The sequence below is a fragment of the Natronosalvus rutilus genome (assembly GCF_024204665.1).
Lineage (GTDB): Archaea > Halobacteriota > Halobacteria > Halobacteriales > Natrialbaceae > Natronosalvus > Natronosalvus rutilus.
Map to the genome: position 1 here is coordinate 56,657 of NZ_CP100357.1, position 56,585 is coordinate 113,241.

55 protein-coding genes and 5 pseudogenes (2 of these 60 running past the window's edge) are annotated in these 56,585 nt (G+C 57.1%); 20 read left to right on the plus strand and 40 right to left on the minus strand.

Annotated features, from left to right (window positions below; all coding sequences use genetic code 11):
• The 11 genes and pseudogenes from NGM29_RS20255 to NGM29_RS20300 form a co-directional block, all read right to left on the minus strand.
• Positions 1–429, minus strand: partial view of a biosurfactant protein 1 gene (locus NGM29_RS20255; RefSeq protein ID WP_254161458.1) — the start only. Its footprint begins 453 nt before the window's first position; only the first 429 of its 882 coding nucleotides appear in the window; the start codon lies at positions 427–429; its stop codon lies beyond the left edge, outside the window.
• Positions 430–517: 88 nt separating this feature from the next.
• The gene (locus tag NGM29_RS20260; RefSeq protein WP_254161467.1) at positions 518–1,444 is read right to left on the minus strand and encodes a transcription initiation factor IIB; all 927 of its coding nucleotides are present in this window, start codon (positions 1,442–1,444) and stop codon (positions 518–520) included.
• 221 nt (positions 1,445–1,665) lie between these two features.
• A pseudogene (locus tag NGM29_RS21360) lies at positions 1,666–1,758 on the minus strand (DNA-binding protein); the annotation flags it as partial.
• A 49-nt stretch (positions 1,759–1,807) separates the two neighbouring features.
• Positions 1,808–2,203: a RidA family protein gene (locus tag NGM29_RS20265; protein ID WP_254161469.1), complete on the minus strand. Its 396-nt coding sequence runs from the start codon at positions 2,201–2,203 to the stop codon at positions 1,808–1,810.
• A gap of 505 nt (positions 2,204–2,708) precedes the next feature.
• A complete protein-coding gene (locus tag NGM29_RS20270) occupies positions 2,709–2,990 on the minus strand; it encodes a helix-turn-helix transcriptional regulator (protein ID WP_254161471.1) in 282 nt (93 codons plus the stop codon).
• Positions 2,991–3,168: 178 nt separating this feature from the next.
• A complete protein-coding gene (locus NGM29_RS20275; protein ID WP_254161473.1) occupies positions 3,169–4,065 on the minus strand; it encodes a DNA-binding protein in 897 nt (298 codons plus the stop codon).
• A gap of 722 nt (positions 4,066–4,787) precedes the next feature.
• Positions 4,788–5,132: a type II toxin-antitoxin system PemK/MazF family toxin gene (locus tag NGM29_RS20280; RefSeq protein ID WP_254161475.1), complete on the minus strand. Its 345-nt coding sequence runs from the start codon at positions 5,130–5,132 to the stop codon at positions 4,788–4,790.
• Positions 5,129–5,494 (minus strand): MarR family transcriptional regulator, encoded by a 366-nt coding sequence (locus tag NGM29_RS20285; RefSeq protein ID WP_254161477.1) that lies wholly within the window; start codon positions 5,492–5,494, stop codon positions 5,129–5,131. Before NGM29_RS20285 ends, NGM29_RS20280 begins: the two co-directional genes overlap by 4 nt.
• Before the next feature lie 95 nt (positions 5,495–5,589).
• Positions 5,590–5,916, minus strand: a complete 327-nt coding sequence (locus NGM29_RS20290) for a DUF7558 family protein (RefSeq protein ID WP_254161479.1) — start codon at positions 5,914–5,916, stop codon at positions 5,590–5,592.
• On the minus strand, positions 5,916–6,206 hold the full coding sequence (locus tag NGM29_RS20295; protein WP_254161481.1) for a DUF8069 family protein: 291 nt from the start codon (positions 6,204–6,206) through the stop codon (positions 5,916–5,918). Before NGM29_RS20295 ends, NGM29_RS20290 begins: the two co-directional genes overlap by 1 nt.
• Positions 6,207–6,663: 457 nt before the next feature.
• Positions 6,664–7,713, minus strand: coding sequence for an outer membrane protein assembly factor BamB family protein (locus NGM29_RS20300; protein ID WP_254161483.1), 1,050 nt, complete (start codon positions 7,711–7,713; stop codon positions 6,664–6,666).
• 680 nt (positions 7,714–8,393) lie between these two features.
• Between NGM29_RS20300 and NGM29_RS20305 the strand changes: the two genes are divergently transcribed.
• The 3 genes from NGM29_RS20305 to NGM29_RS20315 are packed head-to-tail and all read left to right on the plus strand — an operon-like array spanning position 8,394 to position 9,750.
• Positions 8,394–8,852 carry a hypothetical protein gene (locus NGM29_RS20305; protein ID WP_254161258.1) on the plus strand — a complete coding sequence of 153 codons (459 nt, stop codon included), beginning with the start codon at positions 8,394–8,396 and terminating at the stop codon, positions 8,850–8,852.
• Positions 8,849–9,190, plus strand: coding sequence for a hypothetical protein (locus NGM29_RS20310; protein WP_254161260.1), 342 nt, complete (start codon positions 8,849–8,851; stop codon positions 9,188–9,190). The genes NGM29_RS20305 and NGM29_RS20310 overlap by 4 nt, the downstream gene beginning before the upstream one ends.
• Positions 9,187–9,750 (plus strand): hypothetical protein, encoded by a 564-nt coding sequence (locus tag NGM29_RS20315; RefSeq protein WP_254161262.1) that lies wholly within the window; start codon positions 9,187–9,189, stop codon positions 9,748–9,750. The genes NGM29_RS20310 and NGM29_RS20315 overlap by 4 nt, the downstream gene beginning before the upstream one ends.
• Positions 9,751–9,771: 21 nt before the next feature.
• Here NGM29_RS20315 and NGM29_RS20320 read toward each other — a convergent pair whose 3' ends face one another.
• From NGM29_RS20320 to NGM29_RS20330, 3 genes are all read right to left on the minus strand, one after another.
• Positions 9,772–10,530, minus strand: a complete 759-nt coding sequence (locus NGM29_RS20320; RefSeq protein ID WP_254161263.1) for a hypothetical protein — start codon at positions 10,528–10,530, stop codon at positions 9,772–9,774.
• Complete coding sequence (locus tag NGM29_RS20325; protein WP_254161264.1) at positions 10,527–10,730, minus strand: hypothetical protein; 204 nt, start codon at positions 10,728–10,730, stop codon at positions 10,527–10,529. The genes NGM29_RS20320 and NGM29_RS20325 overlap by 4 nt, the downstream gene beginning before the upstream one ends.
• 529 nt (positions 10,731–11,259) lie before the next feature.
• On the minus strand, positions 11,260–11,553 hold the full coding sequence (locus tag NGM29_RS20330; protein WP_311136857.1) for a hypothetical protein: 294 nt from the start codon (positions 11,551–11,553) through the stop codon (positions 11,260–11,262).
• 194 nt (positions 11,554–11,747) lie between these two features.
• Between NGM29_RS20330 and NGM29_RS20335 the strand changes: the two genes are divergently transcribed.
• Positions 11,748–11,915, plus strand: coding sequence for a hypothetical protein (locus NGM29_RS20335; protein ID WP_254161265.1), 168 nt, complete (start codon positions 11,748–11,750; stop codon positions 11,913–11,915).
• Between the two features lie 570 nt (positions 11,916–12,485).
• On the opposite strand, the gene NGM29_RS20340 is transcribed toward NGM29_RS20335, so the two are convergent.
• Entirely contained in the window at positions 12,486–13,274 is a 789-nt protein-coding gene (locus NGM29_RS20340) for a hypothetical protein (protein WP_254161266.1), read from the minus strand.
• Positions 13,275–13,609: 335 nt separating this feature from the next.
• Complete coding sequence (locus tag NGM29_RS20345; RefSeq protein WP_254161268.1) at positions 13,610–13,813, minus strand: hypothetical protein; 204 nt, start codon at positions 13,811–13,813, stop codon at positions 13,610–13,612.
• Positions 13,814–14,228: 415 nt separating this feature from the next.
• On the opposite strand from NGM29_RS20345, the gene NGM29_RS20350 reads away from it, so the two are divergent.
• Together NGM29_RS20350 and NGM29_RS20355 are read left to right on the plus strand one after the other, a co-directional pair.
• On the plus strand, positions 14,229–15,113 hold the full coding sequence (locus NGM29_RS20350; protein ID WP_254161270.1) for a hypothetical protein: 885 nt from the start codon (positions 14,229–14,231) through the stop codon (positions 15,111–15,113).
• Positions 15,110–17,179 carry an MBL fold metallo-hydrolase gene (locus NGM29_RS20355; RefSeq protein WP_254161272.1) on the plus strand — a complete coding sequence of 690 codons (2,070 nt, stop codon included), beginning with the start codon at positions 15,110–15,112 and terminating at the stop codon, positions 17,177–17,179. Before NGM29_RS20350 ends, NGM29_RS20355 begins: the two co-directional genes overlap by 4 nt.
• A 469-nt stretch (positions 17,180–17,648) precedes the next feature.
• Here the strand turns inward: NGM29_RS20355 and NGM29_RS20360 are convergent, their stop codons facing one another.
• Both NGM29_RS20360 and NGM29_RS20365 read right to left on the minus strand, forming a co-directional pair.
• Positions 17,649–18,176 carry a DUF7342 family protein gene (locus NGM29_RS20360; protein WP_254161274.1) on the minus strand — a complete coding sequence of 176 codons (528 nt, stop codon included), beginning with the start codon at positions 18,174–18,176 and terminating at the stop codon, positions 17,649–17,651.
• Between the two features lie 72 nt (positions 18,177–18,248).
• Positions 18,249–18,809, minus strand: coding sequence for a hypothetical protein (locus NGM29_RS20365; RefSeq protein WP_254161276.1), 561 nt, complete (start codon positions 18,807–18,809; stop codon positions 18,249–18,251).
• A 263-nt stretch (positions 18,810–19,072) separates the two neighbouring features.
• Between NGM29_RS20365 and NGM29_RS20370 the strand changes: the two genes are divergently transcribed.
• The 4 genes from NGM29_RS20370 to NGM29_RS20385 all read left to right on the plus strand — a co-directional run bounded on the left by NGM29_RS20370 (position 19,073) and on the right by NGM29_RS20385 (position 20,393).
• Positions 19,073–19,381: a hypothetical protein gene (locus NGM29_RS20370; RefSeq protein WP_254161277.1), complete on the plus strand. Its 309-nt coding sequence runs from the start codon at positions 19,073–19,075 to the stop codon at positions 19,379–19,381.
• An 85-nt stretch (positions 19,382–19,466) separates the two neighbouring features.
• Positions 19,467–19,736, plus strand: coding sequence for a type II toxin-antitoxin system HicB family antitoxin (locus NGM29_RS20375; RefSeq protein ID WP_254161278.1), 270 nt, complete (start codon positions 19,467–19,469; stop codon positions 19,734–19,736).
• Positions 19,737–19,739: 3 nt separating this feature from the next.
• Complete coding sequence (locus NGM29_RS20380; protein WP_254161279.1) at positions 19,740–19,991, plus strand: type II toxin-antitoxin system HicA family toxin; 252 nt, start codon at positions 19,740–19,742, stop codon at positions 19,989–19,991.
• 138 nt (positions 19,992–20,129) lie between these two features.
• Positions 20,130–20,393 carry a hypothetical protein gene (locus tag NGM29_RS20385; protein WP_254161280.1) on the plus strand — a complete coding sequence of 88 codons (264 nt, stop codon included), beginning with the start codon at positions 20,130–20,132 and terminating at the stop codon, positions 20,391–20,393.
• 808 nt (positions 20,394–21,201) lie between these two features.
• On the opposite strand, the gene NGM29_RS20390 is transcribed toward NGM29_RS20385, so the two are convergent.
• From NGM29_RS20390 to NGM29_RS20435, 11 genes and pseudogenes are all read right to left on the minus strand, one after another.
• A complete protein-coding gene (locus NGM29_RS20390) occupies positions 21,202–22,707 on the minus strand; it encodes a primase-associated protein (protein WP_254161282.1) in 1,506 nt (501 codons plus the stop codon).
• Positions 22,704–23,594 (minus strand): bifunctional DNA primase/polymerase, encoded by an 891-nt coding sequence (locus NGM29_RS20395; protein WP_254161284.1) that lies wholly within the window; start codon positions 23,592–23,594, stop codon positions 22,704–22,706. Before NGM29_RS20395 ends, NGM29_RS20390 begins: the two co-directional genes overlap by 4 nt.
• Positions 23,591–27,811 carry a hypothetical protein gene (locus tag NGM29_RS20400; RefSeq protein WP_254161286.1) on the minus strand — a complete coding sequence of 1,407 codons (4,221 nt, stop codon included), beginning with the start codon at positions 27,809–27,811 and terminating at the stop codon, positions 23,591–23,593. Before NGM29_RS20400 ends, NGM29_RS20395 begins: the two co-directional genes overlap by 4 nt.
• Positions 27,804–30,038: a VirB4 family type IV secretion system protein gene (locus tag NGM29_RS20405; protein ID WP_254161288.1), complete on the minus strand. Its 2,235-nt coding sequence runs from the start codon at positions 30,036–30,038 to the stop codon at positions 27,804–27,806. The genes NGM29_RS20400 and NGM29_RS20405 overlap by 8 nt, the downstream gene beginning before the upstream one ends.
• Positions 30,038–31,099: a TraC-like domain-containing protein gene (locus NGM29_RS20410; RefSeq protein WP_254161290.1), complete on the minus strand. Its 1,062-nt coding sequence runs from the start codon at positions 31,097–31,099 to the stop codon at positions 30,038–30,040. The genes NGM29_RS20405 and NGM29_RS20410 overlap by 1 nt, the downstream gene beginning before the upstream one ends.
• A gap of 6 nt (positions 31,100–31,105) precedes the next feature.
• On the minus strand, positions 31,106–31,492 hold the full coding sequence (locus NGM29_RS20415) for a hypothetical protein (RefSeq protein WP_254161292.1): 387 nt from the start codon (positions 31,490–31,492) through the stop codon (positions 31,106–31,108).
• Positions 31,493–31,568: 76 nt separating this feature from the next.
• On the minus strand, positions 31,569–31,889 hold the full coding sequence (locus NGM29_RS21560; protein ID WP_425499281.1) for an ATP-binding protein: 321 nt from the start codon (positions 31,887–31,889) through the stop codon (positions 31,569–31,571).
• Positions 31,869–32,201: pseudogene (locus tag NGM29_RS21565) on the minus strand (ATP-binding protein); the annotation flags it as partial. The pseudogene NGM29_RS21565 and the gene NGM29_RS21560, both read right to left, overlap by 21 nt.
• Before the next feature lie 754 nt (positions 32,202–32,955).
• Positions 32,956–34,437 (minus strand): hypothetical protein, encoded by a 1,482-nt coding sequence (locus NGM29_RS20425; protein WP_254161296.1) that lies wholly within the window; start codon positions 34,435–34,437, stop codon positions 32,956–32,958.
• 70 nt (positions 34,438–34,507) lie between these two features.
• On the minus strand, positions 34,508–36,343 hold the full coding sequence (locus NGM29_RS20430) for a DUF8186 domain-containing protein (RefSeq protein WP_254161297.1): 1,836 nt from the start codon (positions 36,341–36,343) through the stop codon (positions 34,508–34,510).
• A 58-nt stretch (positions 36,344–36,401) separates the two neighbouring features.
• Complete coding sequence (locus NGM29_RS20435) at positions 36,402–36,737, minus strand: hypothetical protein (RefSeq protein ID WP_254161299.1); 336 nt, start codon at positions 36,735–36,737, stop codon at positions 36,402–36,404.
• Between the two features lie 554 nt (positions 36,738–37,291).
• On the opposite strand from NGM29_RS20435, the gene NGM29_RS20440 reads away from it, so the two are divergent.
• Positions 37,292–38,071, plus strand: a complete 780-nt coding sequence (locus NGM29_RS20440) for a sulfite exporter TauE/SafE family protein (RefSeq protein WP_254161301.1) — start codon at positions 37,292–37,294, stop codon at positions 38,069–38,071.
• A gap of 253 nt (positions 38,072–38,324) precedes the next feature.
• On the opposite strand, the gene NGM29_RS20445 is transcribed toward NGM29_RS20440, so the two are convergent.
• The 4 genes from NGM29_RS20445 to NGM29_RS20460 form a co-directional block, all read right to left on the minus strand.
• Positions 38,325–38,714: a hypothetical protein gene (locus tag NGM29_RS20445; protein WP_254161303.1), complete on the minus strand. Its 390-nt coding sequence runs from the start codon at positions 38,712–38,714 to the stop codon at positions 38,325–38,327.
• Positions 38,715–38,994: 280 nt separating this feature from the next.
• Positions 38,995–39,813 (minus strand): TrmB family transcriptional regulator, encoded by an 819-nt coding sequence (locus NGM29_RS20450; protein ID WP_254161305.1) that lies wholly within the window; start codon positions 39,811–39,813, stop codon positions 38,995–38,997.
• A gap of 253 nt (positions 39,814–40,066) precedes the next feature.
• Positions 40,067–40,417, minus strand: coding sequence for a DUF7344 domain-containing protein (locus NGM29_RS20455; protein WP_254161307.1), 351 nt, complete (start codon positions 40,415–40,417; stop codon positions 40,067–40,069).
• A gap of 163 nt (positions 40,418–40,580) precedes the next feature.
• Positions 40,581–41,102 (minus strand): Lrp/AsnC family transcriptional regulator, encoded by a 522-nt coding sequence (locus NGM29_RS20460; RefSeq protein ID WP_254161309.1) that lies wholly within the window; start codon positions 41,100–41,102, stop codon positions 40,581–40,583.
• Between the two features lie 744 nt (positions 41,103–41,846).
• Between NGM29_RS20460 and NGM29_RS20465 the strand changes: the two genes are divergently transcribed.
• Positions 41,847–42,503, plus strand: coding sequence for a helix-turn-helix domain-containing protein (locus NGM29_RS20465; RefSeq protein WP_254161311.1), 657 nt, complete (start codon positions 41,847–41,849; stop codon positions 42,501–42,503).
• Between the two features lie 471 nt (positions 42,504–42,974).
• Here the strand turns inward: NGM29_RS20465 and NGM29_RS20475 are convergent, their stop codons facing one another.
• Positions 42,975–44,150, minus strand: coding sequence for a M24 family metallopeptidase (locus NGM29_RS20475; RefSeq protein WP_254161315.1), 1,176 nt, complete (start codon positions 44,148–44,150; stop codon positions 42,975–42,977).
• Positions 44,151–44,537: 387 nt separating this feature from the next.
• On the opposite strand from NGM29_RS20475, the gene NGM29_RS20480 reads away from it, so the two are divergent.
• Positions 44,538–45,473 carry an alpha/beta hydrolase gene (locus tag NGM29_RS20480; protein ID WP_254161317.1) on the plus strand — a complete coding sequence of 312 codons (936 nt, stop codon included), beginning with the start codon at positions 44,538–44,540 and terminating at the stop codon, positions 45,471–45,473.
• A 290-nt stretch (positions 45,474–45,763) separates the two neighbouring features.
• On the opposite strand, the gene NGM29_RS20485 is transcribed toward NGM29_RS20480, so the two are convergent.
• Entirely contained in the window at positions 45,764–46,258 is a 495-nt protein-coding gene (locus NGM29_RS20485; protein WP_254161319.1) for a hypothetical protein, read from the minus strand.
• Positions 46,259–46,564: 306 nt separating this feature from the next.
• Between NGM29_RS20485 and NGM29_RS20490 the strand changes: the two genes are divergently transcribed.
• The 3 genes from NGM29_RS20490 (at position 46,565) to NGM29_RS20500 (ending at position 48,137) form a co-directional block, all read left to right on the plus strand.
• Positions 46,565–46,945, plus strand: coding sequence for a PadR family transcriptional regulator (locus tag NGM29_RS20490; RefSeq protein WP_254161321.1), 381 nt, complete (start codon positions 46,565–46,567; stop codon positions 46,943–46,945).
• A gap of 65 nt (positions 46,946–47,010) precedes the next feature.
• Entirely contained in the window at positions 47,011–47,340 is a 330-nt protein-coding gene (locus NGM29_RS20495; protein ID WP_256548202.1) for a DUF1643 domain-containing protein, read from the plus strand.
• 503 nt (positions 47,341–47,843) lie between these two features.
• Positions 47,844–48,137, plus strand: a complete 294-nt coding sequence (locus tag NGM29_RS20500; RefSeq protein WP_254161325.1) for a HalOD1 output domain-containing protein — start codon at positions 47,844–47,846, stop codon at positions 48,135–48,137.
• A gap of 160 nt (positions 48,138–48,297) precedes the next feature.
• On the opposite strand, the gene NGM29_RS20505 is transcribed toward NGM29_RS20500, so the two are convergent.
• Positions 48,298–48,561, minus strand: coding sequence for a HalOD1 output domain-containing protein (locus NGM29_RS20505; RefSeq protein ID WP_254161326.1), 264 nt, complete (start codon positions 48,559–48,561; stop codon positions 48,298–48,300).
• Positions 48,562–48,594: 33 nt separating this feature from the next.
• On the minus strand, positions 48,595–48,915 hold the full coding sequence (locus NGM29_RS21570; protein WP_425499278.1) for a DUF7344 domain-containing protein: 321 nt from the start codon (positions 48,913–48,915) through the stop codon (positions 48,595–48,597).
• A gap of 511 nt (positions 48,916–49,426) precedes the next feature.
• Between NGM29_RS21570 and NGM29_RS20515 the strand changes: the two are divergent.
• Positions 49,427–49,741, plus strand: a pseudogene (locus tag NGM29_RS20515) (bacterio-opsin activator domain-containing protein); the annotation flags it as partial.
• A gap of 136 nt (positions 49,742–49,877) precedes the next feature.
• Here NGM29_RS20515 and NGM29_RS20520 read toward each other — a convergent pair.
• Positions 49,878–50,768 carry a M14 family metallopeptidase gene (locus NGM29_RS20520; RefSeq protein ID WP_254161328.1) on the minus strand — a complete coding sequence of 297 codons (891 nt, stop codon included), beginning with the start codon at positions 50,766–50,768 and terminating at the stop codon, positions 49,878–49,880.
• Between the two features lie 538 nt (positions 50,769–51,306).
• Between NGM29_RS20520 and NGM29_RS20525 the strand changes: the two are divergent.
• The 3 genes and pseudogenes from NGM29_RS20525 to NGM29_RS20535 all read left to right on the plus strand — a co-directional run.
• Positions 51,307–52,551 (plus strand): annotated as a pseudogene (locus NGM29_RS20525) (sensor histidine kinase); the annotation flags it as partial.
• A 202-nt stretch (positions 52,552–52,753) separates the two neighbouring features.
• Positions 52,754–53,197, plus strand: coding sequence for an SPW repeat domain-containing protein (locus NGM29_RS20530; RefSeq protein WP_254161330.1), 444 nt, complete (start codon positions 52,754–52,756; stop codon positions 53,195–53,197).
• Between the two features lie 442 nt (positions 53,198–53,639).
• Complete coding sequence (locus NGM29_RS20535) at positions 53,640–53,960, plus strand: HalOD1 output domain-containing protein (protein WP_254161485.1); 321 nt, start codon at positions 53,640–53,642, stop codon at positions 53,958–53,960.
• 848 nt (positions 53,961–54,808) lie between these two features.
• On the opposite strand, the gene NGM29_RS20540 is transcribed toward NGM29_RS20535, so the two are convergent.
• Positions 54,809–55,156, minus strand: a complete 348-nt coding sequence (locus NGM29_RS20540) for a four-helix bundle copper-binding protein (protein ID WP_254161332.1) — start codon at positions 55,154–55,156, stop codon at positions 54,809–54,811.
• A gap of 274 nt (positions 55,157–55,430) precedes the next feature.
• Positions 55,431–56,585 (minus strand): annotated as a pseudogene (locus NGM29_RS20545) (permease); it runs 233 nt beyond the window's last position.

Consider the following 56,585-nt stretch of genomic DNA (forward strand, 5'->3'; position numbering starts at 1 on the left):
GGCAGGCGCGTCGTCGAGATCGTAGATCAGCTGACAGTCGTCGACGGCGGGATCCCTGTCGGGCTTCGCGAGGAGGGTCGCTGCCGCAGCACCCTTCGCGAGGGCGTGATAATCGGTCGAGGCCTCGATGAGCAGATGGACGACGTGAAGGAGTGTCCACTCGAGGTCTGCGGGCTGCTTGTCGGTGGACTCTCCAAGATGATTCGTGAGGCAGAACTGGCACTTGGTCTGGCTGGCAGGGATCGACGCGCCACAGGAAGCACACTCGTTCATTGTAGCGGTTGAGTCGTCTGGATATCCCACGAGCATCTCCCCAGTTTGATCTCTGGATGGGTCGAGACAACCGTCTCTGGTGAGTTCACGGTCGGGAATCTGTGTCACCTCGCCAAGCGGTCGGAGTTCCTCAAGATCAGCGTAACGATCGGTCATAGAGACGTCTACCAGCACGTTCCTTCGTCTTTACTTTTAAACATCAGCCCCACACTCAGTACAGACTGAACGTTTCGAGTCAGACGCTTCAGAGGGCCAGTTCAGCAAGTGAGTCTTGATGTGACCGGATGGTTGACGGAGTGACGTTCGCAGCCTCCGCGACCTCCGTCTGCGTTAGCCACTGACCTTCGTCGCGCCCGGCTTTGTAGAGACAGGCCGCTGCAAATCCTGAGGGCCGGACGCCCGTTGTGGCACTTGCCGATTCAGCTTTTGCGGCCAACCGTCGAGCTCGCTGTCGAATGGAGTCAGAGACGTCGAGTTCCGACGCAAGTCGGGGAATGAATTCGCTCGGACGAACGGGCTGGGCCGGGAGTCCGAGTTCTCTGTTCACCGTCTTGTAGGCGCTCTTGACTCTCGACTGCTTGACCCGTGCCACGTCGGCGATGTCCTCGAGCGTTCGTGAGAGACCGTTACAGCGACAGACACCGTAAACGCTCGCTGCCGCTATCGCCTCGATCGATCGGCCTCGAAGCAGGTCTTCAGTTTGAGCGCTCCGGAACAGGTGACAGGCCTGGTCGCAAACCGACTCTGTGAATTCGAGAACGCTCGCGATTCTTCGGACTTCACCCAGGCCGTGTGCGAGGTTTCGCTCGGCTTTCGACTGGAATCGCCCACGAGATTGCTCACGGCGCATTCGGGCTAGCCGCTGACGCTTTCGCCCGGAGAGTTCGTTCCCGTTTGCATCGGTCCTCCGACCGATCTCCGTCGACAGCCCTCGATCATGACGTGTCGCAGTCAGTGGAGCCCCTGTCCGCTTTCGCTGGTTCTGATCGTGGGTTCTCCATTCTGGACCGTGATCGATCCGTTGCTCGTCGATGACGATCCCACAGTCCTCACAGATAGTTTCGATAGCGTTGGTCGTGACCCGACCGTCGCACTCGGGACACTGGTTCGATTCAGTCTCGGTCTGGACATCTTCGTCGAACGTCGACTCGTAAATCTCTCTAGTTGCCATGATGCTCACGAGGGGACGACGCGTTACTCGAGACGCCCCTCAGCCACTCCGGGCGAACAAACACCACACGAAACGGCGACGTCACGGACCTATGGGGTGGCGAAAGCCCGGCAGCGAAACGGCGCCTCGAGCGCCGTGAGCCGCCCGGACCGTGGAGGTGGTGGGAGGTGGCGGTGACCGCTACACACCAGCAAAAAAGAGGCGTCGACCCGGCTATTCCCACCACCGACTGCACTCATCAGGTCGTTCCCACCGACTACGGCCTCACTCAGTCGCCGGCCAATCGCCGCTCACGACCAGCTATCCTGCTTTCGGCCAGCCGCATCGACAGTAGCTCTCGTTTTCTAAAGCGAGTAACTAGTTCTATTCCTCAACGGGAACCTCGATCTCGAGTTCGACGAGTAACCCGTCCTGAGCGAGCTGCTGTGGCCCGAGGAGCGTGAGACATGGATACGGTGGATCGGCGAATACCTCGTTCCACACCTCGAAGAACCCGTCTCGGTTCGTTTGGAGCTCGACGACGTGCGCCGTCACTTTCGTCACATCAGCCAGTGATCGATCGATGTCTTCGAGGAGTATCTCGACGTTCTCGAACGCTTTGAGCGTCTGGCTTGTAATATCCTCTCCCGCGAGTTCGAATTCCTCGTTCCAACCGACTTGACCGGACATAAAGAGGGTGCCATCTACGACGATGCCATGATTGTAGCCGATACTCGAGGCATCGATGAGTCCGTCTGGAGCGATCTGTTTCCGTGCCATGACAAGCAGTCGGTGTGGGACTCGATGTAGATGCCGGTCAATGTGCTGTCGATCGTTTTGGAAACGTGGGGCACGTCAGCATCAGCGCTTGCAGGCGTGATGTACTACTGTTCTGGTGTCGCGGTCGATCACCAGGACCTCGTCGTTCTCGAGGCGCGAATCCGGATGGATGAGAGAAGGGTCCGAGGTGGTGGTTGGTTCCTCTGGCTTGTCTGGGAAGGTTGGACCCGTTTCACTCATTTCCTGTTGGGATAATGAATGAACCGCTTCCCTCAATATTTCGCCTTCGCGAGCGTCCTCGTGACTCTCTTTGGGCGATTCGAGACGGCCACGAATCGGTTCCTCTAGTTTGTGAACGTTGGATCGACCATTGATGTTGTGCCGAAGTACGGGAGAAGACCGCTGGCCATAGTGGGTCTCACAAAGCGACTGCATGGTCAGCGTTGAGGTGGCGGATAGGTAATGAAGATAACTCGGTAGCTTTGTTGAACGGGCTTCATTGAGGTCACAGAAGGTCTCCAACGTACTGGTCTTCCCAGTGTCGTCGATCTTCGATCTCACGACGTCCCCGGCGCGTCACGGAATAAATGTTCGTTCGACGATCGGCCTCACCTTTCTCGATCAGTCCTTTGTCGACGAGGGTATCAAGATTCGGGTAGAGACGACCGTGGTGGATCTCTTTCTCGTAGTAGTTCTCGAGTTCGTCTTTGATTGCGAGTCCATGCGGTTCGTCTAGTCCAGCGGCCACATACAAGAGGTCACGCTGGAACCCGGTCAGGTCGTACATTGTCGATACTTTGTAGAATAGATAATTAAAGACTTGGAATGCTGAATACCCTTGCCACGGACAGATTCAGCGAAAGCCCGGCAGCGTAACGGCCATTGGCCGTGAGCAGCCCGGACCGTGGAGGTGGTGGGAGGTGGCGGTGACCGCTACTCATCAGCAAAAAAGGGTGTTGCTCTGGCTACTCCCACCAGCGGCCGCGCTCAGGGAAATGAAGGGTTGACCACCCAGTGAGTGCTACTGAGACGCGCCCGTTGTACCAGTTCTTCGCCGCGCCGTGAATGCGAACGCGCTCGCTTTCTTCGATCCAGGGTTGATTCGATTTCTCCCAGACCGTCAGCTTCGTTTTCCCACTTTCGTCCTCGATGAGTCCGACCTGTTGAATGGCCGGGCTCGATGGCTCCCAAAGCACCTCGACACGACCCTCGATGCTCACCTCTTTGCGATTGATCTCTTCGAGCTTTCCGATGGGAACCACCTGTCCCGGCGCCGTTTCCAGCTCCTCGTACACCCCGACGACCGCACTCATCAGGTCTTTCCCACCAACGACGGCTTCGGCCAAACGCCGCCCGATTGCCGCTCGCGACCATCCATCCAGCTTCTCGGCCAGCCGCATCGACTGTCTGTTCACCGCCGCCAGCTGCTCCTGGGTGAACTCTGCACGAGGATCGCCCCGTTCCGGGTTCGCCCATGGGTCCACGCTTGCTGCCCGCTTCTGGAACGCAGCACGCCGCTCAGCACTGCGCTTCGTCGCGACCTCTCGCGTCCGTTGCTCCCGACCGTTCTGCATCCCGAGTTCGGCCTGGGCACTGATCCGCTCCAGTTCGGCCTCCCGCGCCCGAATGCGCTCTTCCTGCTCGAGGCTCACACCGTAGATCCGCTCGTCACTGGTGTCGACCATCCCGTCCGGGTGGTTGGCATCCACCTTCGCCTGCACCTCCATCTGCACCGTCGCCTGGAACTCGGGTGTCTCGTCGACGACCTCGAAGCCATCTTCATCGACCTCCGCTTCGTCCGTGTTTTCGAATGCCTGTTCATCGACCGAAACTACATTACTGGTAACGTTCTTACTTGACATTGGATCTCACTGATCCGAAGGCGCTCACGCGCCGCCACCGCGATGCTGCTACATCGCGGTTTTCCGACGACACCGACCGACAGAACCATCTGCGCGCTCTCGCTCGCGCCTTCGTGAGCGCCCCCTGGGCGCGAGCGAGAGCGCACCTGAGGCGGACAATCATCCAGCACCGCGCGACGACCCGCCCGGAGCGAGCGGCCAGCGCATTCCCCGTTCGCCGCGACGCAACAACGTCCGTCGCGGTCGGCGGAGCCGAGGTCCGGGGGACCCGAACGGGTGAAGCGCTGGCGTCGAGACCAGATTCATTTTAGCCCGGCAGCCCGCCCGCTACTGCAGGCAGGCAGCCCGGAATGGTCGGTCGCGAGCGACGCGGAGGGCGGAATGCGGCGAGCGGGGCGGGCCGGTGCGTACACTGGTCAAACGGCTTCATCGCTCGGCGAACCAACCACGCCCTGGTGGACTCAGAAAGGGCGAGGCCGTCTCGGTCGTCCCCCGACCCCGTAAGCACCGCAAGAATGAGGCGCGCAGCGTGGGTCGCGGGATGCCGAGCGGCGGAGGGCTTTCGAAGATGATGCTATCAGTCGCCTCTTACAGTCAAGATTTTCAGAAACTAGTCAGCGGGCGTCCCAAGACGAACACCGTTGACCAACACGCGATCAAGATTCTCAGTCACCACTCTGAAGCCGCGCGGAGCGTCGGCCCATTCGTGATCCGGTCAGTCGCTACTGAGTGTCGGCTGGCGGGTCGAGATACGTTTCCAGCTCGTCGATGACGGTCTGGACGAACGATTCATCGAGACGACCCTGTCGACGGATGAGTGCAGCGTGCTTCGGTGACGAAACCGACCAGGGCGAGGCGTAGCTCTGGCGTGGCATTCCACCCTCCACCCAGTCGGAATCCTCGATTGGGACCGTTTCGTCGTGAGGAGTGGTCGTCAGCGTGACCGTCATGTACTGTTCGTCGCCGAACGGGTGCGTGTCGTTGTTCAGGATCAGCCACGGACGCGGGTTCTCACCCGACTTGAACGGATCCGGTCCCCAGACGACGTCCCCGCGCTGATAGCTCATTCAGTCGCCTCGTCCTCGTCGTCGACCGCGTGCTCCAACCACTCGTCCATGTCCTCCTCGCCGAAGCGGTCATTGGCCGCCCGCGTACTCTCGAGCATGCTAATGTGCGCCGCGACGTCGTCATCTTCACCGAGTGCCCAATAGGTGCCCTTGTGCCGGACAAGTCCCCGATCCTCGAGTCGGGAGAGGACGACGCTGATGCTCCCCGCTTTGACGTCGGTCGCATCCCGAATCTCGCTCTGGGTGAACGCCTGATCGGGATGGGCGGCGAGAAACCGCATGACGCAATCGGCGTTCGTCTCTCCGGAGTGCTGGAGGCGGTCCTCGGGAGAGGATTCGAACGTCTCGATGTCGATTGGCATATGTATTGCTTTGTCCCTTTATGTATTAGATATATCGGCGTATTCCTGAGCCGGTTCGGGCTCGCTGATTTACCGGGAGTGATAGGCTGGTCGGGCTATTCATCGACGACATGTGTCTCGAGGTCCCGCGTCCAGTACGTCGCGGGGCCAGTGGGGCTACAGTGAGCACACAGTTGCAACGACCCCTCGAGATGCCCGAGTTCGACACGAAATCGCGTAAGTGCAGTGAGCGTGTCGACGACGAGTCCACAGCTATCACAGGCGTGGTGATCACGCTCGCTGGGATCGGGATGCTCCTGGACGGCACAGTCGACGCAGATCGGGTGGGTGACTCGCTCGTCTTTTCCCCACGTATACGCTGTGCCTGCCGCAGACCCGGGTACTGCCTCACAGAAGGCACAGCCCGAAAGCGTCTGCTGCATCACTCGTCCGCCTCACCAGCGTCACGGGCCGCCGACCAGCCGCGATGGAAGATGGCGAGTTGTTGAATTGAGTTGAAGGCTTCGCCACTTGGCTCGTGGACCAGCACTCGTTGTTCGGCGACTGCCGTCACGATCCCGTCGTCGACGAGGTCACTGACGAGGTGTCGCACCGCCGTCTCGTCGACGTCCGCCGTCGAGACCCGGGCTGCATCCCGATCCTGTGCGAGAAGTTCGCTTTCGAATCGCTCGTGATCGTCTGATCTGTCGTCAAGGATGTCTGAATCAGTCATGGAACTCACATCTCGGCACGCTCTGGAGCGCGCCTCGCGCCTCACGGCGCCGACAAACGCATCGTCAGGAACAGGTGAGGAGGGTGAATCAGGACTCTGAACTCAAGAACTTAACCAACGGTTTGGGATCATCTCGCGAGGTTTGTTGGTTAAATCAGTCGCCGTGTCTGCAGAACTGCAGAAGATAACACAAACCCCGAAGAAAGGTTCTGTTGAAACCCTCTGTGAGTGATAGGTTCGAACCGCTGTGCTGAATACAGAGGATGAGTGCAGCACAACGACATCATTTATTTCGCGCCGACGCTGATGAACCACCCCACTTACTATAGCTGCGCACTTGGCATGTGATGTAGGAATTTTCTCGATTGTCAGACTAATAATATGGGTTTGAAGAAGATCTAAGAAAGCCTCGTGTAGCCGCCATTTGCGTCCACGAAGAACTCCCAGCAACCAACAGTTACGGTGAGGAGACCAGTCTGTGAAACCCGTCAGCAGCCTGAATGTACACGGTTTCGTCGCCTGGGGTAAGACCGGTAACGAACTGCGAGACCGTGTCTGACCCCCGCACTTCATCGGTCGTGTGCTTCCAGAGTCGATTCCCGCTTTCGGCGTCGTACGCGTACACTCGCCCATCTTTCGTCGCGTAGAGCACGTCTCCGGCGCGAGCGACTGGGACGCCGCTGCCGAACCTCGTCGCCACCGTCCCGTCGGCGCGATCGAGCGCCACGAGTCCCTCGTCTGTGGTCGCGTAGACGAAATCCTCGGCCACGACCGGCGCGCTTCCGAAACGCGCCAGTCCGTCTGCGACAGCCGTTCGCCAGCGAACCGTTCCGTCTGCCGTCTCGACTGCGACGAGTTCCTTCTCGTGGTCGTGATCCGCCGTCACCGCGTACACGAGGTCCGCCGTGGCGGCTGGCGACGACCAATCCGAAAGGGGCTCGGGGAGGACGAACCGTTCGTCCCCCGATTCGGCGTCGATGGAATGCAACCCGTCTTGGCCGCTGACGTACACCGTCCCGTCGGCGACCGCCGGTGTCGAACGACCGTCCGCATCGTACTGCCAGCGTTCGTCCCCCGAAGCGACATCGAACGCCCGAACACGAGTTCCATCGTAATCGTTGGCCCCGCCACCGTGGACTACGAACACCGTTTCTCCGTCGACGGTCGGAGACCCACCGAAGATCCCCTCCACCTTCTCGCTTTCCCACACGACCTCTTTGGCGTCAGCCGTGAGGCAGTATAGATACCTGACATCCGTGACGAACACGTAGTCGTCGGTGACGGTCGGCTGACCCTGTACAGCTAACTCCAGGGAGACTGACGACTGGGCCGTCCCTGTTTCGGGGTCGCGGCGGCTACCGTTAAGATACATCTCTCCGTCAGCAAGACCCGGCGTTCCTCGTATATCGTGCGTCCAGTCGTGCTCTACGTCCCGAATCCCGTCGCTGTCGGGGTTGTAGCCACTATTCTGCGAGTCGAACCGATACGTCGGCCACTCGCCCGCCATGTCGGTCGAATTACCCTCAGTCGCTTCAAGTTGGCCGAGACAACCAGCGAGAGCCGACGTTCCGAATGCGCTTGCAATAAGGACCGTTCGCCTACTGACTGTCGGTCGAACACCTGGGGAGGGCGACATGTGAATATGACTAACCTTCTGATCAATAAACATTAGGTAGGCTCCCAGTATCGGATCGTAACTGAACTCCCTGAACCGACCGGTCACTACCTTTCGTAAATCGGGTCAGAGGATGTGCCACATTCGCGCTCTGTATTCAGCACGCAGTCTTATCAGGGGCGAAGGATTTCAATAGAGCCACCTCGATGAGTTACCCTCGCTAACCTACCCTATCTCCTATGGCGGTCCGTCGCCGTCTTCCACCTATGCACGCCCTCCTCCATCACCGACTCGGTCCTGAGTAGCAACTCGACCCGTTCGACCCGCACGACCCCGAATCCGCCGCCAGAGGCATCCACACCCGATTGAATGGCCGGATTGTGGTATTGAGAGGGCAAACTTTTTTGACCGGATCGCGCGCGCGAGCCGTCGCTGGCGAGCGATGTATCAAAACAGGAGAGTTGACGCCTGAGCCGAGAAGTTTCACCAGAAGGACTATGGCGGTTCCCCTCGGAACCCCATCCACACTCCCACACCGATCCCCTCCATCGGTTTCACGATTCCCGATATATATGTCGCCCTCCCCCTCGACAGAGACGGTAGCAGCGAGTAGCAGCTCGAACACCCAGCCCGACTACAGCGCCCTCGAGATTCCCGCCGAAAAGCCCCTCGACGAGTACCATTACACGAAGCGACGGGCCTACCTCGCGGCGGAGATTGCAACCGCGGGCCACCCTGACCTCGTATCGAGAACAGAAATGGCAGATCGGTTCGACGTCTGCCATCAGCAAATCTCGAAAGACATCGACCGGATCGCCTCGAGCGTGGTCGAACGTGGGCGCGATCGCCCCCGCCGCGCCCTCGAGTGTGAGACGGTGGTCCGCAAGTCGATCAAAGGCCTCCTCGAGGACGAAGAATGGAAGGCCGCGGCGAACCTCGCCCTCGACTACGAGGAGTGGCTCGTCGAGTTCTACGACCTGGAGGCCGTGACCGAGCGCCTGGACGCCCTCGAGGCCGGTGGTGACCGATGACATCCTGGGACGACATCGAGGACCGCCTGGACGCCCTCGAGGAGGCCGCCGACGCCGAGGCCGAGGAGCCGCCGACGTTCGTGATCCAGAACTATCTCGTCGACGAGAACGCCGAACGCGTGGGCCGGTTCCAGAAAATCGAAGCCGGGCTGTCCCGCGGGGATTCGAGCCGGTCAACCTGGTACGATCCTCACACGGGCGAGGAAACCGAGCCCGGCGACCGCCTCGACCCCGTACCCGGGCGCGACGAGCTGGACGACCCCGCCGCCGTCGACGCGAGCGGCCAGGACGCGGATGACCCAGACACGAACCCGGGCCCGGAGATCGAGCGCCCATGACCGAACCGTTCGACACCGACATCGAGGCCCGCCTGGACGCCCTCGAGGCGGCCGAGGCGGACCGCCGCCGGGTCGGGCTCGCCCTGATTGACCGTGACGACGAGCACGGCTGGCACTGGGTGAACCGCCCCAGAGGCGTCGACACCTTCACCGACCTCGAGGAGCCCCCGAGTGTCGTCGTCTCCCTGGCCGCGGCGTGGCAGTTCGAGATCGACGACGACACGCTCGAGGTCGTCGCGGCTCGGGCGATTGAGCCCGACGGCGACCCGGGGGCCCGCTGGACGATCGCGCCCGACGGCGAGATCGAACCCGGCGACTCGCTCCGCGACTGGAATCCGACCGCCGTCCGGCCCGTCGACGACGGCGGCGAACCCGCCGACCACCAGGCCGACCTCGACCCCGAAACGCTCGAAATTACGGGCGTCCGACTCATCGACGACGACGGCATCCCTGGCGAGCCGATCGACCACCCCGCCGTCGGGAGTGTCGTAGGCGGTGACCCCGCCGAGGACGAGGCCGACGTCGACACCCGCGAGCGGGCCGCTGACCTTGAATCTTGAAGAAGGATGTCTGCAGCGACGTTAGCGGCCGCTATCGAAGATGGCCGCCACAATGACCGCGATGATCAACAACGCAATCACGGCTGCGGCCAACGGCGAGAATGTCGAGGTAGACGCCAACCTGTCCTGAATGTCGACTGCAGCCGCGGCCAGCGGCCCCGCTATCAGGACCAACACGAAGCCACCGAGAATCAGCCGCGGCGTTACTTGGCCGCGCGACCTCCCGGTCGGCTCGGCGGGTCTGGGCTTCGTAACCCGGCTGATTGCCAGCCGCTCGATAACTCGCAACCCGAGCACGGCCAGACCAGCCGCGCCGGTGAACAAACCGCCGGTCACGGTAAAGGACCATCCAGCAGCCATCATCATCGTAGGCGATATCCCGGACACCGGGCTGATGATGAACGCCTCGGTCACACCCCAGTATAGAAGACTGAGTCCAGTTACCGCTGCGAGCAGTCCAATCGTTATAACCAACCGTGCCTTTTCGTCAATCCACACCAGAATGTGTATAAGGCGGTCGATGTTCGGCGGCACTGGTTTCCGCCGCTCATCCCGGTCGAGTGTCCACACCCATGACCCACCGATTTTCTTCCCCTCGACCCGGTCTTCCTCCGCCAACGTCTGCAACCGCTGTTTCACGCGTTCCGTGCCTAAATCGACGACCTCGGCCACATTGGCATTCCCGAGCATCTCGTCATCGCTCCGGCGGAAGACATTGAGGATCTCCTCATCGTGGACATCGTTGTCCGAATCCGTCGCGACCAACTTCCTCCACTTCATCGGCTCCCCCCGATGAGTTCGGTGATTGCGGCGATTACCAATGCTATGAATACGACGACACCGACGACGATGCAGACGATGCCCCACGTGGACAGGTCAATGGGCCCGGCCTGTCCAAGTGCGCTCGTGAATAAGAGTAGGATGATGCCGCCCGCGATGAGGCCGACCGCACCCTCAAGTGCGTCGACAAACTCGCTCATCGGATACCCCCCTCGGCTTCCTGCTGTCGGTAAACGATCCCATATTTCGTTATTGGCCGTTGCATCGTACCAATCGCTTACAGGTCCGGGATAAAAGAGGTATGAGAACGTTCAAATCCAGGTTTTGAGGATTTCTGTAGGATTGGCGTGACACCACCCCGGTGTTGTGCCGGGCGAAATCCCCGGTTGGGTTGGCCCAAATCGGCTGACTGCGTAGGGATAACGGTCTTACCCCGACTCACGCACCCAGGGCCCGAATCGCTTGATTTCACGCTCGAGCCGGCCCTGGACGTCGGCTTTCGATGCGTGACCCCTGCGGTCCGATCCTGGAGAACGGGGGTCCACCGCCGCTCGACCCCGGTTTTTAGACGTCCGTCACCCCCGACCGATCGAAAAAGTGGACGGCTCACTCGGCGTCGCTCCCGCGTCCTCGAGGGCGTCCTGGGCACCGTGTGGGGCCGCCGGGTCGTTCGGGGCGGATCGGTCGGGAGTCGGGTGCTGGTCGCCCCCAGCGGCCTCCTGGAGAGGGTTAGAGGACCGTCCCCAGTCGTTCGGTCGCTGCTTTCGAGAGCATGACGTTCTTCTCCGAAATCGACACTGGGCCGCCGGCCACGTCCTCGATCAACGCCGTCAGGCTCGCGAGGTAGTCGTCGGATCGCTCCTCGCGGAATTTCAGGATCGACCCGTGTTCGTGCGCGCGATTCTCGAGATAGCAGACCACGAACAGCCGGCGAACGTCGTCCGGGGCGTCATCGAGGTACCCCGGGAGCTCGAGGTCCTGGTCGGCCTTCGGTCCCACGGGGGCACCGAGCGTGGTGAGCACGCGCCCGAGGACGGTGCCGTGTTCGGTCGGGCGGACCTCGTCGGCGCGGCCAGCGCGCTCGTCGACGACCTGGTAGTCGACGTCGGCGAGTTCGAGCGCGTCGAATTTCGAGTCGCCGTACTCGAGATTGAGCCAGCCCTTCGTGCGGGCGGCGGTCCGAGCGTTTATACCGGATGGCGCGGCCAGACCAGTCGATGCGACACCCCCAAGACGACCTCCTCGTCGTCGAGGCCCTCGTCGAGTACGCTCACGACCACGCGGATGCCGAGCCTGGACGGGCCGACCGGGCCTGGACGCTCGCCGACGACCTGGCCGCCAGCCACGGCCTCGGCCTCGAGGATGCCGTCCGCCAGATCGAGTAACGCCGCAAACCGCCCCAGCTGCCTCCACGCGCTCGAGGTCGGGCTCCCCCGCGTCGCAGAAGCTTTCCGTTGACCACAGTCATCACAGGTATGGGGACGCGATCACGGCGGGAGTCAGCCGACGAGACGGTCACGCTCACCCACGAGGGCGACTGGTACATCGCGACTGACGAGACGACCGGGATGTCAGCCAGGGCGAGACGAAAGCGGAGGCCCTCGAGAACCTGGCCGAGGCGCTCGAGCTTCACGGGCGTCCAGTGCTGGAAGACGCTAAGGATCTGGAGCCGTCTTCGGCGCCGTGAGTCGACTGATTTTACTTTTTCTGGCTCTGTTGAAATCCTCAGACGTTGATAGGAATCGGGTGCTGAATACAGAGGATGAGTGCAGCACGACAACATCGGTTATTTCGCATTGACACCGGTGAATCATCCGATCACACACGTGCTTACTGATTGTGTCACCCAATTAGATTTGGCTTATAGGTTATGATCAGTGATCAACACCATTTCGAGAGACTGATTGGAGTTGACGGCCTTCGAGAGGGATTCTTCGATTCTTCCGCGTAACGAGCTACGGGTTATCCATCGTAGCCCATTCCAACCATCCCTCAACGTATTCAATTTTCGCGGGATCGCACCGTGGATAGGGGAAGTAGACTGTTTGAGTGTCTCCGGAAGCAACATCGATCCCCAACTCTGTGCTTTGGCCAGCGTAGGCCACCGTCGTCTCGTCGAGATAGGCTTTTAGGTGTGGATACAGCGTAACGTCCTTCGTGTGGTTGTTATCGACTCTTCCAACGTATCCATACACTGGAGCGTCATCGTACGTTCCAATCTGGCCCCAGTCTCCATCGAGAGTCACGTACTCCTCGGAGGCGGGCCCGATATCCTCGACCCCACCACCGTCAGTAGAGAGCGTATACCCCTCTATCGCGTCAGGATTGCCTTCAGAAGCCATCACCGTAAACAAATACGTCTCGTCCTCAGCAACGCCGAACCCCGTATCCTTTGCATGCGATTCATCGGAAAATTCTGCTCGAACCTCTGGAATATTCCCACCTTCCCACGGCCCAATTCGACCCCGAACACCGTATCGACCGCTTTCGGCGTCTCTGAAAAATTCGTGGTCGGTAACGAGCTCTGCGTACGATCCCTCGACATCTGATTCGAGGGATTCACCGTCGGCACAGATCGGGGTGAAATCGGTGTCGAACGTCTCCGTGGCAACCGTCTCGACGTCTCGGTCATCCTCAGGGGTCAAATCAGATCCATCATCCGGTGTTGAACCACGTGAGAGACACCCCGCTACACCAGCAGTTGGCACCGTGATTACTCCAAGTAGATACCGTCGTCGTTTCATTTGTTGAGTTATTGAGACCCGCTCGGAAATAGTTATTTGGGTAACTGAATGGGGGTTGGAGTCCTCCTGTACGAGGTGTATTAGTCTTGGCTGATCGGGGCGTACCCCGCCTGTACTGAACGATTATCAACTCTCGTAGATTCTCTCATCTCGTGCCACATTCGCGCTCTGTATTCAGCACGCAGTCTTATCAGGGCTGAAGGATCTCAACAAAACCGAAAGACAGAGATCTGCCTCCATCGAACGACTGCACTGAGTACGATGGGTAGCCGTCGCATCTCGACACTCAGATCGGTCGAACGCAGGGACGTACTGTGGCCTAGGATTCGCTGGCGTCATTGGTCGAGCACGTCGACGTCGGGCTTCGCCCCGGCTGGACCTGCGACTGCTTTTGCCCGCTCGAGTTCGCGGCGTTCTCGCTGGGCCTGTCGTTCGAGGGCAGCTGCCCGCCGACGACGTACGGAGAATCGATCGTCGTCGTCGACGTCGTCGTCTTCGATCGTGAAGCGCTTGCCTCGGTGATCGATCTGCTCGAGCATCAGTACACGTCCTCTCGAACTGCGTCTCGAGCGTCTGCCTGCAGGTGCTCGTAGCGGACTTCACAGCTGGCCGAACAGAACCGGCCAGCGTATCCTGCCCGATCTCGGGTGCGTCTCGTACAGGTCGGTACTCGACACTCGGTACACCTGGTCATCTGGCGATCCTCGCTTGAGGACCGGGTCGTTGCAGCGTCGGGCGACGCTGATGCTACGTTGCTTGTTCGCATGGATGTCTGCGGGCGGCTTCAGTCGAGCCCCCGCACCCCTCCGGGGGGCGACAAACCATCTCGAGCGGACGACCTGGTCACCTCTCAGTCATCGATTGAACGTTCCATTAAATCGCACACTCTTTAACAACCCCTTTCACGTAGAAAGAATTATAAGGAATAAATAATACAAATTATTTACGCTAAATATGGGAATACAAGAGACAAGCGGCGATACAGAACGTACTGCTACTGCGATCCTTCGAGTCCTTGACCCCATCGAAATCATCGACTCACTTCCTCCAACTGTCTTCCCGGTTAGCGCGAAAATTCAGCTTGATCGTACCAGTCGTGAAGATCATGCCTATCAAGAGTATCGGCCACCAGACTACCCTGTTGAAGTCCGTGTCCCCGCCGAAGCGCCCTATATCCCGGAAACAACGGTCCATTTTAGCAATCCTGCAGAGCGGCCACCCAAAAATGCACAGCCTGTGAGCACTGCTGAATTCATCGACGGCCTTGAGGAGATAGCTGATCATCTCAAAGAAGAGACTGCTACTGATCCTCAGCGTCTGTATCTTACCGGGATTTGCGTTGTCGAAGTCCCCTCTCAATATCTTACCGTTGATGATGGTATACACGCTGTGAAACCTGCACTGTATGAGGAAAACGCCCAGATGACGATCGCGTATTTCCAAAAAGATAATTCGCTCAGTGCCCACAATGTTCGTGAAGATCTTGATGAAGCACTTCCTGGCGAGACTCGAACACCGCTCGAACTCATCCGTCTCGATGAGGTTACTGCTAAACCGTCACGCCTTGGAAGAGGGACTACGCGTCGAGCAGGCCGTGCCCAATACTTTACTGAAAAAGAAGCTGAAAAAGCTGGCTCAATCGATGCAACACCTGCGATTTGGCAGGTAAATCGTCTTCGTCGCCCCGGAGATGGTACCCGCCCTCTCGAAACCGTACTTGATGAATACTACCGGTTCTTACCTAGACTCGCTGAGACCGACCTCATTCGCGAACTCACTTTTGTTGGCCAGACCCGGACTGTCGAACGATTCTACGCCGAACAAGTCCTGAGCCGATGAGTCATCAACGGACTCTCAAACAGTCAGAAGAGGGAAGTACAGCTACCAATGATGGTAGTCTTGTTGACCAACCTCTTGTGGTTACTCCATTGGGTGGTGCTAGAGAAGTCGGTCGATCTTGTTATCATGTCCAAACGCCGGAGTTGGATTTCCTTGTTGACTGTGGACTCAACCAGGGCTCCGGTGGTCAGTTCCCAAAACTGAGGGAGATTGACGAAGGACAGATTGACGCCGTATTTCTCACGCATGCCCATATCGATCACTCAGGAGGACTTCCAGTACTGGAGCATCGCGGCCTTCTCGCAGCTGATGCCCCTCTTATCACGACACGACCGACAACGGCACTTTGCCATACTCTCCTTCATGATTCAATTAACATTCATGAGGAACAGGCCCGCCAACAGGGCCGAAAGCAACAATTCACCAGAGATGACGTCCATGACGTTCTTGAGCGGTTTAAACCACATCGCTACGGAACCCATACCCTCTCTCGAGATCTCCCTCGAATCGATACCCTCGCTGATATCGAATACAAACTCGGTGGAGCAGGCCATCTGCTTGGTAGTGCTTGGCTCGCCATTGAATACGGTGGCCGTCGCGTTGTGTTCTCTGGTGATATTGGGGGTCGATCAGCTCATCTTCCTGATTGGGAGGCGCCTCCACCTGCAGATACGCTCTTCTTGGAGAGTACGTATGGGGACCGCCAGCAACACCGCTCGTTAAAATCAGCACGGAACCAACTCTATCAAGAAACTTTGGACGCTGTGAAGAACGGTATTCCGGTTCTCATTCCAACCTTCGCTGTGGGGCGAGCCCAAGAAGTGATGCAGATATTCCGCGAACGCTTTCCCCACGAGCCAGATGATGTCCAGGAGAAACTGGAGGTTATCTACGATGGGATGGCACGAGATGCCACTGCTGCCTATCATGCCTATTCTATTGGGGAATTCGTCAATGAAAAGATCAACAACTGGCGGATGAACGCTCAAGACAACGAGCCCTTCCTTCCGGACTGTGCATGGTACCCAGAAAATAATTCTGAGCGTGCCCCAATCCTCGATGGTGATAGCGCTCCGATTATCGTCGCACCTTCTGGAATGCTTACTGGGGGCACCTCACCGCTGTATCTTACTGCACTTGCGGAAAAATATGATGAGGCACGTGTTTTCTTAATTGGTCACCAGGCGGAGGGGACACCAGGAAAAGTCCTGCAAGATGCTTCAGGTACCCATGTAGAAGTCTCTCTCCCAGTAACACCATTCACTGATCTGGATCTTGAGGCCGACGACAGCGGCAATACCACAGTAACGATCCCAACGTCTTGGATCCAAACCATCTCTGGTTTTAGCGGACACTGCGCTCGTCAAGTTCTGTCTGAGTTCGCTCAGGATGTCGACGCAAAGCATGTCGCACTTGTCCATGGACCAAGCGCTGCTCAGAAAGAGTGCAGAAACTACCTTGACAAGAGACTCAACGCAGATGTCGTAAGTCGGGCTATAATGGGAACGCCAATTCCCGTTTATGGTGCTACTTCAGGGGAACTCACAAATGTTGATCTAAGTGATGGGGCTGCCACTGCTGCAACCGTCCGCCCTCAAAGTGAGGTTGATACAGACCATGTTACAGATACGCTTGTCGATGACGATGAATCGAGTAGCGAATTTGAAGCCGAGAACCTAGAGACAGAGAAGGAGGTAGAGCTGAGTGTTGGAGAGCGCATCGACGCATTGGAGGAAAAAATAAAGCAACTTGAAGCAGAACTGGTGGCTGCCCGTCACGAGGGTCGATGGACCGAGGGCGAACTTCGACGACTTATTCGCTCGGTACTAGATAGCGGGTCTACGATCCCTGGGAGTGTGAGTGGCCCTCAATTTAAGGAACACACGCTTGATTCTCTCTTAGAAATCGACGGGGTAGGGACAAATATCCTCGAGAATCTCAACGAGAACGGGTATCAGTCAATAGCTGGTATCAAGAGTGCTTCTGTATCAGATCTAACTAACGTTGATGGAATAGGCAAGAAGATCGCCACTAGGATGTTAGAACAAACGCATAGAGAGTCCTGAACGATATTTTGGAAACTACTCGAAAGACAGTTCAGCAAGCTTCTCTGGCAGACTTTGTAGACGAGTTTCGAAGACTGATAGCGGGTGGGCATCCAGAAACACAGCCTTTTCTCGATCCACTGAACCATCCGGGTAATCGATCTGAAAGTGGCAGTGGCCTAAGTCCGTGTGAGTATTGTCCTGATGCCATCCGCAGGAAAAGCCACGTTCTGGTTCGACCCACTGAATCCAGTAGTGGTTCCAGTTCTGACGGAATATAAATTCAATTTCGACTCGAGCAGTTGTCGATCGATACGAGTGATCAAGAAACCGTTCAACGTCGACAACGGTGTGAATCTCGCGAGGACGGTTTCGAGACGGAAGGTACTGGACGTCGGAAAACTCCGGTTGCGTACTCAGTCGCTGGTGAATTCGTTCATAAACACGTCGCTTGTCGTACGGGTTTCCACCGCTAGTGAACCGTCCCATCTCAGTCGGCGTGTTGAGGTTGGCTGGGGTCTGAACCGTGGTCTTGTGCCGAAAGATCGTCGTATAGCCCAAGTGCGTTGGTGAGTAGCTGGCGATGGTGCTCGTTTTCCTCCCAGTAAGAGATCACCTTTCGTCGGTCCCGGACCTCTTCTGAAGGGAACTCTTCCCCAAGCGATGTCTCAAGATCTTGCAGTGAATCAACGTCGTATTCGTGCTTCCACTCTGCAATTTCCGAGGCGATTGCCTCCAGTTCGTCTCGAAGCTCGTCTTTCGTATTCTCGACGACAAGCTCTTGGATATGATCGAGATACGCCCGCATTGGATCGATCTTGTAGCGTGTATTGCCGTCCATCTCGACGGTCGTAAGCTGGCCTGCATCAGTAAGATACTCGAGTTGGGATTTCGCTGTTTCCCAGGAACCAACCTCCGCTTGCTCTTTGATCCAGTTGACCGACCTCGGCTCACGGAGTGTGAGGGCAACGGCTTCGATCCGATCTCGAGCAGTCATCGTTTCGGTCCAGTCATCCATGGTCTTGGAAGCAGATATGGGCTTTATACACTTATAGATTGAGATCGATTCGTGATATCCGAGAGTTAGAGGTTAGCGAATGAATGTCCCATCCGGAGCGGGTGTGATCCCAGTCTGAATCTCGAGGTCGACGCGTCTGAGGTGTTTACAGCCACCGGCAGGCTGGCGTTGTTCACAGTCCGGGCAGGTACACGTCTCCGCCTCGACGTCGACCGTGTAGGTGTTCCCACTCTCGCTGACGACCTCGTAGGTTGCGCCCTTACTGGCGAAGCGAACGTCCATCTCCTCGCTCAATGCCCGGCGGGTTCGTGGTTCGTCGATCGAGTACCCACCTGCCTCGAGTGGCGTCGGTGGCTGTGGATCCGCACAGGGGCTGGTGAATTCGTTGCGACGGTTGCGTTCTTGCCCGCATGTTCTGCACCGCCAGTAGCGTGTGCGGTATTCGGAGCCCTCTGTGAGGTCGATCTCGTACGGTGATGGCTCACTTCCGGGAAGCCACTCGTCGATGGCAATGAGTTCGTGTCCGTTGAGTCGGGCAACGTCACCTGGATAACTGCGATCTCGATCGCTCGTGTTTGTCTGGGATTGGTTGTCTCGATGCGATTCGCTCTGGAGTGGCTGATCGGTGCTCATCAGTGATCTCGAGGCACACTGAGTTGCGCCTCACGCCTGTTGGCGCACAAAAAGTGACTTGAAACGTCTGCTCTCGAGCCCCAGCTTCGAAGAAAGTAGGGTCTTTCTGAGCGAGCTATGGGATTACCCCCGGATTCGATTACTGTAGAACGCGTGGGGTAACTACATGCCTATCTTGGGCCACTGCCGACAGCGAAACGTGCCCTCGTACTTCGAGTATCCACGTCCGGGTATACTTGTACAGAGGGGTAGTATCGACTGCTATGATGGGCGAGGATGAGCCGGTGGAACACTGTACACTGGCCGAGTCAGAGAATCTCTTTGAAGCGCTTGCGGCCGCTGAGATCGAACATCTCGACGTCGACGAACATCGAACGATCGTGATTTACCACCAAGCGATTCTCATGGTCATCGTCACAGAGGGGCAAGCAACAGCAGCACAGGCCTTCGACGTCGAATTCTGGAAGGGACCGCCGAACGCGTCCTCTCCTGACCCTGGCGAGTTCCTGACTACGTTCCTCGAAGAGCTGATTGCGACCACCGAAGTCTCCCGGTCAGTTACCCACGACTGAAGTAGTGATTTGATGATACCTCTGCATTCGCAGCGTGGGCAGTATGCCGAATACTTATACGGCCCATCCCGTAGATATGTACACGATGGCCAGTTCGACCCGAACCGGCGATGCCAACGACGGCGAGATTCGCCTCTGGCAGGAGGACGACTGGTGGGTTGCGAAAGACGTGGATACCGGTGTGACGACTCAGGGAGAGTCCAGAGAAGAAGCGCTGGACAACCTCGACGACGCTGTCGCAGTCTACACCGGCGAACGTGGCCGTGAACCGACGGACGAGGAACTTCGTGCGCTAGGAATCAACCCCGCGAACAATACTACGGGCGACCAGGAGCCGCCGGACGTGCTCGACTAATTGATGGGACGGCGAACGTTCTCCGGAATGGAGGTCGTGAAGGTGCTGGTCAACGTCGGTGGGTTCGAGTGGCGACGAACGACCGGCGACCACGCCCAACTGTACTACGAACACCCGACGAACGAAGACGACCGCCGACAGGTGACCGTCCCACTGCATAACGAACTCCGTACAGGAACGCTCCGAAGCATCGCCGAAAGCGCCGGAGCACACGATTTTGATGCATTCTGCAACTGGATCGACGAAAACGCCTGATCGTCGACGAAGCGTCGATCCCTGCCCCTATTGTCGAACAGGAAAGCATGGTGTGGTCCGCCCTCTGCCTCATCATTATTCTCCTAGAGGAGGTATTCTTAAGCGAGTCGATACGAAAGATACAGGTACGAAAACGAGATGAACGACAGCACCGATCCACGACCGCCACTGTCAGAGTGGATTCTTGACGCGTACGATGTCCTTTGCATGCACTGTCTCAGTTCTGACGATCGTGAAGATGTGCCGTCAATCCCTCGAGAACAAGCACTCGAGATCCTTCTGAGAACCGATGACCTGGCCTTTGAGCCTGAAGACGCGAACTATGCGCTCACCCGGCTGCTCGAGCGAGGCTACTTCTACGAGGTCGACGATGAACTCCGTGTGACAGAGCCGGAAAGCTGACGTTTGGGTTTGAGTTTGAGACGTACTGTGGGACATTTCCTCTATTTAATATCTATGTAGAGACTGATAGGTGACTCGAAGACCGCACCAGACAATGGGATCGTCGGTTGCTCGTTACCCCGGTAATACCGCCGGTCAACACTCAGGCTACTCGGTGGGGAATCTCTAGTTCTTCTCCCTAATCCATACGTAGCCTGAAATACCAACTCACGCTGAACGGGATCCTCAATTACCACTATCCGTTCCTCATCTGTCTACGTATCTCCAACTAATAGCTCTCCACTTGCTTCCCTCCACCTCATCACCCGATTATGCCGTTCCCTGTATTATACTCATCTGATAGTTCTCTAATTTCCTTCTGTGCTCTGCCCCTCCCTAAATCCCTCCTCACAACACCCTAAATTCACACCTCGTACTCTACCCTTTCTTTGGACGATTTTCGAGGTGCGAATTTCGATTTAACGGATTCAGAATTGCATAGGATAGCTAAGGGCTGGTTTGAGGGCGCTATTTGTTATATGAAAGCGAGTCTTAGACCTCGAGTTGATATATGCAACGCGTGACGGCCGTTACCAGCTAAATTCTGGCAAATCGGGAAAGTAGGCGAATACAGTTACTTATCCTATATGAAAGTGGGTTCCTCCGATAAATGAAAAACGAGGGATCGGAACCGCTAAGACTGCCCAATTACTCACGAAGAAGCCCTCATTCGTATTTGCAAACCGCAGTGCTGAATGTTCTCGAAAGATCGGGAGATGAATACATACTCGAACTGCCAATAATGACCGTGTTTGCTCGTCTAGGTCCGCTACTGGGTCGGGTACTCTCCGTGGTCATCGATCTGTTCGTACATCTGGTCGGGGAAGGGAAGACTTCCATAGATCGAGTAGGGACACTGGTCACGCCCGATGCAGTACCGTTGCATATCATCATTCGTACAATTCATCGGGAGAGGGATTTCGCCGCCGATATCGTTGTCGAGTTCGTACCGAATCTGGTACTCAGTCACCTCGTCCTCGTACCAGGGCCACCGCGAGAACAGGTCTTTCACGTCGCTGATGAATTCCGCCATACTCGCGTCCCGATACTGGGGGAGCCACCACGCCATCCGCACCAGATTGAACAGATCCTTCCGGACGGGTTTCTTCTCCTGGAGGCGCTCGTTCATCGCTGCCATACAGGGCAACTCGAACAGGTCTTCGAGCTTATTGATGTGGAGTGGTTGAGCACCGTCGCTGTAGTCGGTAAGCGTATACCGATTCAAGCGTGCGTTCTCGACGGTGACGCTCGCGTGATCGCGGTTCCGCGAGAGAACCGCACCGAGACTTCGCGCTGAGGAAATGGATTCACAGACCTGTCGCTCCCACGTTCGGTCCGGGTCGTACGCGTCAACCGCTTTGTAGAGGTCGCTTGCAGTTTGTGTCTCACCGAGTTCGGCAACGTTGTCGTCTGCAGCGGTCACTGCGTTGATGATCGTCAAGAGGTCACGTTTTTGTCGACTCCAGTTCTCCCACACGCGGTGGGTCTGTCCGGCCTGGAAGAAGCGGTCGATGCGCTCACTGATTGCGGACTCGTTCGCAGTGAGCCAGCTTCGCTGTTCCGCTGTTAACGTCTCCTCTTGAACTGCGAGTAGACGTCCAAACGCGTCTTTGGCGTACTCGCGGTACTTCGCCATGAAATCCGAGACGGGAACATACAGATTGTTGTCCGCGACGTGGGCCTGAATCTCGCCCTGCTCCCCCTCGTCGCCATCCGTACGGGCCAAGCACTTTCGTGAGGCGGCGACGAGCGGAATCTCGAGGTAGTATCCTTCGCCGAACTCGGGGTTGGTTGTGATATCTGTACAGACTCGACCCGGATGGACGCCGTCTTCGCCGGGTGCTTTCGCGTAGAGGGTTTCGGCGATCTCCTGGTGGAGCGACCAGTCCTCGTACTCGCGAACGAGCGATCCGATATTGTTGACGTAGAGTTCGCGAAGATCACCGAGAAGCGCGAGATGACGGGGCGGCGTATCCTCGAGTTTCGGATGGTCCATAATGCAGACCGCCCCGAGCGTCGTAAGAACAGCCAGCACTCCCGGATCGTCTACGTAGGGACGCTCGGCTGCCTCCTCTCGTGTGCTCGGCGTGAACGCACCGGTGGTGAATCGCTCGATGTCGACAAGCAGCTTCTCCGTCTGTTGCTCGCCATCGACCATCCACCGCTGATACCCACGCTCGAACAACTGCGTGAGCTGGGACTCGCCCTCGTCTCGTGGGAGAGCCGCGACTCGATACGCCGTGTATTCGTCGTCCACTGGTGTCTCTCGGCTCATAGTTGAAGGAAATCGGGCGTCGCCTCGGTTCGGAAATCGAATCCCGGATCGTCGATAGGCTGGACGACACGCGAGATATCGGCATGTAGCGAGTACGGCAGCCGCATCACCCGGCGCCGGTCAGCCGTGACCACTGGATCGATGGGGATCTCATATTCGTCGAGGAGCAGGTCGTTAATCACCTCCCGGCTTTGCTCGTCGTAGCGGTGCCCACGGTCCGTATCGAGCAAGTAGACGTGGCAGCCCTGGCCCGAGTAGACGACCATCGTTTCCTCAGCCGCGAAGTCGTCCTCGAAGATCTCCTGGGCTGTGAAGCCGTACTCGAGAGCTTGCTCGATATCCTCAAACGCGTAGGGATAGCCCTTGGGTGGGCTGTCGAAGACGCCTGTAGTTCGAAGGTGTTCTGCCTCGACGTTGCCGGTTTCACCAGTTGTTTCACTGGAAGCGCGCTGTGCTGCGATGTCTTTCGCGTCGATATCGACCGCGAGTACCCACGACCGCTCCCAGTGATCGAGTGCGTAATAGACGGCATCGGGGCGTGGCTCCGGTTGCTCTACAAGGTCAGGATCAACGAGCGCGTAGTCGTTGCCCTGCGCGGGATCGTAGCGGGCGGGGTACTGGATGAATTTGACGAGGTCCGCTCGTGAATCGAACTGCTGGCTGGTTCGATCACCGGACCTGCTGGTTTGCCAGGTATCGCGACGGATAAACGACCGATCAGGAGCGTTCTGCTTTTGGATCGGGTATGCCTCTCGGAAGGCGATAGCGTACTGCTTCGGGCCACTGGCTGTGAGGAATGATGGGAGTGAGTCGAGTTGGTCTGGAAACGTCTCTGTGTAGTAAGTGTGGAGCTCCTCACGGGTCGCTTCTCGCCACTCCCCAGTCACGGCTTCTGGTCGACCTCCGTTTTGAGACTCCGGAACGTGTGGAGGGAGTCCATTCCCGGCAGATCGGGGCCGGTGATCGCGGCACGAAGCGAACTGATCGTCCGTGTTTGGGTTGACGTCAGCGAGATATCGACTGCGTCAGTATCTGTGAGCGTCTCGATGACCTCCAGAAGGAGTTCCTTATCTTCACACGCCCAGGCAGCAGCCGCGTCGACGCTCGCCAGTTTCTCGTAATCAGAGAGCAGTGCGTCAGTATTGTTACTCGGAGTTTCGACTTCCCCTACCCAGACGAGTTCGTCCTCGGTATCGAACCCCACAACGTCAAATACGACATCCTTCGTGTGCTGGTAGTAAACGGCCGTTCGAGCAACGTCCTCCTGCTGTGTGAGCCACGCCTCGAGGAAAGCGACACCAGCCTTGTGGGGCGTTTTCTCACCGAGATCGCCAATACCTGGGCTGGTATCAAGCGACCGATCGAGGAACTGACGCCCAGCGGGGAGGACCGTATAGTACGTCTGCCAAAACGAGCGGTGTTCTTCGATGAACTCCTTCTCTTTGAGTATCTCTACGTCGAGATTGGAGAATGGCTCTTCGAGCACAGTCATGCTCTCTAGCAGTGAATACTCCTCGAGTTGGCGGTTCATCGCATCCAATACGAGACCGAGGAATGCGGCCTCATCGCGTGTGATGCCTTCCTCGCGGAGTGTCTCATCCGGGATGGTCGTCGTTGCATCCTTGAATCGGGTCGAGTGTGACGTATCTGAACTCTGGCTCTCCCCCGGTTCTGGTGAGTTCTTTGACTCACTGCTGAGAGCAGTAACAGACTCGTCCGGAGATTCATCGAGAGACGCGAAGTCCTGGATCGTCACTTCGATGCCGTACGATTCAGCGTGTTCAGTGATGGCCCCAAGTCGAGTGAAGAGTTCACTGGACGTCGAAGCGGTGGAGCGAGCCCGTTTGGCGGCAACGAACACATCGTCTTTGGACGCGAATTGGCAGCATGCACTGGCCTTCCGCTCCTCAGACATGAGATACTCGGATCCACAGACGTCACAGACGTAGCACTCGGTGTCCGCGTCGTAACTCACATGCTCGGGCAGCGAATTCTCACCAGTCGTTTCCGCCGAATCCGTTGTCTCCTCATCGCCATCCGTAGTGTGTAGTTCTGGAGTTTCGTTGCGCTCCTCGTACTGTTCTGGCACTGCCTCTTCCGCGGACGAGTCTTGTGGGCTGCCCTCGAGTTCCTGCGGTTCGCTAGCAGTATCGCCGAACATGGGCACTTTCCCGATGTCTCGCTCGTCATCCGATGGGGTGTCGGGTTCTCCCGCTGTAGTCGTTGTCTCACCGTTCACAAAAGTGTCTGTGGCGCCGCTCACGCTACTAGCGCCGAAGAACGGTGCATCCGGTGGATTAGTACCATCGGTGGCTTCAGCGGACGCTTTGCTCCCGCTCGAGGGTGCTACATCCCCTGCAGCGTCCTCGCCAACCTCGTTGAGGGTCTCTCGAACCTCCTCGCGAGTAAACTGACTCGTCCGGCCCGGTAGACTGCACTCTTCCTGGGTTCGCCGCATCACTCGAGGGATCTGCTGTTCCTCGAAGAGATGCCGGTCGTCGCCCAACAGTGGCGCATCGCTCTCGGGGTGGCCATCGGGAATTGGCAGCGACGCTAGCGAGAACGGCGCCGGGCCTGTCTGTCCAAATCGGGGGCTCGGTAGCTGGGCGATCCACTCACCGGCTGGCAGACGACTCACCCTATTGCGGAACTCGGACGTACTCAGATTCTCGTGGGCTATCGACTCTGCGAGCTTCGCGTCCGTCGCGATGTTCCCGACGAGCTTCGTCTTGACGTTGTTCAGAATCTCCGTGTACGGCCGGTCGGACGTGCTGTACTGCGCCACCTGCTCGGGATACTGAAGAACCAGGCCGAGACTCACACCGAAGGCTCGGCCTTGAGGAATGAACTGCTCGTAGACCAGCGAGGACGTCGCGATCGCTGCGGCCTCCTCGATGATCATATTCACAATCGTATCGTCGCCACTTCTGTGCTGACGAATACCGCCGTTCAACGATCGCCCGCCACCACGACGACCCTGGACGGCGTCCCAGAGATTGCTCAACAGAATCATCGTCAGGGCGTGCTGAGATTCGGCGCGGAACTCCCCCAGATCGAGCAGGATGACGGCATCCTTGTCGAGGAACTCCCGGAAATCGAACGCGTTCCCGACGTACGCCTCAGCTTCATCGTCCCACCGAGGGACGTGAGTGAATATCTGGTAGAGGTGCTCGTGCTCGACGAGTTTGTCGAGCCGATTCGCCGCGGCACCCATGGTCTGCTGGAACTGGCGTTCGTCCACCTGGCACTTCTGGATCAGCGACTGCTCGATATGCGCGTTCGCCTCACAGAGTTCGGGCACTGTTTTGTCCCGACTCATCCGGAAGACCGCCTGAATCAGGTCCTCGAGGCTGAACGCGTCCTGGCCGTATTCCTGATCGAACAGCGCCTTGATGAGGAACGTAAGGATCTCGTTGGCGACGTACGCATTCTCATGGCGTTCTTCACCGAGAATCAATCGCATGATCTCGTGGAAGTGCTCGACCTTGTCCTGGACGGCGTCCTCGCGAGGTCGACCCATCGCAAGTGCGGGGCGAATATCGAAAAAGGAGACGGCCGGCAGCATATCTGGCGCGTTGAAGTAGTAGACGTCGTCCAGACGCCCGTATCTCGCGTAGTGGATGCGGAGATAGTTCTCGGCCATTCCGTCGCCCTTTCCGTCGAGGAGAACGATCGGGCCGTCGACGTGCTCGTGAAGCGAGAGCATCTCAGCTTGGACGGCTGTTGACTTCCCGCTCCCCGTCGACGCTGCCCGAATATAGCTCGTGGTCAAGAGATCCGGTGGAATACGAATCGGCTCGTCCAGGGGCTCGCTCCGATTCCGGAGGGGCTTCCCGACCGCCATACCTGGACCAGTGAACTCCTCGAGGCGATCCGGATCGGGTAATGGAAGCGGCTGGCGGAGTCGTTCCTTGCCACGGGCGCCACGCGAGCCCTCAGTGGTCAGCGTTTGGCCACTCGGCACGGCCACAAAATTCGCGAGTTCATCCGCGTTCAACACGAGCTGTGGCCGACGCTTCCCCATCCAGGACTGGTTGAACGATCGGTTTAGCAGTCGGCTCAACTCCTTCTGAGCTGGGTCCCGAATGTTCGCCAGGCTCTTCGAGACGCGGCTGCCATCCAGGTGATAGAAGTAGCCGTCGAGATGGTTGAACGCGTTCGCGAGTGTCTCGATATTGTTCGAAGCCTGTGCCCTATCAACGTCTTCAGGATCCTCAGGAAGGACGGAAACAGCGCGGAGATTCACGAGAAATGTTTGTGAGGGGCCTTTCTGGTCGATGAGTGCCTGTCTGGATGCGACCTCCCCACTGGCTGCACTCGACGTCTGCCGGGTACTCTCGCCGACGTGTGGTGGATCACGACCACGTCGGCGATCGCGAATGCGCTCCTGATTGGCGCCGTACACCATATCGGCGAGACTCGTTCGAGCCGACTGGAGGGCGCCATCGTGTTTGGTCTCGATCTGCTTTTTCCGGGCTTCAGCCGCTCGCTGCCAGCTGCTATACCGGGTAAACAAGACTTGCAACGCGGTGGGTGCCGTGGCCTCTGTGAGCCGTTCGACGGCCGCCGCAAGTGGTGCCCGTGCCGGGTTTCCCGAGCGAGGGGTCTCCTCCTGAGCGTGCGAATACTGCTTGATCGGCGTCATCCAGTCGCGACTTCGCTCGCCGACGCCGCTCCAGCGGGCAGCGAGCGGCGTCCGATCGGAGAGTGAGACGCCGCCCCCATCGCCGATAGCCGTCTCTCCTCCTTCAACATCCGTCTTCGAATCGCTCTCGGCGCCGCGACTCCCGTAGCTGGAGAGTTCCGCTCGAAGATCGACGGCTTCCTCGTAGATATCGTAGCTCGCTGGATAGGCAGTCTGCAGCTCGGACTTGAGCGTGGGGAGCAGTTCCTCGTCTTCGACGCCGAGATAGAACCGGACCGGCGCGTCTTTCCCCTGCGTGAGCACCAGAAATTCGAACGCCGGTGGACTCTTCCGGGGGTCGTATTTGATTTTCCATCCCGTACGGAGTTTTCGCAAGCCTGCCAGCCGAGAGACGATATCCGACGGGTCGACGCGTTCCCGCGACGGCTCAATACGAATATAGCGACGTTGCTCAGTCATCGGCCTCTTGTGGTGCGGTCGGGACACCGGCCTCCTCGAGCAGCGAGTCCGGTATCTCGTAGTCGTCGACACGCCCTTCCCGGGCGAGATACTGGACGTCGCCGGCGTCGATGTACCGCTGATCGACGAGATACTCCCACGGGTCGAGGTCGTCGTCAAGAACGTGAATCTCGTAGTCGTTCACGTGGAGGGCGAGTGATTTCGTCCAGTCGTTGACGGCGAGCAGACACTCCGAGTAGCCGCCGTCCTCGCCGGTCTGCGCAGTTGCGATGAAGTTCTGCTCGGAGGGGGTCAACCCATGGAAGTCGATCATGGCGTTACTGACCGACTCGTGGTGGAAGATCTGCTTGATGTCACAGAGGTTGTAGACGTTCCGGGCCTTCTCGACGGCCTCCTCGGACTTCTTATCGGACTTCGCGATGAACTCATCGACGGTCTGTGAAATGAGCGTAATTGCCGTGTTGAAGTGGCGACTGTGGCGGATGAACAGGTCGATCATGTCCGTCGTCGCCGCCCGCCGCAGCAGGTAGTGGGCCTCGTCGATGGTCACCTGTGTGCGGCGATCGCTGCTCTGGGCACGCTGGTAGATCCAGTCGAACATCACGTGCATGAACAGCGGCGCCTGGCCGGTGTCGGCGAACATCGACATATCGATCACGACCAGCCGATTGTCGAGTTCGACGTTGGTTCGGCCGTTCAGATTGTCGTTCTCGCCGCCGTGCTGGAACGCCTCGAGCCCGAGGAGGAGCTGGTAGGCGTACTTCTCGTCGGCTTCTCTGAACCGCGTCTCGAGCTGTTCGATTTCTGGCCGAACGCGCTCCTCGTCCGCATCCTCGTGAAGCTCGAGAAACTCCGACGGCTGGTCACCGTCTGTGAGTGCATGCAGAATCTCGAGGACGTCCTGTATCGTCGGGCTCGTGTTCTCGTGGGTCGCCGGGTTGGGGGTAATTCCGTATTTGAGATAGGCAAGCCGAACAGCCCGGCGAAGGATGCCCTCCTGTTCCTTGCTCAGCGACTGATCCGCCACCGCCGAGAAGTGGGTACGAAATAGCTCCATCACCGACCGGAACTTCTTCTTGAACGGGTCGTCCGCGACGTCGTCGATACCGCGCCGGATTTCGAGGGGGTTGACCGTGTTCTGCCCGCCGAAGCGGATGACCTGTCCGCCGAGGTCGTTCGCGAAGTCGACGAAGTCCCCCAGCGGATCGAGGACGAGCATTTCGATCTCAGGATCCATCATCAGACGATGGTACATCTCGTGCTTCTCCGCGAACGTCTTTCCCGACCCCATCTTTCCGGCAATCGCTTTCGAGTACGACGAGAGCCGATAGCGGTCCAATAGAACGGGTGTATTCGTGCCGTCGAAGCCGTAGAAGACACCCTCCGGGTCGGCCACAGAGGGCTCGATGAACGGGAACATCGTCCCAACAGCCGTCTCCTGCATGAGCTGGGTCGCCTTAATCGGATCGTCGCCCAGTGGGGCCAGCGCGTCCTGAGATTCGATCTGGCGTTTCTCCAGCGTGACGGCTTTGGCATTTGCGGCACCCACCGTTTCGATGACGCGTTCGGTCGCATCATCGAGTTCCTGCTTGGTATCCGCAATGACCTCGATGTAGATCGCGAAGTCGAAGAGCTTCGTTTCCCCGAGGATGATGTCCCAGATGAGCTCTTTGACCATGTCGCGGTCGGCCTCGGCTTCGTGAGTGTTGGTCTGATTCTTCTCGTATTTCTTGTGCAGGCGGGCTCGCAGCTGCGTGAGGCGTTTCTGGAGCTTGCGGAGGACTGACCCCGTATCGCGTGGCTGGATATGCTGAGTGACGCGGACGTGGTCGTTCGTCGTGTACAGGTCCTCGAGCCAGCCCAGTGGAACCCGCTCAGGATAGCCGTGGATGGTCAGCGTCCGAACGAACTGGTCGTTGCGGACCATATAGCCCGACTCGAAGAGGTTCGAGACTTCCTGAAGCTGTCGTGGGGCGATGACGTCACGGTCGGCCAGCGTCTGTTCGGTCTCGTCCTGGATGACGCCAAGCCGGAGTTCTCCGTCGTCGACGTCCTCGACTTCGAGCAAGTACCTGGCCTGCTTTCGGATATTCTCCTTCGTGAGGTCGTCGCCGTTCGCCTCGAGGACCTCCGCAGCGCGGTCGAACGTCTCGTCGTCGATATCATCGATGCTTGGCTCACTACTCCCTACGGGCAGCCACGAGCGGAAGCGGTCGAATCGCCCCATCAGTACTCGCCCTCCGTTTTCGTCGCGTGCGAAAATTTCTCGAACTTCGGATCGACGTGGTTGTAGTAGTGATAGAGGATCTCCATCGTCTCCTGGCGGTCGGTGACTCGCTCGATGGAGACGTCAGTCCGGCCGAGTGTGTTTGTGATCCGACGTTGGCGCTGCCGGACCTCGCGGATGCAGAGTTCGGTTCGGGCCTCCTTATGAGAGCCGCCCACTGGTGTTCGATTGACGATTCCCGAACAGACCCTGCCGATGATCGGAAGCGTCCTGAGCTGACTCAACACGCTTCCTGTATCGAGATCCTTGTGGACCTGGTCGGCCTCGACTCGCGTGACAATGTAGAAATCGCGCTGTTTGAGGTCCTCGTCTTCGATGTTGGTGTTGGCCCACTGGATGTAGAATTTGCGTCCGTACTGGAGGATTGGCGTCTGGCCCCGTGAAGCCATGCTCGCGCCGGCTGTATAGAAACGCTCGAGGTGACCAGTTAGATCGAACGTTTTCGGATAGCAGGGGACGGCGACGCTGGACTCGAGCGACATGAGGAACGACATGTACGCGCTCATAGTGTCGCGTTTCGCCTGGTCACTGAGCGAGAGCCAGTTTTGGGGGTGGACTTTCAGGAGGCCGATGTAGCTGTTCCCGTTGACGGCGATGCCATCATCGCGAACGTAATCGAAGCCGAGTTTCGCCTGAGTGCTCGTGGGCTCGCCGAGTCGATTCTCGAGGTCGAAGTGGTCGCGAGCCCGAGCCCGTTCGCGAGCGGTCGGGAGATCGGTGTCGATGTCATCGAGGAATCTATTGAGTGCCCGGAGGACTTCGAGGTCGGACTCGGGTGCTGTCGACGATGCTCCGTTACGAGTCGCGGCAGCCGGATGGTCACCGTTCTGTGACTCAGAACCCGGCGTCGAGCTCGATTCGGTCGCTGACGCGCTCGCCGTCGATTGTCCGGCTGAAGTATCGGGTGAAGAGTTCCCGTTGGCTGTCTCGTCAATTTCGTGTTCTCCATCGCTGCCGGCGACGGTCCCATCAGTAATCTCGTCGGAGGAGGAAGAGCCCATACGCGGTTACCTCGATTCGGTCTCCTGGTCAGCTTTGATCGTCTCGATGTCGAGGCCTTCCTGCCGGACGCCGACGACGTCCTGGACAACAGCCGTTTCTGCCTCGGGTCGGGTGCGGCGATTGTAGTACGAGTTCGACGAGAGATAGTAGTCAGCGGCGGCACGGGCGTAGCTGATCGGCCGTTGGCCAGCGGGCGCAACAAGGAGGATGAGGATTCCGAGTGTGAGACCGATGCCGCCCGCAATCAGGAAGAGCGTGCCGGTGAACCCGAGGCTCTGGGCGATGCCGAGGGCGAGAAACGGGATGACGAGAACCTCGCCGGCTTCGCGGGCGGTAAGACCGAAGATCAACTTCGTGTTGATAATCCGGCCTGCGATAGGGAAGGTCTCCATGTAATCAATTCCTTACAAAGATAGATAGTTAATAGTTTCCCTAGTAAGTCGGTTTCTCCATAGCATTCACGATTTATTAGGTATCATTGTCCGTAGAGCGATCCGGGAACGACTCGTGAAGATCACCAAGCGAGATTGCCTCGGCATCACGCTCAGCTGCGTGCATTGCAGCGTCGTCGACGATTCCCACGATGTCAGCACTGTTGAGCCCTTCAGAGCGATCGGCTAACTCGTGATAGTCGTCCTCGTCAAGAGCGGTCGGAAGTTCCCGGAGTCGTACGCGGAAGATCGGCTCACGAGCGTCGTGGTCGGGAAGGCCGATTTCGTACTGCTGGCCAAACCGTCCTCGGCGTGTAGCCGCCTCGTCGAGTAGATCGGCTCTGTTCGTTGCTGCAATGACGAGGAAATTCGGGTTCTCGTCGCCCAGGTGCGCGAGGAACTCATTGACGACCTGGGCGTGCTCTCGATGGAGGTCATTACCGCGACCAGCGAGGAGGGCGTCGATCTCGTCGATGAAGATGACGCACCGGTCGAACTGTTCAGCTTCGGCGAAAAGCTGGTTGACCTGCTCGGTTGACTCGTTGATCCACCGAGATTTGATATCGCCCGCAGATAACTCGAGATACGGATGGCCGAGTTCGCCGGCGATTGCTCGAGCAAACAGGGTCTTCCCGGTTCCTGGTGGGCCGTAAAGGAGAATTCCATTCGGCGGTGAGACGTTGAACCGCTCATAGGCTTCGTCAATCCGAGTAAGTGGTCGGAGGACTGATCGAGTGATCTCTTTCTTCAGCTCATCTTGGCCACCGACGTCACTAAACCCAACGTTTGGGGCGGATTTCCAATCGTACTCGAGATTGGCGAGAACAGGACGAAGTTGGCGCGAATCTTCGTTGTGCTGAGATACTTTGTTCTTAGGATGCCCCATGACTCTGTGATCAGACGAACTCGGTTCATCAGTCTGAGCCGTTACTGATGACAAGGATTTTTCCTCAATATTGTCCGTAGCAGCGCCAAGGCTCGTCGACATCATCAAGGGAATGCACGCAAGCCAGCTGAGACCCATAAGCCACAAACTGTTAAACATAGATGAGACTCGAAGTGGAGCAAGGATTTCTGCAAGTGACGTCCAGCTATTCTCCCAAGCCGGGAGGAACCATACAGCTGTTAATACAGCTGAACCAATGAGAATTCCAAAGACCCAATCAATATCTGCACTTTTGGTGTTCTCGCCATACATAGGGTAGATCGCTCCAGTCAACAGAGCAGCAGTAAACGAAGGGAGCATCCAGATGGCTGGAACACCTAAAAGGGCGGCTAATCCTCTAACTGAGGAGGGAGTATTTGCTACGAGCCAAACGATCCCTAGTGGAGCCAGTACATAGTTTACTGTAAAGAGACTCGTTGAGAGAAGCTCTACAACCACCTTCCTCAGATAATCACCAATCCTCAGTGTCCCAGTCATCTCAATTTGACCGATTCTTGCCGCCGGATTCTTCTGTCCAATCGCTTATCTTTTGTTGGTTGGATCCAGTCTCCGTCGATGTATCGACAGCGGGGTTTTCGCGGTATCTCTCAAGGCCAGCCTCCGCCCAGTCAACGGGTGATTGGTGGAGATTTCGAGTCGCGTAGTCGGCACCGGCTTTGACATCTTGAGCGGCACGCTTTCCGCTTTTCTTCCCTTGAGTTCCTACTTTCTTGCTTGTCTTGACAGTCTCCTCTGAGAAGACCGTTGTAGCTGTGTTTCCAACTGTACTCCTTGCTCGACCTGCTGCAGATCCAGCCTTACTGACAGCATTACTCCCGATTTCACCGGTTTTCCGATCAGCATATCCCAACCCCTTCGACGTCCCATGTCTCGCCTGTTCGATCAGGGCGGTACGAGTCGACTTCTCCCCCGAGCGGTTCGTCGACGAGCCCTGAGAACTCGACTTACTCTTCGCACCCTGTCGACCGGAGATCCGCCGCGGTGACAGCCCGGCCATCGCCGCTGATTTGATGCCAACGAGTGCGGGAGCGACGAGTCCGATCAACCAGAAGAGGTACGCCTCGAGGACTTCCCCGAATCCGGGATCACTCGCTTGCTGACTCTGGGCAGCGGCCGCCCCCTGACCGGCCATGTCTGCGTATGCCCCGGCGGCTGCAGCACCAGTCTGTAGGAGGCCAGCCATCACAATTCCGGCGAGGAGCATGTAGGCCGTCGCTCGAAGGACGGTTTTCGAAATCTCCGACGCGTAGCGAAGCGGCCCGAAGTCCAGGAACAACATCGCTCCGAGCACAGGTAGGAGGATGAACGTCGCATTGAACAAGAACTCCCGCAGGATGAAGACACCAAGCGCGAGGAGGATGCCTGCCACGGACACCATACTCAGGATGAGTCCACCGATGATCGCACCGGAACTCGACGCTGCAGCCCCGTCGAGGCCTGATTGCAAGACCTCCGGGCCGAATGCAGCGCCGTAGTCGGCAGTAAAGATATGGCGAATAAGCGCGTTCGTCAACAGCAGACTGAAGTGCATGATCTGACGGGCCACGGCGACGAAGATGATCACCTTCAACGCTTTCCACACCAGCATGAAGTTCGTCACTTCGATCTGGTCGGCGAACGGTTTCGTTGCGACGCCTGCCATGAACATGATCACGAGGAGCTGCGGGAAGATATCCAGATTGTGCTGGAATGCTGCCTGCATCCCAGGATCTGAGTAGGGACTATCGAAGATGATGAACGTGAGTATCCCGTTGGCGACAAGCTCACCAATGAACCCGAGAATCCCGGTCAGGATGTACGTGAAAAAGTCGGCAATCCAGTCGGAGAATACGGCGGCGGGTGAGACTATGGGTGCCTCAGGCAACAGAATCGCAATGCTGTGCAGACTGGCCGATAGTATCTCGGGACCGATGCTGTCATGAGTGACGTCGGTTGGGACGTGGTATTTCGAGCCAATCATTGTGTGTTCTGAGGTTGTTGTGGGGTTGTTGTGTGCGTGTTAGAGTCACCACTCGATCGTCTCATGGGCTCTATCCTCCCTCCTTTCGCATGTACGCGAACGGTGCGAAGAAGATGACAAACGCGATCACCGAAACCAGCGCACCCGCGAGACTGGTCAAGAGTTGATAGATGTCAAACGGATCCGGCTGGAACGCGACTCGAGCCTGCACTGGCCCGTAGTAGGCGTTTTCGGAGGCCTCAGCCATACCTGAAAACGAGGCGGTAACGTAGAGATCTCGCCGTTCGACGACGATGGCGCCGTCAGCGTTCGTTGTCGCTCGCCCTTGAGCCGCTCCTCGAAGCCAGAGTGTTTGGTTCGTCAGCGGTTGACTAGTGGCCGTGTCCGTCAGCTGAATTTTGGCATGGGTTTCGTTGAGAACCGTGGTGGAGAGGCTCGCGTTCTGCTCGCGAACAGCCTGCGTCGTCAGCGGAATCGAATCATTGTGGATATCGCGGACCTCCGTAATCGGCTGGTCGACGTTCGTAATAACAATCGTCGTATAGCCGCGAGGGGAAACCGAGGTGAGATTGACATGGCCGTCGAGCGGAGCCGCGCTGCCGGACAGATTACTGCCATCCAGGTGCGTGATCTCTGGACCGGATGTGGCGTCCGTCTGTTGGGTCCACTCGAGCGTTGGCTGCCGACGGTTCGCGATGAGCTGGACCTCGAGGACGTTCGGGAACGCGACGGTCTGCTGCCGTGTCTGTGCAGTTTCGAACTGCTCGATAAGCGTCTGGGTGAGACGTGTCTCGTTTCGGGGTGATACTGAGGGGATGGTGTACGATTCTGGGGACAGGTGATAGCCACGTGTCGCGTTCACGTATTGGCGCTGTGAGTAGACGCCCCAGACGTTCTGGATGCGTCCCTCTGCGTCGTCGAACTGCGCATAGCTCCAGAGTCGACGCTCAGAGAGGGATTGTGACCCCTCGAACGTGAGGACGATTCGGTCGATATCCTCCTCAGTGCGAACGATCGTTTGTGTGACGCTGAGGTCCTGATTCGTCGTGACAGTGACACGCTCACTGTCCTGAACTGTGTGCGAGAGTCGAAGCGTTTCATCGGTTGCATTCGATAGCTGCCAGTTGTCGCCGTCACGAACATAGGTACTCGTCGTGACGGCAACTGTCGAGTTAATCCTCGCACGAACCTGCATCATCGTCGGCTCGCTCGCGTTCGCGCCGTCGTACTCGAGTTGTCCTGGTGATTCTGAATCACTGGCCCAGGTCTGTTCCCCAATTCGAACGCTCCGATCGACCTCCTGATCGAGGAGGTCGTAGGAGAGACAGGTCCTGGTGTCGCTGGTGACGGTGCATGTCTGGTTGGGGAGGCGGGTCGAGTAATCGAAGTGAGTCAGGACGGTCCCGTTTCGGGGAATCAGCAGTCGCTCGCTTGTGTTTCCAGCGTGGGATTCCTCACCAGCACCGATTCGGGTATGTGCTCCGTCCGCTGTACCGAGAATCGTGATATGGGCGTCTTTGATGACGGTTTCGTTCGAGCGCTGTGAGTCGGACAGCCAGAGACTCGTCGAGTCGTTGCGCTGGATGGATTCCAACTGGGCAATTCGATACTCGCTGAGTGTCTGTTGGTTCGGCCCAACGCGATAGGGTGGCTGTGTTGTCGTGTAGGTGAAATCGCGCACCTGGCTGAGGTTTGCCAGGGAGGCGTTCTCCTCGCGGACGACGTCGTCGATGGTGGGAAGCACGAACGGTGGAAGCGATCCGGCTTCTGGGTCACGATCATCGGAGAGAAACGCTCGTGTTGCGTTGTCCGGCGCGATACTGGCTGGTGTTGTGACTGCACTCACGACGGGGAGCGTGAGGAGGGCGACAAGCACCAGACCGGTGAGGGGACGACTGGCCGTCATAGATCAGTGTAATGGGGTGGAGCGGCGGCCCACTCTTGGTTCACCTCAAGTGGACTGCTCAGGGGATGACTGGAACGATCATCCCTGGGGCGAGGTTTTCGAAGAGACTGACGAACACGTTGTAGCTCACCGAGAGGACGATCATCCCGGCGCCACCCCACATGCCGCGCCAGCCCCATTGGGCACGATCGGCGCTGCGCCTGGAGACAAACCAGACAGCGGCGCCGACGAGGAAGACGATCACGCCGATTTGACCGAGGGTTGTGGCGACGAACTCCTCAATCTGCGTGAGTGAGTTGTTGATTTCGTTTTGTTGGGCGGCAGCGACGCCTGTACTTGCGGTGAACACGATCAGGACGACCATGGATCGTGCGATACCTTGTCGATAGTGCATGATTCATCCATCTTACCGACGGTACTAATAACCTTAGATTATCTTATTGAAGTATTTCTCTTGGATGCTAGATAGCGATTTCAATACATAGAAATAGTAAGGAGAGTGTATTCAGCCGAGTATTAACGCCGCGAGGAGATTGTTTTCATCACTCTAATTCGCTGGAAAGCCCTGACACAATGACTCTAACAGCTATGCTGAAACCCTTGACCAATGATAAGTGTCTGTGACCGTGCTGAATACACAGCGCGAATGTGCCACGAGGCGAGAGACGATCAGTAGGGGGTGGCGATCGATCAGTACAGAGCGTAAACTTCGCACCTATGCGTATCCGGCTGTTCTATCCCAGTCACCCCCGTCATAGAGGTTACTCTCTGACAGTAGCAACTGATACCGTGAACTCAATTTTATGGGGAAGCATCAACCTCACCGCCAGTGAAGATCGACGATGGCACGCCACTTTCGATGCCTACCTCGCAAACGAGGCACTTCTGTGTATCCCTGTTACTACATTCGCAGAGACTATATCGCATCTAAGAGACGAATTGGATAGAATGTTCGATTTTTCATTTGGGTTCCCGCTCATCATATTGCTTGTGGGGATCGCGTTTCTCTCTGGTATTGGTGGTACTACAGTTGGCCCAGGAGGCATTTTTCTGACAATTTCGTTATATTCACTGACACCAATTTCGTCGGGCACGGTTGCAGGAACGGCACACGCCGCCTTCATTGCGACTGGTCTCGTCGGGAGTGCTGCGTACGTTCACTCTGGAGAGATGAAAACCGGCGATGCACGCGCGATGGCGCTTATACTCAGTCTCTCAAGTATCATTGGGGCCCTCATCGGCGCGTACGTGAACTCTTTCGTCCCGAGAACGATCTTCGGACTCCTGCTCGGTGTCGTTGCGATGGCGACTGGTATCACTATCGTTTATCGTGAACGGCGCGGTCTCAGTCCACTGTACCAGCTGGATGCGGCAAGACGAGAGGGGCAGGTCGTCCTCGGCGTCTTGGGATTCGCTCTCGGAATCACCAGCGGATTATTAGGTGTCGGGGGTCCTGTGATCGCAGTTCCGGCGCTGATCCTGATTGGCGTCCCGATGTTGCTGGCTCTCGCGGTCGCTCAGGTGCAATCGATCTTCATTGCAACGTTCGCAACCACCGGATACCTCTTCCAAGGCAACGTGTCGCTGCCACTCGCAGTATTAGTTGGGCTACCTTTGCTCGCAGGCGCCGTTGTCGGATGGAAGGTGGCTCACCTGGTTAACCCTGCTAAATTAAAAGTGGCATTGGGTATTGTTCTCATCGTCGTCGGGCCCTATCTCGCACTGTAATTAACATCTGCTCAATACGCAGCCGAATGTATCGGTTGGTTCCGACCTGAGATTGTGAAACAAACGAATTTGCTGTGCTGCATCTATCCTCTGTATGTAGCAGCCCCGAACTGACAGTGTCACGATAGTCTGTTGAACTGGTGCTGCATACACAGCGCGAATGTTGCACGGGCTGAGGAAGGATCAACGCGGAAGGTCAAACGCTCAGTATAGGTAAAGGACTTACCGCATCGGTATGCTCAGTACAGAGTGTTTATCGGTTCATCTGTTCCAGAAACTCGTTAACGGGTTCTTTTTCCAATGCTTTGACGGTTTCGAGAGCAGATGTTAGATCGTCGCAAAGCGGAGTCGGTGTTATTGCTTTGGTCTCCTGATCGTAGTCGACCAGATGGAAATCAACCAGTCGTGGGACAACACTGTGATGAAGCATCAGTTTGTCACTACTACTGTCAAAATAGTCATTGATCTCTTCCAGATGAACAGTCCCTCCCCTTTCCGTTAGGAGATACAGTACGTAACGAGTCTGTTCGTTGGCAAGGTGCTGGAAGAAATCATCGAGATCTATCGGAAGATCAGTTGAGGACATGGAACCCGAGACTATGGCGTCGACAGTACCAGCGTTCGACTTGTTATCAGTTCCCATAACAAAAGACAGGCGACGTAGAACTGGTAAACGCTTTTCCAAGCAGGTTTGGCTGTGAGGATACGGGTGAATCAGAGGAGATATTTAGAAGAGATTCTCGGTCAGTACAGGTTGTAGACTAAACAAGGGCCAAATGGCAATCACAAAATCACACAATCATAACTGTAGTGACCGTCAGGTTCAGCCGATAGAGAGCGAACGAAACGTGGGCGTTGTGATCAGCACAGAGTCTGTAGTCATCACTCTGTTCGCACAGTTTGACCCGGGAACCGCTGACTGGCTACCTCACCGGGTTCGCCACGGGGAGCAGACCCGAGGAGATTATCCGGCGAAGGAGGACGACGATACCGTTCTCCAGGCCGTTGGCGAAGACCGCCTGTTCGTATGAGTCGTCGGGGTCGGCGTCCGGGTAGAAGGAACTGACCAGCAACGTTGTGCGGTCAACCAACAGCAGGCGGCTGATGGCAACCTCGTCGTCGCTCGCGGGCCCCAGGAGCCAGTCCAGTTCGGTTTCGAACACCTTCACGGATGGCAGCTCGGTCCCGAGCTTGGCGATGATCGCGTCCGTCTCACCACCGATGATCACGTCGACGCCGCGGTCTACTGCGTCGTGGAGCCGGTCGTACAACGCCTCCGTCAGAAGTTCCTCCTCGACGACCAGCAGGACAATCTCCGATTCGGCGTCCGCCAGCAGATTGTGTGTCCGGGCCTCGATGCCATCATGGCCGGACAGCGACCATACCTCCTGCATTCGGTCGCTGTCGTCATTCTCCGGCTGAAGATCGAGCGCTTCGAGGTGTGACTGAAGGGTGTCGATCCGCGCGTCGTACTGCTGACGCAAGATCGCGGTTGCCTCCTCGATGCTGACCGCGCGAAACTGCTGGGGGTTCGAGTGCTGCACTTCGACCAGCCCCTTTGACTCCAGCACTCGGACAGCGTCGTACACCCGGGTCCGAGGTACCTCTGAGATCGCGCTGATTTCCTTGGCGGTCCCCGTCGAGAGTTGGGTCAATGCCAGGAAACTCCGCGCCTCGTACTCCTTCAGCCCAAGGTCCTGTAACAGATTCACCGTCCCGGTTTTATGTTGCTGAGCTGTCATTAGGTGGTCCTGTCATGTCCGACTGGTTGAGAGGGCTAATTCACGCTCGGTCGGGATTTGGGTGACTGACTCTCCACACTTCGAGCAGGCATCCATCTCCTCGCTGATGTACGTCGTCTCACAGGCAGGGCACGAATACAGAGCCGACGTGACTTTATTCTCGGAATCGTGACGAGAGGCCGGTGACTCGGCCTGTGTGCGCCCACCGAGCCGGGAGAGCAACGTGCGGAGACGCCGGCTCATTGGGTTATGGCTACACCGCGGCCAGTTCGTTTTCGTGATCTGCCACCAACTGAAGTAACGGCGCGTTCTCGTCGAAGTTGGGTCCTCGCCGAATCGTGTGGGTGTCCGCATCCCACTCGATATAGCCTGCCTCGGTGAGTTTGGGTAGGTGTACATGATATAGGGCCGTGCGTATCTCGGAGAGGGTGGCGTCGTCGACGGTGTCCGGGTCACTGTCGGTGTGCCAAGCAGCAACCCGAGTGGCGAGGCGATCGAAGGAGACTGAAGTCTCCTGCTCGTCGAGGTAGTACAGGACGCATCGACGAACGGAATCTGCCAATATACTGAACGTATTGGTTACCGCCTCGGTTGATTCGTCCATACCGTGGCAAGGATGTGCTAACGGATAAGGTCTGTTACCCAGATAATTGTTACATTTGGAAAATCCAACCTAAGCCGATTGTCGGTGGAGATATTGAAACTCGAGTATGGATCGAGGGCCTATAGAAGCAGGATATATTTGAAAATTTCAAGCGGTTCCCCAACTATCCTTGATCGGTGACTGACCCGTCGTCGGTGTCGTCGTCCTGATCCGCGTCGGGGCCCGTCCGTGGATAGAAGTGATCCCATGACTGGACCTGCGTCTCGGAGATAATCTCGGAGCTGTTGATCGTCATGCCCAAGCCCGCCAGTTCGTTGCGGATCTCTTCGATCTCCCTAACCGTGCCGGCGACGACCTCGACGTGGACATTCCGTTCGCCCCCAAGCAAATCGCGGGTGGTCACCACACCGCGAACGTCGAGGATCTGTTCGGCCAGCGATTCCAGGTCATTCGGATCGACCGTGCAAACGAACATGACGTGGAGGGGGTAGCCCGCTTCCTCGTAGTTGATCTCGGGGTGGTAGCCTCGGATCACGCCCGTACCTTCGAGTTTGTCGAGGCGGTTCCGGACCGTCGTTGAGGTCACATCCACCTTCTCGGCGATCTCCGTATCGGTCTGGCGGGCGTTAAGCTGGAGTTGGTGCAGGATGCTCCGGTCCACGTCGTCGAGTGGATTGTCGTCCATACGGTGTCCTTGGACGGCGCGACTGAAAGTCCGCACGGGCCCTTCATTAGTAGATTGAAGCAGTCTGTCCGCTAACTCCGCAGGTCTATTGACCGGCTGATTCAGCAGAGGATGTCCACAACAGACAAAGCCAGCTTGCTGTATCCACTCTCTGTATGCAGCAGCCTCAAGCTGCCAGAAAAACGATAGTCTGCTGAGTTGGTGCTGCATACACAGCGCGAATGTTGCACGGGCTGAGGAAGGATCAACGCGGAAAGCCGAACGCTCAGTATAGATAATAGACGTTACGCCAGTTCAGAAGAATAGAGAGTCTGTCTTGTAACCCAGATAATCACACCAAGGATAAGTCACTGTAGCCTGTAGTGAAACCATGAACTATTCTGTAGAACCTGAGTATCCGTTTCTATCCCCTCAAGCAACTATCGAATGTACCGACTGTCAAAGTGAGGATGGAAAAGTGACTAAAGTAACATATGAGAGTGGGAAGATCGATTGGGCATTCGTTTGCGAGGACTGTATCAGAGAGTACGTTATGAATTCGAATATTGCTGAAATCGACCGTGTACGGCTATTGTGAGATTTGTCTGTAAGCGTTCGTATGTAGCGATTGGTCTCTTTCTGAAACGGCGAAATAAATGGGCTGGCCGTACTGTATACACCCTCTGTGCGGATTGACGGAGTCCTTCGTCCCCTCCACATTGTTCCATGGAAGAGTTTTACAATCAGTACGACATCGTTCGAGTCATGGCGACTGAGGCGACCTTCACCGTTCCATCCGATCAGTTCCCCCTCGGCACCGTCTTCACCCAACTTCCGGACGTGACGGTCGAACTGGAGCGACTGATCCCGTCACAGGACGTGGTGATCCCCTACTTCTGGGTCCGAGGAACGGAAGTTGACGACATCGAGGCGGCGTTTGCTGCCCACCCGGGTGTGAGGGATATCCAACTCGTCGATTCCGTCGAGGACGAGTATCTCCTGCGCGTCGAGTGGTCGCTCGAGTACGACGACGTGCTGAGCGTACTAACCGAGACCGGCGTTCCGCTCATCAAAGCAACCGGCACGAGCCGTCGGTGGACGTTCGACATTCGCGGGGACACGCGAAGCGATCTTGCAACCTTTCAATCTCGCTGCCGAGAGTTAGAGATCCCGGTCACACTGACGGAACTGCACGCCCTGACGCCGGTTGAGACCGGAACCGAGGCAGCACTCACTGACAAGCAACAAGACACACTGGTGTTCGCCCACGAGCGTGGGTACTTCGAATCCCCGCGCGAGGTGACGATGGAAGAACTCGGCGACGAACTCGGCATTTCCCAGCAGGCCATCGCGTCTCGACTCCGCCGGGGGATCAAACACACCCTCGGAAGTACCCTCCCCGAAACAGTGGAGTCGAAATGAGAAGGTGCTTAAAAACCCATTGGATACCCAAAAATAGCGCTGACGGAAGTACCCGTTGAAGGGATACTCATGCCCAATGGAGAGAGCACACGGACAATTGCCACATGTGTCGATTGCGGAGTTGCCTATGCAGCGGAGCAATGGCCTGACGGCACGGCACAACCGATTGGGGCGAGAAACGGGTGTCAATGCGGATCAACCGAGTTTCAGGCCGTCAAAAAGACGAGTACTACGGGTTTCCGTGACGACTGAGTTGACAAACGAGTGGGCTACTGAGCAGACCGAGGAAATACGCCACACTATCGTGGTGAACTTATTCTCTGTATTCAGCAGCCCCGAACTGCCAGAAAAACGATAGTCTGCTGAGCTGGTGCTGCATACACAGCGCGAATGTCGCACGAAGTGAGAGCCAATCTGGATGGGGGTGATCGATCAGTACAGAGGAAGGGTGGAACAGAGCATGTAGAAGCGCTACATAACGCCGAGTTCTCGGGAATAGTCAGTCAAGTTCTCATAGCCTGTCTCGGTCACCACGACGAGGTCTTCGAGGCGGACTCCGCCGATTCCCTGTTCGTACAACCCAGGTTCGACCGTGACGACGTGACCGGGCCGTAGCTCCCCGCCACCCCAGCTGAGCTTCGGCTTTTCGTGGACGTCAAGCCCGACGCCGTGGCCGGTGGCGCTCGTGAAGCCGTCCTCGGTGGCCTCGTCGGTCCGGAGCGTCGGGTACCCCTCGCGCTCGAACACGTCGCAGACCGCCTCGTTCACTGCCTCGCCGGTCACGCCAGGCTGGATGGTTTCGAGCGCCGTCTCATATGCCTCCCGGGTTACCTCGTACCACTCCCTGACTTTTGCATCGGGTTCTCCCTTCACGAACGTCCGGGTAACGTCCCCAAAGTACTGTGACTCCTTGTTACGCGGGAAAATATCGACGATGACCGGGTCACCTGCCGATATCGGACCCGTCCCGACCGCGTGCGCCGTGGCCCCCTCTGCCCCAGAGGCGACGATGCACTCGTCCAGCGCACAGCCCTCCTCCAGCAGTGTAACTTCGATAGCCCGGCGGACCCGCTCGCTGGTGAGCACCTCCCCGTCCAAGTGCAGGACCCCCGACTCGACCGCCGCGCGTTCAAGCATCCTCTCGGCGACCGCCATTGCGCTCTCGTTCGCCCGCTGGGTCTCCCTTATGTGTTCGATTTCCACCTCGGTTTTCAGTGCGCGGATGTCGCCGACCGTATCGTCGTAATCGGTGACGACGTTAACGCCGTGGGCGCGCAGGACGTCGGCGGCGCCGTTCGGGAAGGAGGCCGGTACCGACACCGAGTCAATGTCGTTCTCGGCGAGAAACTCTGTCGTCACGATGGGGCCGGCTCTCGCCGGCCCGTGTTCGAGGACCTTGCTCCCGTAGTCGAACTCTGAGAACCGTCGCACGCTGTCGCCGTCGCCTTCGGTGTTCGCCCGCGCGTACGCCATGTCAGGGACGAGCAGGCGTACCTCCCCGTTGACGTACAGGGTGACGAAGTTCCCCATCGCGCGGAAGCCGGAGAGGTAGTACTGGTTGCTGTCCTCGCCGTCGGCGTTAATCAGATACCCGTCGGTTCCTGCCTCGTTGAGATATGTCGTTAGCTGTGGATAAGCGGGAGCCATGGAGCGAAATTGATGGAATCAAGGAATAAACCTAGTTGAATATAGTTATCAAGTGACACCTTGTACGGTGCTAACCACCAGTTTCCGAGGGTAAGACTACGGGCGATGTATGAACGTCTGAATAGTACATTCGCAGCGTCTGTATCGGTTGATTCCAACCAGGGATTGTGAAACAAATGAATTTGCTGTGCTGCATACATCCTCTGTATCTCGCACGACGGTCATCGCAATTCAAGCGGACCCTCTGCTTCGGGAACGTAGACATCTCGTCGAATCGCGGGAAAAGTTAACATCCCTCGTGATGTATGGGGCTCCAACATTCGTCGGTATCAAGCGGGAGGTGCGGTGGCTGTACCGACGAATTTACAGCAATAGGGAGGACTAACTATGGCAAATCCAACACAGCAGGATGTAAGCCAAGTCGTCTCGGAGGAGTTACGCTTCCGGTCAGACGACGAGGAGTGTGCCGCCACGCTGTATCGTCCTGACGGCATCGAGGACGTCACCCCCTGTGTTGTGATGGGTAACGGCTTCAGTCTGACCCGCCGCGACGGGTTGCCCCGCTTCGCCGAACGCTTCGTGGACGCGGGAATCGCGACACTGACGTTCGACTTCCGTCACCTCGGGGACAGCGACGGTGAGCCCCGCCAACTGGTCGACTACCAGCGCCAGCGCACCGATCTCGCCGCCGCGGTAGACTTCGCACGAACGCTCGAGGGAATCGGCGCCGACCGGATCGCGGTGTGGGGATTCTCGTTCGCCGGCGGGCATGTCGTCCACGTCGCGGCGCACGACGACTGGCTGGCGGCGGCTGTCTCGATGTTCCCGATTCTCGATGGCCTAGCGCTGGCGCGGGAGTACGGCCTACGCAACAACGCGCGGTACATGGCCGCTGCGGTCCGCGCCAGTGTAGGCCGACGGCCAATCCAGATGGCCGTGACGGGACCGCCCGGGGCACCGGCGATGCTGACGCAGCCGGAGGCGGAGCCCGGATTCGACGCCGTGTGTGCCGAGGACTCGCGCTGGCGCAACGAATTCCTCGCCAAGCCGAGCCAACCCATCGTGGAGATTCGCCCGATACGCGAGGCATCCAACGTCCGCTGCCCGCTGTTACTCTGTCTTGGGACCGAGGACACGATAGCGCCAGTCGGGCCGATTGAGCGAGCCGCCGACCGTGCACCGCAGAGCGACTTGCGTCGCTACCCTATCGGACACTTCGACGGGTTCCACGATGCGTTCGAAGAAGTGGTCAGCGACCAGATTGATTTCCTCGACCGCCACCTTGTACCGTCCCCTCGGCCTGATCGATCGCGTATACAGTAACACTTCGGCAAGAACGACCGAGCGTGCTCCGTATCGATGATTGACGTGGTGACCGCGATAGATTCGCGAAGATACTGAGCCTGGTTCACTGCCATCAACAAGAACCGAACGAAACTGGCGTGTTGAACCCATTCTCTGTATGCAGCAGCCCCGAACTGACAGTGTCACGATAGCCTGCTAGGCTGGTGCTGCATACACAGCGCGAACCTTACACAGTTGAACGGTTTGTACACGGTGATAGCGGGGTACGCTATGTAACAGCCTTTGGGGGGTACCACCAGTCTCGCTTTCTACGCTCCAGTTCTCGTGTAGGTTACGTCGAAATCTACCTCCCAGTCAACCCCGTCATCCGAGTATTCCCACGTACCCTCGATCACGTTGGCGTCGTCGTCGAAGTTGCTCGTGAAGCGTTGTGAGAACTCAGGTGCATCCCTCCACAGTCTCCAGACCTCATCGCTCAAACTCATCTTGTACATCCGGAAGACGTCGCGTGAATCGGCGTAGAGCATCCGAAACTGCTCGCTCGTATTGTCCAAACCGATGACCGAGACGGTAGAGCGCGGCGCGTTCTCGACCCACTCAGGAGGCAATGTCGAAAGATCGCTTACCTCCGAACGTTGTACGAGGAAAGCTCCGTCTTCTAGCCATTCGAATGTCACGTGTCCGCCCCTGTACGTTTGCCCATCCAGAGACACCTCAAGTTCCCATTCTCCGATGAGCCGGTTGAGTCGTTCGAGGTCCGGATTTCGACTCGGCGTTCGACCGTTCGCTTCTTCGTTCGACATGGTACTCGTAGTTCGCGAGCGATTTACCTAACTATTGTCCGCGATGGACGATTAGGGAAATTGATCTCACCAGTAGGGTATTCCGCAGTATTGCACTCATCTTCTGTATCCAGCGGGTACCTCCTATCAATGTCCACGGGCTTCAACAGAGCCACTCTAACCACAAAGCAGAGACAACGAAAGTATATCGTGAAACGAAGAATCTCAGCAAATCGCTTTGCTTTATCTATGCGAGACATGATAACTATCGAGTCCAATCTGGATTGAAGCATAGAATTTTAAGCATTGGTACTAGGATGGAAGCATATGGCTGATTCAAATCCAACAGACGAGGAGGGGGCAAGCGGCCGAAATCCTCCATCGACAGGGCCAATTGAATTTTCGACGTATAATATTCCGACAGACCTCACCGCCTTCCAGACCCATCTCCTCTGTCTCATCCATCGATTCGGCCCCGTCGAAGGAGTAACCCTCCAGAACGCACTCGAAGACCTCTATCCGGAAGACATCAATCATGGACGGTTGTACCCGAGCCTCGACCGGATGGTCGACTCTGGACTGATCACCAAGCAGACGAAGGAAAAAGACAAGCGCCGGAAGGAGTACGCTCTCACTGGCCGAGGCGAATGGGTTGCAGAGGAGTATCACCAGTTCGTACGGGAGATGATTGCTCCTCCTGCAGAATAAGCAACCTATATCCAATTTGTATGGAGACGCGATAGTCGAGGCATTATTTTCGAGCGCTATTCTTCATGCATAAGATCGGGAGTTTCTGGTCGCCAGCCGTGATGAACCTGTTCGCACTTCGGAGCCCCAACCCCGACGCCCTTCGTGAGACCGCCGATCCCGTGGGCCCGAAGAACGATGATCACCTTCAGGCCGTCTGTGAGGAAGCCGAAATGGTCGTCATCGCCCGGGGTGCAAATGGCTCTCTCCAGGGGCGGGCCAGCGAGGTCGCCGGGCTCCTCGCGGGCGATTTCCACGCGCTCGATACGACGAAAGCCGACCATCCAGTGCATCCGTTGTACCAGCCGGCCGATGCTGATCTGATCCCGTGGAGTGCGGACGATCTCGAATCGTGAACCGCCCCAGTATCCACGCTGGTACTCGACTGCAAGTTCTCAATGGCGACCTCGACGCGTCGGCTCGAGCGCCGATCGTCGGCCACGGTTGGCCTTATGAAACAAGAACTGGCGGCGCGAAGGTCGAACTCAATTCGATCCAGTTTGCGTAGGATGGTGACCGGTCAGTACAGATGATCTCGTTATTGGATCAGGAATTTAGAATCGACACAAACGGTATTTGTGAGGTCGTGGTTACAATTACATGGATGAGTGATATGCGAATTGGTGAAGAGATAGTCGCTATGTGTGCTAACTGTGAAGCCGTCTATCCAGCTATCCGGTTCCCCGAGGGGGAAATAAAACGCGTCGGGAGTTATCCTCACTGTCGATGCGGAAGCCAATCGTTTGTCGAACTCGAGAACAGACAGTAAGCAGTATTGTGATGGAATTATTTTGAAAGCGGGAGGCTCACCAGAGTCATAACGGATTCATATTTACACCGTTCTCTGATGGGGGTGTAGATGACCGACACTGAAGCACACGACCGGTACTACCCAGAGGATGATCAAGCCCTGAGCGACGCAATTCTTCAGGTTATCGATGTGCAGAAAGACGAGAGCCTCACGGAGGCCGAGTTCAGACTGTACGATGATATTGACCCAGACGTGCTCAATAATCGCTTTCAGGAGGACGCTCACGGGGAGACGAAAGTCGAGTTTTACACTGGTGGTTTCAAGGTAACACTGTGGGGAGATGCCGTGATCGACATTCATGTTACACCCCAACAAGGCGAGGGGAAAGCCGCAAACGCCTGATCAATTCGTGCGTGAACTGAGACATTGGTTTCATTGATTTCGTTCGAGAAGATGTGGACCTCGAATGGTCAGATGATCAGCACAGATAAAGAAGTCATCTCGCCAATGGTTGTCTACCCGACACTGGCTTCAGAGCGTGTTCTGGACCAGCTCCGGCTACTTATTCGACTGGTCGGTCCGTGACGCGAATCTCGACCCCATCATCCCCCCAGAGTTCGACCTCGATCCCGTCTGTCTCGAACGTCACGGTTGTTCTCGGCTGTGCATCGTGGCGAAAGAGGGAATTGAGGGCGTCAGGGTTTATGTCCTCGTAGAGGACGAAATCTGTTCGCAGGAGGGCTTTCCCTTTACAGTCCTCGATGGCATCGAGTATCGTCTCGGTCAACGAGCGGTCTTGATCAGGCGTGTACGATTCTCGCACCATAGTTGTTTGCTCAGGCTTGTCTTGCATCATGTGCTACTCACACCGCCACAATATTCCGGAGCCATATTCGATGAGGGACTCCTCTGCGTGTTCGAGTTGCGAGTGACCGTAATATCGGATCGTTCTAGTCCGCGCGTCGTAGTCAACGAGTCCAACGTCGTTCAGTTTGGGAAGTGCAATGTGGTGAAGTCGTATCGTAATCCGCGTCTCGTCTGCGTGGTCACGTCGGGCGAGTGCGGTAACAACGTCATCAACAGAGGCGTGATCTTCGGACGCGTTTCTGAAGTATGCAACAACGGACCGACAGTGCTGATTGGCGAGCGCGGACAGAAGAGCGTTTTTTCCTTGGTTCATTGGTAGCGGGTTGATTTTCGGAACACCGGTATATCCGACTCTGAAGAGACCGCTCCACGTGAGACTTCATTTTGTCTATACAACTTCTATTTATGGATTTGAGTTCAGGCCTCCAGCACAGTGAGAGTATTGCCGAGGATTCTACGCGTCCCTCACCGGAGTCGAGTGGCAATTGCCTGCTATGAGATGCCTAGTTCTTCCATTGTCACCTCACTTTGCGAGTTGAAGTCTCACCGGTCGTACGCGATAACCAACGCCTCCTGTTGCTCGCCAGTGAGTGTCGCCTCAGTCGCAGTCTCGACCGGCGTCAGAGCGTGAAACGCCCTGAGCGTGATCGGAATATCCTGTTCACGACAGCAATGTTGGAACTCGGCAATCTCGATTCGTTCGTCACCATGGATATCGACCGTCCACTCCGTATCCGTCCTCTCGCTACGATCAACAGGACTTTTGTCTCGCTCAGCGTATTGAACATGGATGTTTTTACAGCCAGCGCGACATCGTTCGAATCATGGCGACTGAGGCGACCTTCACCGTTCCATCCGATCAGTTCCCCCTCGGCACCGTCTTCACCCAACTCCCGGACGTGACGATCGAACTGGAGCGACTGATTCCTTCACAGGACGTGGCGATTCCCTACTTCTGGGTTCGCGGAACGGAAGTTGACGACATTGAAGCGGCGTTTACCGGTCATCTAGGCGTGAGGGACATCCAACTCGTCGATTCCGTCGAGGACGAGTATCTCCTGCGTGTCGAGTGGTCGCTCGAGTACGACGACGTGCTGAGCGTGCTAACCGAAACCGGCGTTCCGCTCATCGAAGCGACCGTCGCCGCCCCTGCCGCCTACAACGCCTACGCCAACAACAAGGCTGACACGCCCGAACACACGCACAGCCGAGCAAAAATCGTTAGCACCGATGAGTACCACCGTTTCGCTCCGGCTTGTGATCGGTGTAAAGGTGCTACTCGGAATCCCGCGGGTTTCGAGCTCCACCGATCCACGTCTCCCGAACATCATCCAGCGACTCGCCAATTTTCTGTCCTCGATACCCGAAGATGTCATCGTACCCCTCCGCGGACAGCATGATTGGCCAGAACACCTCGTCAGCGGTCAGTTCCCGTCCGTCCACGCTCGCGTAGACGGCCCCTCTGGGAACGCGTTCGAAGTTTTCGACATGTACCTCGTAGGAGGACCCATCAGGCTTCGGAACGGGCTCACTCATGTGGAAGTGTTCCGAATCCACATTGAGTGGGTCGCCGGGAAGCGCGTCCACTCGCTTGAGGAACGAACGGGCCTGATGTTCGGCTGCTTCAGCTATCTCATCGGTGTTTGCTGCGGCGAGTTCGATTTCGACGGTGAACCCACACGCCGTGATCGTCTCTTCGTTTATCCCCCAGTGATCGACGATACGCGGCACGGGTAGTTGCGAGGCCAATGTAAACTCACGCTCCTGAGCACTGTGTATCAGTGCGAACGGCGTCGGTTCCGCAGCAGTGCCGTGTAATGAAAGCGTTGTCCGTCCCTCGACAAACTCGCAGAGTCGGGCTGCGATCCGTTCTTCTCGGTCGCCGTCTGGATCGCCGGGAAAGACTCGGTTGAGATCTGAATCGAGGTAGCGTTCGCCGGCCTCGATCGCCTCTGGGTTGGCAAGAACGAACGCAACGCCTCGTTGCAAGTCGAGGTCGGCCTCGCGCAGGCGGTTCACCGCACGGATACCGCTCCGCTCGTCGCCATGAACGCCGGCAACGACCACCACCTTGGGCTCTCCTGGTCCCCGAACAGTTACATCGAGCGGACCAAAGTCTCCTTCCATGTTCCTGCGGAAATTATCCCGAGCACGGGTTTGGCTCATCTGCTGGCATATACCGGCCCGAACGGTTTCAATTGAGTTCGCACCGTAGGTTAGCCGCTTTCAGTCGAATGTCTAATCAGCATCTATACGAACTCAATTCACGTCACCAGCACGAAACAAACAGTGTTGTCGTGCTAAACTCCTCCTCTGAATCTCACCCAACCTCTGACAGCAGTTCGATAGTTCGTTACGACTCTACGAGATAAGGCGCAAATATCGCATGGAAGGGTTCTCCGAATCTCTCCAATATACGACGCTTCCTCCAACAGCGGAAAATTTATCCGCTGGTTTGTAATGAACTGAAGTAATGGCCGACTCACAGTTGACGGGCGTACTTCAAGAGACCCTTGCTCTCTTCGAAGTGGGAGGAGCGCCCAGGACGACGGCCGAGGTAGCCGACCAGATCAACCTCGACCGCCGGAGGGCCTACGACCGCCTCGAACGCCTCGTTGATCACGGCCGACTCGAAACCAAGAAAGTCGGCGACAATGGACGCGTCTGGTGGCAACCAGCCACCGAGCTCGAGGGGCTCATCACCGACGTCACCAACCGCAGGGAACGCGAACGCGAACTTGAACGCCGCGCCAATCAGCAACAGGTCGTGGCCGATCTCGGGCAATTCGCGCTCGAAAACGACGACCTGGATAAACTCATGGACCGAGCGTCACGCCAGGTGGCAAACGTCCTCGACAATGAGTACTGTAAGGTACTCGACCTCGACCCGGACGCCGAGGAACTCTTGCTCCGCCAGGGCGTCGGTTGGCGAGACGGGATCGTCGGCGAGGCGACCGTCTCCTCGGTCGAAGCGGACTCCCAGGCTGCGTACACGCTGGCGAATAATCACCCGATCATTGTCGAAGACCTTGAGACGGAATCACGCTTTGGCGGTCCCGAGTTGTTGATGAGCCACGACGTCAAGAGCGGTCTCAGCACCATCATCGGCCCGTTCGACGACCCGTGGGGCATCCTCGGCACCCACGACATCGAACAGCGGGAGTACTCCGAAGAGGACGTGACCTTTGTCCAGAGTGTTGCGAACATTCTCGCGGACGCTATCGAACTGCATCAGTACCAGGAGGAACTCGAACAGTTAGTTGCCGACCTCGAGGAGTCCAACGAGCGCTTGGAACAGTTCGCGTACGCAGCCTCTCACGACCTCCAGGAACCACTCCGGATGGTCTCGAGTTACCTGCAATTGCTCGAGCATCGCTACAATGATGCGCTCGATGAAGACGCCGAGGAGTTTCTTGCGTTCGCCGTCGATGGAGCCGACCGGATGCGGAGGATGATTGACGGGTTGCTCCAGTACTCACGGATCGAGACTGAGGGCGAGCCGCTCGAACCAACCGATCTCGATTCGATCCTAGACGATGTCCTCGAAGACCTGCAGTTGCGGATCGAAGAAAGTGACGCTGATGTGACGTCCGATTCGCTTCCGCGAGTCGAGGGTGACGCTAACCAACTCCGGCAAGTGTTCCAGAATCTGCTGGACAACGCAATCGAATACAGCGGCGATGATCCCCCACGTGTTCACATCTCGGTTGAGAAAACGGGAGACAAGTGGATGATTTCGGTGCACGACGAAGGAATCGGTATTGATCCCGGCGACACGAATCGCGTCTTCGAGGTCTTCAATCGACTGCATAGCCACGAGGAGTACGATGGAACCGGCATCGGACTGGCGGTGTGTGAGCGGATCATCGAACGTCATGGCGGTGAGGTCTGGGTTGACTCGAACCCTGGCGAGGGTACGACGTTCTCGTTCACGCTCCCCGACGAGTAGTACGGATTCGGCAACTCGTCCAGTATCTGCTGGATTCAGAGCACGAATGTCGCACGAAATGAGAGCCAATCTAGATGGGGGTGGTCGATCAGTACAGGTGGTATGGTGACCACCGAACGAGAAAAAGATACATCCGACCTTCCCGACAGGTGCAGGCACCATCGTTTTCCGCATATGAGGGGTACGAGCGGCGAGGAAAATCATGAGCAATACACCGACCGACACCGGAACGGACTCCGACGCTGGGTCAGCCCGGAACAGGGAGACGCTGAACACAGACATGATGCAGTGGTTGAGCGCCCTTGTCGCCCTGATCGGACTATACCTCGTCGCCTCGCCGTTTATCTTTGAGTCGACAGACGCAGCGACGTGGAACGATACGCTCGTCGGAACAGGTATCTTTCTGCTTGCCGGGTACAACTTCTACCGACTGTCGAAGGATCGATTGGCAAGTGTCGCCGTTGCATCGCTGACTATCTTGCTCGGCCTTTGGACAGCGATCGTCCCATACGTCATGGAGATGGGGAGCAACGAACTTGCAATTGGGACCACACTCTCCGGCCTGGCTGTCGCTGCCCTTTCGGCCTACAACGCATACGCGAACGGGAAAGCCGACGCACCAGACCACGTCCGCACTCGCGCCTGACTCACCTCTTGATGGCTCTTTTCGAGTTCCTGGCGCGCATCATAGCCCGAGTACGATCCGGACCAGACAGGTCTCCTTCTGACAGGGATACCTGATTGTTCCATACGCATGTATTCGTAGCCCTTCTAATCGAGGTCTGGTTAGAATTAAAGAATTTCGAACCCAATCCTGACTGATCCAAATCGGTACTCGGCGGAGGGACAGAGTCAGCCACCGCTGACCGATACACTGGACGACTTTCTCGAGGCGATCGACGTCACACCTTGAATTGATGATCCGTCGGTCGACCGACGGCCCTCTGGAGCTACGTGAATCCAGGGTGTACGTCTACAACTGGGCTCTTTACGTGGCAACTCGACACCGACCGATCGGGATGAGGGGACTCCGACGTTCACTCAGAAAATCATAGCCATTTATGCTAACCCATAGCATGGCTATTGTAATGAGCGCGGGAGACCGTCCGGGGGCTGAGCCATCATTTGATTCGACCACCATCCACCTCCGGAGAACGTACGATTGGTCGGCCACGGCACCAAGTATAGCCGCGATTGAGGCACTCGCCCACCTCGAGAACATCGACCCAACTGAACTCACAACGATTTTCGAGACCACTCTTCACGATCACGTTGACCCGGAGGCGCTCGATACACTCGTTCGAGACGGGAAACTGGGTTCTGTCACCGTTACCATTGATCGGTCTCAACTGCTGTTCGACGGTAACGAACTGGTTGTCTCCGAAGTGAGCACACCGTCATCGGAGTAGCGAAACGCCGGTTGACCGGCCAGTCTATTGAGGCTATGTGAATTAAACGACGGTGCTGTGCTACACGTATCCTCTGTATTGATCATATGACCGTTCGAGATCCACATCTTCTCGGACGAACGAAATCATTGAAACGGCACTGTCTAGTTAAACGATTCTGACGTAGAACAGCGTTTCAGTGACTGTCGTATCCCTACCAATGTATCTGCGGGTCTCAATTCGTCTGAGACGTTTGCTGAAACAGATGAGTTTTCGCTGCTCATGGAACGGAATCTCTTTGTGTCAGATCATCGTTGGTGTTTTCACAATCGACGCTGTCACTCTCTCGTCGTTCTGCCTTGCGCTTTCCCTTATACAGACAGTACCAATGCAACCACTGTCTCAGTTCACGCGCGAAGTGAACATACTCGATACTGCGTTTCGCTTGAAATCAGTCAGCTGAGTCGGTAGTTGCCCGTTGGTCGTCCGTCGACTCTGGCTGTAACTGGCGGACGAGATTCAAATGCATCAAGTGAAGATGCATTCCAATTCCGTACAGGATGGTCCCCAGTCCAACGAATGTAAGCGGCATCAGTATCGACTCGATTGCCTGTGAGGGACTGTCAAGATTTGCGGGAAGGACGACACCAACGGCCAACAGAAACGCAGTGAGGATGATTATCAATCCTATACGGACCGCGCGGGAGTATTTCCCGATCTGTTGAATGCGACTTTCAATCTCCTCTTGGGAGGGTGCTGTCTCACGAGCCATAGCGTATGATTTCTAGCATCGTCCAGGGTATTTAAGCCGACAACACGCTGGTAGCGAGAACCAAAGGGTTGTGAGCGGGTAGGATTAGGTGCGGGTTCTACGTCGACATCATTTCCCGGCAGGATTCGGCACACTCGCGAAGCACGTCGGCACAAACCTGACAGTGTTTTTCATCGTGTTGTTCGCACTCCTCGGCACACTCTTCGCATGCAGCAGCACAGGCTTCTGCAAGTTGCGTGCTGTAGTTCGAGTTCCGTGCCATGAAGCGTGCGTGCAGCGTCGTGAGGTCGGCGACATCCCGACAGAGACGAAGGCATCTGGCCATTTCTTCGCCTTCACCGGCACATTCATCAGCACACCATTCACACGCTTGAGCGGCTTCGAGGCAATTGTCGATGCATTCTCCCATCTGATCGTTCACGTGGTCGATTTGAGTTAACGCCATCACTCACAGTTCCAGCACCCTATAGCGTAAAACCGGGGCTGGAATAGGCAACCGTTCACTGAACACCCAATACTGAGTAATCACCCTTTCCCATATGATCGCCCACTGACTTCTGCCCGTTCTCCCTGTATTCAGCCCGGTCGTTGAAATTTATCAACGATTGAGAGTTTCAACAAAGCTTCTATGAACTGAACCAGGTAACAGGTTGCGAACTCAGAATTTTTCGCCACCGAACACCTGCCACGGTTCCGAGGTAGTTCGCGTCATCGATCTGTTAATGGTGATTGTGAGCGCCTGAGAGGTCTGGATCGATCATAGCGAACTCGTCGGGTGTTTCCTCGAACGCTCGCTTGCACGCTTTCGAACAGAAATAGTATGTATTGTCATCGTAAGTCACGTCTAGGTCATCCTTGTCGGTCCGCATTCCACAGACTGGATCTCGGTACTCTCCGGGGGCTCCCAGACCGCGTCGGTACACATAGAGGAGGAATCCCGAGAGAGCGAACGCGATCAGGTTCAGGTAGAACGTGTAGTTCAATTCGAAATAGGTCTGCTCGCTCGCAGTCATGCCACCGGCGAGATCGGGGACGATCCCCAACGCGTCAAACAGCTGTTCCATGAGAAAACCCGTGAACGCCATCGTCACGAAGAACACGCCGAGAATGTACAGCATCACACTCCAGCCGTAGTACTTCCGGTACACGTTGAGCACGGGGACCGTGATGAGGTCAGCGTAGACGAAGGGATGACACCGGCGAAGCTCACACCTCCACCCCAGAGCGCAACGGCGAACGGGACGTTTCCCATGCTACCAACGAAGCTGATGATGGCGATGGCCACGCCCATGACCGCGTTCTCGGCACTGACGAGCAAGCCGTCGCCCTGGAGGAAGAGCGTGTTCCAGACCCACTGCGGGACGAACACGATGACGAATCCTGAGATCAGAAAGCCCGCTACCACGTCCTTGTAGAGCATCGACCACTCCTTACGATACTGGTTGCCAACCTTGTACCAGCCGCCCCACGACCGCAGTTCGTCCCGCCAGCCACCACTACTGGCCGCCTCCTGCTGATAGGTCTCCATGCACCCCTCCGAACAGAACGTCAGGGTCTCGTCGCCGTCCGTAACGAGTGAATACTTCTCTTTCCCTTCCATCCCACAGGTCGGATCTTCGGTCACGCCATGATCGTGATCTCGCTGATTCAATTCGTTGCGAACCTCTTCGAAGAGGGTCTCCGGAAGCGTCAGGTGGACGATAATCGCCATCACCCCGATGAGGATGACGCCACCGAGTAACTCGGCAACGAGGAACTCCCAGCCCAACAGGATCAGGATCATCAATCCGAGTTCAACGATGAGGTTCGTCGAGGCGAACATGAACGCAAGGAAGGTCACGACGTGGGCACCTTTCTTGAAGAGCCCTTTCCCG

Coding starts and splice junctions, on each gene's coding strand:
- NGM29_RS20260 (WP_254161467.1), bottom strand. CDS start 1,444: ATGGCAACTAGAGAGATTTACGAGTCGACGTTCGACGAAGATGTCCAG.
- NGM29_RS20265 (WP_254161469.1), bottom strand. CDS start 2,203: ATGGCACGGAAACAGATCGCTCCAGACGGACTCATCGATGCCTCGAGT.
- NGM29_RS20270 (WP_254161471.1), bottom strand. CDS start 2,990: ATGTACGACCTGACCGGGTTCCAGCGTGACCTCTTGTATGTGGCCGCT.
- NGM29_RS20275 (WP_254161473.1), bottom strand. CDS start 4,065: ATGTCAAGTAAGAACGTTACCAGTAATGTAGTTTCGGTCGATGAACAG.
- NGM29_RS20280 (WP_254161475.1), bottom strand. CDS start 5,132: ATGAGCTATCAGCGCGGGGACGTCGTCTGGGGACCGGATCCGTTCAAG.
- NGM29_RS20285 (WP_254161477.1), bottom strand. CDS start 5,494: ATGCCAATCGACATCGAGACGTTCGAATCCTCTCCCGAGGACCGCCTC.
- NGM29_RS20290 (WP_254161479.1), bottom strand. CDS start 5,916: ATGCAGCAGACGCTTTCGGGCTGTGCCTTCTGTGAGGCAGTACCCGGG.
- NGM29_RS20295 (WP_254161481.1), bottom strand. CDS start 6,206: ATGACTGATTCAGACATCCTTGACGACAGATCAGACGATCACGAGCGA.
- NGM29_RS20300 (WP_254161483.1), bottom strand. CDS start 7,713: ATGGCGGGCGAGTGGCCGACGTATCGGTTCGACTCGCAGAATAGTGGC.
- NGM29_RS20305 (WP_254161258.1), top strand. CDS start 8,394: ATGTCGCCCTCCCCCTCGACAGAGACGGTAGCAGCGAGTAGCAGCTCG.
- NGM29_RS20310 (WP_254161260.1), top strand. CDS start 8,849: ATGACATCCTGGGACGACATCGAGGACCGCCTGGACGCCCTCGAGGAG.
- NGM29_RS20315 (WP_254161262.1), top strand. CDS start 9,187: ATGACCGAACCGTTCGACACCGACATCGAGGCCCGCCTGGACGCCCTC.
- NGM29_RS20320 (WP_254161263.1), bottom strand. CDS start 10,530: ATGAAGTGGAGGAAGTTGGTCGCGACGGATTCGGACAACGATGTCCAC.
- NGM29_RS20325 (WP_254161264.1), bottom strand. CDS start 10,730: ATGAGCGAGTTTGTCGACGCACTTGAGGGTGCGGTCGGCCTCATCGCG.
- NGM29_RS20335 (WP_254161265.1), top strand. CDS start 11,748: ATGCGACACCCCCAAGACGACCTCCTCGTCGTCGAGGCCCTCGTCGAG.
- NGM29_RS20340 (WP_254161266.1), bottom strand. CDS start 13,274: ATGAAACGACGACGGTATCTACTTGGAGTAATCACGGTGCCAACTGCT.
- NGM29_RS20345 (WP_254161268.1), bottom strand. CDS start 13,813: ATGCTCGAGCAGATCGATCACCGAGGCAAGCGCTTCACGATCGAAGAC.
- NGM29_RS20350 (WP_254161270.1), top strand. CDS start 14,229: ATGGGAATACAAGAGACAAGCGGCGATACAGAACGTACTGCTACTGCG.
- NGM29_RS20355 (WP_254161272.1), top strand. CDS start 15,110: ATGAGTCATCAACGGACTCTCAAACAGTCAGAAGAGGGAAGTACAGCT.
- NGM29_RS20360 (WP_254161274.1), bottom strand. CDS start 18,176: ATGGATGACTGGACCGAAACGATGACTGCTCGAGATCGGATCGAAGCC.
- NGM29_RS20365 (WP_254161276.1), bottom strand. CDS start 18,809: ATGAGCACCGATCAGCCACTCCAGAGCGAATCGCATCGAGACAACCAA.
- NGM29_RS20370 (WP_254161277.1), top strand. CDS start 19,073: ATGATGGGCGAGGATGAGCCGGTGGAACACTGTACACTGGCCGAGTCA.
- NGM29_RS20375 (WP_254161278.1), top strand. CDS start 19,467: ATGGCCAGTTCGACCCGAACCGGCGATGCCAACGACGGCGAGATTCGC.
- NGM29_RS20380 (WP_254161279.1), top strand. CDS start 19,740: ATGGGACGGCGAACGTTCTCCGGAATGGAGGTCGTGAAGGTGCTGGTC.
- NGM29_RS20385 (WP_254161280.1), top strand. CDS start 20,130: ATGAACGACAGCACCGATCCACGACCGCCACTGTCAGAGTGGATTCTT.
- NGM29_RS20390 (WP_254161282.1), bottom strand. CDS start 22,707: ATGAGCCGAGAGACACCAGTGGACGACGAATACACGGCGTATCGAGTC.
- NGM29_RS20400 (WP_254161286.1), bottom strand. CDS start 27,811: ATGACTGAGCAACGTCGCTATATTCGTATTGAGCCGTCGCGGGAACGC.
- NGM29_RS20405 (WP_254161288.1), bottom strand. CDS start 30,038: ATGGGGCGATTCGACCGCTTCCGCTCGTGGCTGCCCGTAGGGAGTAGT.
- NGM29_RS20410 (WP_254161290.1), bottom strand. CDS start 31,099: ATGGGCTCTTCCTCCTCCGACGAGATTACTGATGGGACCGTCGCCGGC.
- NGM29_RS20415 (WP_254161292.1), bottom strand. CDS start 31,492: ATGGAGACCTTCCCTATCGCAGGCCGGATTATCAACACGAAGTTGATC.
- NGM29_RS20425 (WP_254161296.1), bottom strand. CDS start 34,437: ATGATTGGCTCGAAATACCACGTCCCAACCGACGTCACTCATGACAGC.
- NGM29_RS20430 (WP_254161297.1), bottom strand. CDS start 36,343: ATGACGGCCAGTCGTCCCCTCACCGGTCTGGTGCTTGTCGCCCTCCTC.
- NGM29_RS20435 (WP_254161299.1), bottom strand. CDS start 36,737: ATGCACTATCGACAAGGTATCGCACGATCCATGGTCGTCCTGATCGTG.
- NGM29_RS20440 (WP_254161301.1), top strand. CDS start 37,292: ATGTTCGATTTTTCATTTGGGTTCCCGCTCATCATATTGCTTGTGGGG.
- NGM29_RS20445 (WP_254161303.1), bottom strand. CDS start 38,714: ATGGGAACTGATAACAAGTCGAACGCTGGTACTGTCGACGCCATAGTC.
- NGM29_RS20450 (WP_254161305.1), bottom strand. CDS start 39,813: ATGACAGCTCAGCAACATAAAACCGGGACGGTGAATCTGTTACAGGAC.
- NGM29_RS20455 (WP_254161307.1), bottom strand. CDS start 40,417: ATGGACGAATCAACCGAGGCGGTAACCAATACGTTCAGTATATTGGCA.
- NGM29_RS20460 (WP_254161309.1), bottom strand. CDS start 41,102: ATGGACGACAATCCACTCGACGACGTGGACCGGAGCATCCTGCACCAA.
- NGM29_RS20465 (WP_254161311.1), top strand. CDS start 41,847: ATGGCGACTGAGGCGACCTTCACCGTTCCATCCGATCAGTTCCCCCTC.
- NGM29_RS20475 (WP_254161315.1), bottom strand. CDS start 44,150: ATGGCTCCCGCTTATCCACAGCTAACGACATATCTCAACGAGGCAGGA.
- NGM29_RS20480 (WP_254161317.1), top strand. CDS start 44,538: ATGGCAAATCCAACACAGCAGGATGTAAGCCAAGTCGTCTCGGAGGAG.
- NGM29_RS20485 (WP_254161319.1), bottom strand. CDS start 46,258: ATGTCGAACGAAGAAGCGAACGGTCGAACGCCGAGTCGAAATCCGGAC.
- NGM29_RS20490 (WP_254161321.1), top strand. CDS start 46,565: ATGGCTGATTCAAATCCAACAGACGAGGAGGGGGCAAGCGGCCGAAAT.
- NGM29_RS20495 (WP_256548202.1), top strand. CDS start 47,011: ATGCATAAGATCGGGAGTTTCTGGTCGCCAGCCGTGATGAACCTGTTC.
- NGM29_RS20500 (WP_254161325.1), top strand. CDS start 47,844: ATGACCGACACTGAAGCACACGACCGGTACTACCCAGAGGATGATCAA.
- NGM29_RS20505 (WP_254161326.1), bottom strand. CDS start 48,561: ATGGTGCGAGAATCGTACACGCCTGATCAAGACCGCTCGTTGACCGAG.
- NGM29_RS21570 (WP_425499278.1), bottom strand. CDS start 48,915: ATGAACCAAGGAAAAAACGCTCTTCTGTCCGCGCTCGCCAATCAGCAC.
- NGM29_RS20520 (WP_254161328.1), bottom strand. CDS start 50,768: ATGAGCCAAACCCGTGCTCGGGATAATTTCCGCAGGAACATGGAAGGA.
- NGM29_RS20530 (WP_254161330.1), top strand. CDS start 52,754: ATGAGCAATACACCGACCGACACCGGAACGGACTCCGACGCTGGGTCA.
- NGM29_RS20535 (WP_254161485.1), top strand. CDS start 53,640: ATGAGCGCGGGAGACCGTCCGGGGGCTGAGCCATCATTTGATTCGACC.
- NGM29_RS20540 (WP_254161332.1), bottom strand. CDS start 55,156: ATGGCGTTAACTCAAATCGACCACGTGAACGATCAGATGGGAGAATGC.